This window comes from Agromyces sp. NSFZ, assembly GCF_056156205.1.
In genome coordinates, this window is record NZ_CM149585.1 from 3,712,454 (window position 1) to 3,768,244 (window position 55,791).

The 55,791-nt window shown below is 71.0% G+C and carries 55 protein-coding genes (2 of these 55 only partly in view); 23 read left to right on the plus strand and 32 right to left on the minus strand.

Annotated features, from left to right (window positions below):
• The 10 genes from ACVFI9_RS17590 to mnhG form a co-directional block, all read left to right on the plus strand.
• Positions 1 to 909 carry the 3' portion of an ABC transporter substrate-binding protein gene (locus ACVFI9_RS17590; RefSeq protein WP_474763472.1) on the plus strand. The gene continues 288 nt to the left of window position 1, outside the view, so only the last 909 of its 1,197 coding nucleotides appear in the window; its start codon lies off the left edge, out of view; it ends in the stop codon at positions 907 to 909.
• A 43-nt stretch (positions 910 to 952) separates the two neighbouring features.
• A complete protein-coding gene (locus ACVFI9_RS17595; protein ID WP_474763473.1) occupies positions 953 to 1,789 on the plus strand; it encodes a branched-chain amino acid ABC transporter permease in 837 nt (278 codons plus the stop codon).
• A gap of 1 nt (position 1,790) precedes the next feature.
• Complete coding sequence (locus tag ACVFI9_RS17600; RefSeq protein WP_474763474.1) at positions 1,791 to 3,809, plus strand: branched-chain amino acid ABC transporter ATP-binding protein/permease; 2,019 nt, start codon at positions 1,791 to 1,793, stop codon at positions 3,807 to 3,809.
• Complete coding sequence (locus ACVFI9_RS17605; protein WP_474763475.1) at positions 3,806 to 4,510, plus strand: ABC transporter ATP-binding protein; 705 nt, start codon at positions 3,806 to 3,808, stop codon at positions 4,508 to 4,510. The genes ACVFI9_RS17600 and ACVFI9_RS17605 overlap by 4 nt, the downstream gene beginning before the upstream one ends.
• 159 nt (positions 4,511 to 4,669) lie before the next feature.
• Positions 4,670 to 7,699, plus strand: coding sequence for a Na+/H+ antiporter subunit A (locus tag ACVFI9_RS17610; protein ID WP_474763476.1), 3,030 nt, complete (start codon positions 4,670 to 4,672; stop codon positions 7,697 to 7,699).
• Complete coding sequence (locus tag ACVFI9_RS17615; protein WP_474763477.1) at positions 7,696 to 8,148, plus strand: NADH-quinone oxidoreductase subunit K; 453 nt, start codon at positions 7,696 to 7,698, stop codon at positions 8,146 to 8,148. The genes ACVFI9_RS17610 and ACVFI9_RS17615 overlap by 4 nt, the downstream gene beginning before the upstream one ends.
• The gene (locus ACVFI9_RS17620; protein WP_474763478.1) at positions 8,145 to 9,725 is read left to right on the plus strand and encodes a Na+/H+ antiporter subunit D; all 1,581 of its coding nucleotides are present in this window, start codon (positions 8,145 to 8,147) and stop codon (positions 9,723 to 9,725) included. Before ACVFI9_RS17615 ends, ACVFI9_RS17620 begins: the two co-directional genes overlap by 4 nt.
• Entirely contained in the window at positions 9,722 to 10,384 is a 663-nt protein-coding gene (locus tag ACVFI9_RS17625) for a Na+/H+ antiporter subunit E (RefSeq protein WP_474763479.1), read from the plus strand. The genes ACVFI9_RS17620 and ACVFI9_RS17625 overlap by 4 nt, the downstream gene beginning before the upstream one ends.
• Complete coding sequence (locus ACVFI9_RS17630; RefSeq protein WP_474763480.1) at positions 10,381 to 10,653, plus strand: MrpF/PhaF family protein; 273 nt, start codon at positions 10,381 to 10,383, stop codon at positions 10,651 to 10,653. Before ACVFI9_RS17625 ends, ACVFI9_RS17630 begins: the two co-directional genes overlap by 4 nt.
• Complete coding sequence (gene mnhG / locus ACVFI9_RS17635; RefSeq protein ID WP_474763481.1) at positions 10,650 to 11,057, plus strand: monovalent cation/H(+) antiporter subunit G; 408 nt, start codon at positions 10,650 to 10,652, stop codon at positions 11,055 to 11,057. The genes ACVFI9_RS17630 and mnhG overlap by 4 nt, the downstream gene beginning before the upstream one ends.
• Positions 11,058 to 11,063: 6 nt before the next feature.
• Here mnhG and ACVFI9_RS17640 read toward each other — a convergent pair whose 3' ends face one another.
• The 6 genes from ACVFI9_RS17640 to paaA all read right to left on the minus strand — a co-directional run bounded on the left by ACVFI9_RS17640 (position 11,064) and on the right by paaA (position 15,851).
• Positions 11,064 to 11,849, minus strand: coding sequence for an enoyl-CoA hydratase/isomerase family protein (locus ACVFI9_RS17640; protein WP_474763482.1), 786 nt, complete (start codon positions 11,847 to 11,849; stop codon positions 11,064 to 11,066).
• A 121-nt stretch (positions 11,850 to 11,970) separates the two neighbouring features.
• A complete protein-coding gene (gene paaE, locus ACVFI9_RS17645) occupies positions 11,971 to 13,161 on the minus strand; it encodes a 1,2-phenylacetyl-CoA epoxidase subunit PaaE (protein WP_474766300.1) in 1,191 nt (396 codons plus the stop codon).
• 23 nt (positions 13,162 to 13,184) lie between these two features.
• Positions 13,185 to 13,700 (minus strand): 1,2-phenylacetyl-CoA epoxidase subunit PaaD, encoded by a 516-nt coding sequence (gene paaD, locus ACVFI9_RS17650; protein ID WP_474766302.1) that lies wholly within the window; start codon positions 13,698 to 13,700, stop codon positions 13,185 to 13,187.
• Positions 13,701 to 13,720: 20 nt separating this feature from the next.
• Entirely contained in the window at positions 13,721 to 14,572 is an 852-nt protein-coding gene (paaC, locus tag ACVFI9_RS17655) for a 1,2-phenylacetyl-CoA epoxidase subunit PaaC (RefSeq protein ID WP_474763483.1), read from the minus strand.
• Positions 14,569 to 14,874: a 1,2-phenylacetyl-CoA epoxidase subunit PaaB gene (gene paaB, locus ACVFI9_RS17660; protein ID WP_122935664.1), complete on the minus strand. Its 306-nt coding sequence runs from the start codon at positions 14,872 to 14,874 to the stop codon at positions 14,569 to 14,571. The genes paaC and paaB overlap by 4 nt, the downstream gene beginning before the upstream one ends.
• A complete protein-coding gene (gene paaA / locus ACVFI9_RS17665; protein ID WP_474763484.1) occupies positions 14,874 to 15,851 on the minus strand; it encodes a 1,2-phenylacetyl-CoA epoxidase subunit PaaA in 978 nt (325 codons plus the stop codon). The genes paaB and paaA overlap by 1 nt, the downstream gene beginning before the upstream one ends.
• A gap of 131 nt (positions 15,852 to 15,982) precedes the next feature.
• On the opposite strand from paaA, the gene paaI reads away from it, so the two are divergent.
• Together paaI and paaK are read left to right on the plus strand one after the other, a co-directional pair.
• Positions 15,983 to 16,459 (plus strand): hydroxyphenylacetyl-CoA thioesterase PaaI, encoded by a 477-nt coding sequence (gene paaI, locus ACVFI9_RS17670; protein WP_474763485.1) that lies wholly within the window; start codon positions 15,983 to 15,985, stop codon positions 16,457 to 16,459.
• A 136-nt stretch (positions 16,460 to 16,595) separates the two neighbouring features.
• The gene (gene paaK / locus ACVFI9_RS17675; RefSeq protein WP_474766303.1) at positions 16,596 to 17,852 is read left to right on the plus strand and encodes a phenylacetate--CoA ligase PaaK; all 1,257 of its coding nucleotides are present in this window, start codon (positions 16,596 to 16,598) and stop codon (positions 17,850 to 17,852) included.
• A gap of 74 nt (positions 17,853 to 17,926) precedes the next feature.
• Here the strand turns inward: paaK and ACVFI9_RS17680 are convergent, their stop codons facing one another.
• Genes ACVFI9_RS17680 through ACVFI9_RS17705 form a run of 6 tightly spaced genes read right to left on the minus strand, consistent with a single transcriptional unit; the run spans position 17,927 to position 26,550 of the window.
• On the minus strand, positions 17,927 to 18,970 hold the full coding sequence (locus ACVFI9_RS17680; RefSeq protein ID WP_474763486.1) for a zinc-dependent alcohol dehydrogenase: 1,044 nt from the start codon (positions 18,968 to 18,970) through the stop codon (positions 17,927 to 17,929).
• A gap of 34 nt (positions 18,971 to 19,004) precedes the next feature.
• On the minus strand, positions 19,005 to 21,065 hold the full coding sequence (locus ACVFI9_RS17685; protein WP_474763487.1) for a hydantoinase B/oxoprolinase family protein: 2,061 nt from the start codon (positions 21,063 to 21,065) through the stop codon (positions 19,005 to 19,007).
• Positions 21,062 to 23,221 carry a hydantoinase/oxoprolinase family protein gene (locus tag ACVFI9_RS17690; RefSeq protein ID WP_474763488.1) on the minus strand — a complete coding sequence of 720 codons (2,160 nt, stop codon included), beginning with the start codon at positions 23,219 to 23,221 and terminating at the stop codon, positions 21,062 to 21,064. Before ACVFI9_RS17690 ends, ACVFI9_RS17685 begins: the two co-directional genes overlap by 4 nt.
• Positions 23,222 to 23,273: 52 nt before the next feature.
• Positions 23,274 to 24,122, minus strand: a complete 849-nt coding sequence (locus tag ACVFI9_RS17695) for a uroporphyrinogen decarboxylase family protein (protein WP_474763489.1) — start codon at positions 24,120 to 24,122, stop codon at positions 23,274 to 23,276.
• Positions 24,119 to 24,457 (minus strand): acetone carboxylase subunit gamma, encoded by a 339-nt coding sequence (locus ACVFI9_RS17700; RefSeq protein WP_474763490.1) that lies wholly within the window; start codon positions 24,455 to 24,457, stop codon positions 24,119 to 24,121. The genes ACVFI9_RS17695 and ACVFI9_RS17700 overlap by 4 nt, the downstream gene beginning before the upstream one ends.
• On the minus strand, positions 24,454 to 26,550 hold the full coding sequence (locus ACVFI9_RS17705) for a hydantoinase/oxoprolinase family protein (protein ID WP_474766304.1): 2,097 nt from the start codon (positions 26,548 to 26,550) through the stop codon (positions 24,454 to 24,456). Before ACVFI9_RS17705 ends, ACVFI9_RS17700 begins: the two co-directional genes overlap by 4 nt.
• A 234-nt stretch (positions 26,551 to 26,784) precedes the next feature.
• Here ACVFI9_RS17705 and ACVFI9_RS17710 point away from each other — a divergent pair, with 234 nt between their 5' ends.
• Genes ACVFI9_RS17710 through ACVFI9_RS17735 form a run of 6 tightly spaced genes read left to right on the plus strand, consistent with a single transcriptional unit; the run spans position 26,785 to position 31,182 of the window.
• On the plus strand, positions 26,785 to 28,116 hold the full coding sequence (locus tag ACVFI9_RS17710; RefSeq protein ID WP_474763491.1) for a phenylacetate--CoA ligase family protein: 1,332 nt from the start codon (positions 26,785 to 26,787) through the stop codon (positions 28,114 to 28,116).
• The gene (locus ACVFI9_RS17715) at positions 28,113 to 28,706 is read left to right on the plus strand and encodes a TetR/AcrR family transcriptional regulator (RefSeq protein ID WP_474763492.1); all 594 of its coding nucleotides are present in this window, start codon (positions 28,113 to 28,115) and stop codon (positions 28,704 to 28,706) included. The genes ACVFI9_RS17710 and ACVFI9_RS17715 overlap by 4 nt, the downstream gene beginning before the upstream one ends.
• A complete protein-coding gene (locus tag ACVFI9_RS17720; RefSeq protein ID WP_474763493.1) occupies positions 28,703 to 28,918 on the plus strand; it encodes an OB-fold domain-containing protein in 216 nt (71 codons plus the stop codon). Before ACVFI9_RS17715 ends, ACVFI9_RS17720 begins: the two co-directional genes overlap by 4 nt.
• Positions 28,915 to 30,057 (plus strand): thiolase family protein, encoded by a 1,143-nt coding sequence (locus tag ACVFI9_RS17725; protein WP_474763494.1) that lies wholly within the window; start codon positions 28,915 to 28,917, stop codon positions 30,055 to 30,057. The genes ACVFI9_RS17720 and ACVFI9_RS17725 overlap by 4 nt, the downstream gene beginning before the upstream one ends.
• Positions 30,057 to 30,545 (plus strand): PaaI family thioesterase, encoded by a 489-nt coding sequence (locus ACVFI9_RS17730; protein ID WP_474763495.1) that lies wholly within the window; start codon positions 30,057 to 30,059, stop codon positions 30,543 to 30,545. Before ACVFI9_RS17725 ends, ACVFI9_RS17730 begins: the two co-directional genes overlap by 1 nt.
• A 7-nt stretch (positions 30,546 to 30,552) precedes the next feature.
• Positions 30,553 to 31,182 carry a TetR/AcrR family transcriptional regulator gene (locus ACVFI9_RS17735; RefSeq protein WP_474763496.1) on the plus strand — a complete coding sequence of 210 codons (630 nt, stop codon included), beginning with the start codon at positions 30,553 to 30,555 and terminating at the stop codon, positions 31,180 to 31,182.
• A gap of 186 nt (positions 31,183 to 31,368) precedes the next feature.
• Here the strand turns inward: ACVFI9_RS17735 and ACVFI9_RS17740 are convergent, their stop codons facing one another.
• A complete protein-coding gene (locus ACVFI9_RS17740; protein ID WP_474763497.1) occupies positions 31,369 to 31,932 on the minus strand; it encodes a carboxymuconolactone decarboxylase family protein in 564 nt (187 codons plus the stop codon).
• Between the two features lie 124 nt (positions 31,933 to 32,056).
• Between ACVFI9_RS17740 and ACVFI9_RS17745 the strand changes: the two genes are divergently transcribed.
• Positions 32,057 to 32,683, plus strand: coding sequence for an ABATE domain-containing protein (locus ACVFI9_RS17745; protein WP_474763498.1), 627 nt, complete (start codon positions 32,057 to 32,059; stop codon positions 32,681 to 32,683).
• Positions 32,684 to 32,781: 98 nt separating this feature from the next.
• On the opposite strand, the gene ACVFI9_RS17750 is transcribed toward ACVFI9_RS17745, so the two are convergent.
• Positions 32,782 to 33,012 carry a hypothetical protein gene (locus ACVFI9_RS17750; protein WP_474763499.1) on the minus strand — a complete coding sequence of 77 codons (231 nt, stop codon included), beginning with the start codon at positions 33,010 to 33,012 and terminating at the stop codon, positions 32,782 to 32,784.
• A gap of 110 nt (positions 33,013 to 33,122) precedes the next feature.
• Between ACVFI9_RS17750 and ACVFI9_RS17755 the strand changes: the two genes are divergently transcribed.
• Complete coding sequence (locus tag ACVFI9_RS17755) at positions 33,123 to 34,196, plus strand: LLM class flavin-dependent oxidoreductase (protein ID WP_474763500.1); 1,074 nt, start codon at positions 33,123 to 33,125, stop codon at positions 34,194 to 34,196.
• An 84-nt stretch (positions 34,197 to 34,280) separates the two neighbouring features.
• Here the strand turns inward: ACVFI9_RS17755 and mftF are convergent, their stop codons facing one another.
• From mftF to mftA, 13 genes are all read right to left on the minus strand, one after another.
• Entirely contained in the window at positions 34,281 to 35,678 is a 1,398-nt protein-coding gene (gene mftF / locus ACVFI9_RS17760; RefSeq protein WP_474763501.1) for a mycofactocin biosynthesis glycosyltransferase MftF, read from the minus strand.
• On the minus strand, positions 35,675 to 36,445 hold the full coding sequence (mftE, locus tag ACVFI9_RS17765; protein ID WP_474763502.1) for a mycofactocin biosynthesis peptidyl-dipeptidase MftE: 771 nt from the start codon (positions 36,443 to 36,445) through the stop codon (positions 35,675 to 35,677). The genes mftF and mftE overlap by 4 nt, the downstream gene beginning before the upstream one ends.
• 9 nt (positions 36,446 to 36,454) lie before the next feature.
• On the minus strand, positions 36,455 to 37,765 hold the full coding sequence (gene mftD, locus ACVFI9_RS17770) for a pre-mycofactocin synthase MftD (protein ID WP_474763503.1): 1,311 nt from the start codon (positions 37,763 to 37,765) through the stop codon (positions 36,455 to 36,457).
• Positions 37,766 to 37,806: 41 nt separating this feature from the next.
• Positions 37,807 to 38,769, minus strand: coding sequence for a vWA domain-containing protein (locus ACVFI9_RS17775; protein WP_474763504.1), 963 nt, complete (start codon positions 38,767 to 38,769; stop codon positions 37,807 to 37,809).
• A gap of 24 nt (positions 38,770 to 38,793) precedes the next feature.
• Entirely contained in the window at positions 38,794 to 39,729 is a 936-nt protein-coding gene (locus ACVFI9_RS17780) for an AAA family ATPase (RefSeq protein ID WP_474763505.1), read from the minus strand.
• A 12-nt stretch (positions 39,730 to 39,741) separates the two neighbouring features.
• Positions 39,742 to 40,575, minus strand: a complete 834-nt coding sequence (locus tag ACVFI9_RS17785; protein ID WP_474763506.1) for a mycofactocin-coupled SDR family oxidoreductase — start codon at positions 40,573 to 40,575, stop codon at positions 39,742 to 39,744.
• Positions 40,576 to 40,602: 27 nt separating this feature from the next.
• On the minus strand, positions 40,603 to 41,454 hold the full coding sequence (locus ACVFI9_RS17790) for a mycofactocin-coupled SDR family oxidoreductase (protein ID WP_474763507.1): 852 nt from the start codon (positions 41,452 to 41,454) through the stop codon (positions 40,603 to 40,605).
• Positions 41,455 to 41,527: 73 nt separating this feature from the next.
• A complete protein-coding gene (locus ACVFI9_RS17795) occupies positions 41,528 to 42,352 on the minus strand; it encodes a mycofactocin-coupled SDR family oxidoreductase (protein ID WP_474763508.1) in 825 nt (274 codons plus the stop codon).
• 81 nt (positions 42,353 to 42,433) lie between these two features.
• Entirely contained in the window at positions 42,434 to 43,252 is an 819-nt protein-coding gene (locus ACVFI9_RS17800; RefSeq protein WP_474763509.1) for a mycofactocin-coupled SDR family oxidoreductase, read from the minus strand.
• A gap of 61 nt (positions 43,253 to 43,313) precedes the next feature.
• A complete protein-coding gene (locus tag ACVFI9_RS17805) occupies positions 43,314 to 44,174 on the minus strand; it encodes a mycofactocin-coupled SDR family oxidoreductase (protein WP_474763510.1) in 861 nt (286 codons plus the stop codon).
• A gap of 98 nt (positions 44,175 to 44,272) precedes the next feature.
• Positions 44,273 to 45,649 (minus strand): mycofactocin radical SAM maturase, encoded by a 1,377-nt coding sequence (gene mftC, locus ACVFI9_RS17810; RefSeq protein ID WP_474763511.1) that lies wholly within the window; start codon positions 45,647 to 45,649, stop codon positions 44,273 to 44,275.
• The gene (mftB, locus tag ACVFI9_RS17815) at positions 45,646 to 45,921 is read right to left on the minus strand and encodes a mycofactocin biosynthesis chaperone MftB (protein WP_474763512.1); all 276 of its coding nucleotides are present in this window, start codon (positions 45,919 to 45,921) and stop codon (positions 45,646 to 45,648) included. The genes mftC and mftB overlap by 4 nt, the downstream gene beginning before the upstream one ends.
• Positions 45,922 to 45,962: 41 nt before the next feature.
• Positions 45,963 to 46,073 carry a mycofactocin precursor MftA gene (gene mftA, locus ACVFI9_RS17820; RefSeq protein ID WP_360511076.1) on the minus strand — a complete coding sequence of 37 codons (111 nt, stop codon included), beginning with the start codon at positions 46,071 to 46,073 and terminating at the stop codon, positions 45,963 to 45,965.
• Positions 46,074 to 46,169: 96 nt separating this feature from the next.
• Here mftA and mftR point away from each other — a divergent pair, with 96 nt between their 5' ends.
• The 3 genes from mftR (at position 46,170) to ACVFI9_RS17835 (ending at position 50,802) form a co-directional block, all read left to right on the plus strand.
• Complete coding sequence (gene mftR / locus ACVFI9_RS17825; RefSeq protein ID WP_474763513.1) at positions 46,170 to 46,811, plus strand: mycofactocin system transcriptional regulator; 642 nt, start codon at positions 46,170 to 46,172, stop codon at positions 46,809 to 46,811.
• Between the two features lie 4 nt (positions 46,812 to 46,815).
• Positions 46,816 to 48,498: a GMC family oxidoreductase N-terminal domain-containing protein gene (locus ACVFI9_RS17830; protein ID WP_474763514.1), complete on the plus strand. Its 1,683-nt coding sequence runs from the start codon at positions 46,816 to 46,818 to the stop codon at positions 48,496 to 48,498.
• Positions 48,499 to 48,699: 201 nt separating this feature from the next.
• Positions 48,700 to 50,802: a RecQ family ATP-dependent DNA helicase gene (locus ACVFI9_RS17835; RefSeq protein WP_474763515.1), complete on the plus strand. Its 2,103-nt coding sequence runs from the start codon at positions 48,700 to 48,702 to the stop codon at positions 50,800 to 50,802.
• Positions 50,803 to 50,820: 18 nt separating this feature from the next.
• On the opposite strand, the gene ACVFI9_RS17840 is transcribed toward ACVFI9_RS17835, so the two are convergent.
• The 5 genes from ACVFI9_RS17840 to ACVFI9_RS17860 all read right to left on the minus strand — a co-directional run.
• The gene (locus ACVFI9_RS17840; RefSeq protein WP_474763516.1) at positions 50,821 to 51,207 is read right to left on the minus strand and encodes a RidA family protein; all 387 of its coding nucleotides are present in this window, start codon (positions 51,205 to 51,207) and stop codon (positions 50,821 to 50,823) included.
• Between the two features lie 149 nt (positions 51,208 to 51,356).
• Positions 51,357 to 53,441, minus strand: a complete 2,085-nt coding sequence (paaZ, locus tag ACVFI9_RS17845) for a phenylacetic acid degradation bifunctional protein PaaZ (protein WP_474763517.1) — start codon at positions 53,439 to 53,441, stop codon at positions 51,357 to 51,359.
• Positions 53,442 to 53,595: 154 nt separating this feature from the next.
• Positions 53,596 to 54,408 carry a 3-hydroxyacyl-CoA dehydrogenase family protein gene (locus ACVFI9_RS17850; protein ID WP_474766305.1) on the minus strand — a complete coding sequence of 271 codons (813 nt, stop codon included), beginning with the start codon at positions 54,406 to 54,408 and terminating at the stop codon, positions 53,596 to 53,598.
• A gap of 53 nt (positions 54,409 to 54,461) precedes the next feature.
• Entirely contained in the window at positions 54,462 to 55,265 is an 804-nt protein-coding gene (locus ACVFI9_RS17855; RefSeq protein ID WP_474763518.1) for an enoyl-CoA hydratase/isomerase family protein, read from the minus strand.
• Positions 55,265 to 55,791, minus strand: the final stretch of a protein-coding gene (locus tag ACVFI9_RS17860; protein WP_474763519.1) for a thiolase family protein. The gene runs 673 nt beyond the window's last position; the window shows 527 of its 1,200 coding nt (coding positions 674-1,200); the start codon falls outside the window, past its right edge; its stop codon occupies positions 55,265 to 55,267. Before ACVFI9_RS17860 ends, ACVFI9_RS17855 begins: the two co-directional genes overlap by 1 nt.

Here is a 55,791-nt window from a genome sequence, read left to right on the forward strand (position 1 = left end):
ACCGAGGACGGCGCCGCCAAGGCCACCACGGAGCTGATCGAGAACGAGCGGGTCGACCTCATCATCGGCGCATCGCGCACCGGCCCATCCCTGGCCATGCGCCCCCTCGTCGAGGCCGCGCAGGTGCCCACCATCTCGATCGCGGCCAACGCCGCCATCGTCGAGGGCTCCGAGTGGGTCTTCAAGACCGCGCAGAACGACGTCGTGGTGCTCGAGCGCATCCTCGACCACGCCGAAGCGCAGGGCTACAAGACGGTGGCCCTCGCCCGTGACGCGACCGGATTCGGCGAGGGCATCGCGGAACTCATCACCGAACTCGGTGCCGAGCGCGGCATCGAGCTGATCGCCACCGAGGCCTTCGAGCCGAGCGCGACCGACTTCACCGCGCAGATGACGAACCTGCGTGCGGCGAACCCCGACTTCGTCATCATCTGGGGCATCACCCCGTCGGCGGGTCTCGCGCAGGCCGCCTACGTGCAGATCGGCGTCGGCAAGCCCGTCTACCAGTCGCACGGCGTCGCGAACGCCGCGTTCTTCGAGGCGGCGGGCGACGCCGCCGAGGGCGTGCTCGCACCGATGGGCCGCCTGCTCGTCGCCGACCAGCTCGCGGAGGACGACCCACAGAAGGAGGTCATCGACCAGTTCATCGCCGACTACACCGAGGCGTTCGGCAGCGCACCGTCGAGCTTCGCCGGTCACGCGTACGACGCCTGGAAGATCGGCGTCGCGGCCATCGAGGAGGCCGGCACCGACCCCGAGGAGCTGCGCGACGCCATCGAGGCGACGAGCGACTTCGTGGGCATCTCGGGCGTCTTCACGATGACCCCCGAGAACCACTCGGGACTGGAGGCCGACGCCCTCATCCTGGCGATCGCCGAGGGCGGCCGCTGGAACCTCCACGAAGAGTGAGCGGCGTCCGTTGACTGATTTCCTCCAGCTGACGGCGGCAGGGTTGTCACAGGGTTCTGTGTACGCCCTGCTGGCCGTCGGCCTCATCGCCACCTACACGGTGCGGCACGTCGTGAACATCGCCCAGGGCGATTACGCGATGCTGGCCGGCCTGGGGAGCATCTCGCTCGTCAGCGCCGGCCTGTCGCTGCCGCTCGCCATCCTCATCGCGCTCGTCTCGGTCACGCTCGCGTCGGTGCTCATCGAACGCCTCGTGATCGCGCGCGTGAAGAACCTCACCACGCTCGTCTCGATCATCCTCACGCTCGGCGTCTCGACGCTGCTGCAGGCGATCATGCTCCTGGTGTGGGGCGCCGAGGCTCGCCGCCTCCCCGCCTTCCCCGGCGAGGACCTGCTCATCGGCGGTGTCAGCATCCGCTCGCAGGAACTCTGGATGCTCGGCGCGCTCGTGGTCGTCGGCGGCGGCGTCCTGCTCTTCTACGAGAAGACCCGCTGGGGCAAGGCGCTGCGCGCGTCGGCCGAGCAGCCCGTCGCGGCCCGCATCGTCGGCATCTCGCCGGCCGTCGCCTCGGTGATCGCCTTCGCGATCGCCGGTTTCGTCGGAGCCGTCGCCGGCGTCGTCTCGTCGCCCATCTACCTCTCGATCTGGTCGGGCGGCCTCCTGCTCGGCCTCAAGGGCTTCGTGGCGGCCGTGCTCGGCGGGCTCGTGTCGTTCCGAGCGGCCATCGTCGGGGCGCTGCTGCTCGGCGTACTCGAGTCGTACGTCGCGGGGTACGTGGCATCCGGCTGGAAGGACGCGGTCGCGTTCTTCATCCTCATCATCGTGCTCATCATCCGACCGGCGGGCCTCGTGCTGCGCCCGAACGCGGTAAGGGTCTGACGTGACGCTCCTCCAGAAATCGCCAGGGGCCGTCCGGTCGAAGACCGGGTTCTGGCCGAACAACCGCGCGACCATCATCGGAGTCGCGATCCTCATCGTCATCGTGCTCATCGTGCCGTTCACGGCGAGCTCCTCGATGATGAACATCGCCGTCTTCTCGATGATCTTCGCGCTGCCCGCGATCGGCCTGTCGCTGCTCATGGGCCTCGCCGGCCAGGTCTCGCTCGGCCAGGCGGCGTTCTTCGCGATCGGTGCCTACACGCACGCGATCCTGCTGCAGAAGTTCGAGATGCCCGGCATCGTGGCCGCCGTCGGCGGAGTCGTCGCGGCGATGCTCGCGGCGCTCCTGGTGGGCCTGCCCATGCTGCGCCTGCGCGGCCACTACCTCGCGCTGGCGACGCTCGGGCTCGGCTTCATCGTCATGATCGCCGTGCGCGAGTGGGAGTTCACCGGCCGCACGACGGGCATCTACGGATTCGGACGGCCCGAGGTCTTCGGCATCCCGATCGACAACAACGGACTGTTCTTCTGGTTCGTCTCGCCGTTCGTGATCATCGGCCTCGTGCTCGCGCTGAACCTCACCCGATCGCGCGCGGGCCGCGCGCTCTCGGCGGTGAACGACTCCGAGCTCGCGGCCGAGTCCCTCGGCGTGAACACCTACGCCCTGCGCGTCAAGGTGTTCACGCTCTCGGCGGGCTTCGCGGGGCTCGGCGGCGTGTTCTACGCCTACCAGGTGCAGATCGTCTCGCCGCAGGTGGCCGAGTTCCACGTCTCGGTGGAACTGCTCCTCATGGTCGTCATCGGCGGTCTCGGCTCGGTGTGGGGTGCCATCGCCGGCGCGTTCATCGTGGAGTTCCTCTCCGAGGGCCTGCGCGAACTGATCCCGGCGATCATCCCCGGCGCCACCGGCGAGGTGCAGCTCATCGGCTACGGCCTCGTGCTCATCCTCGTCATCCTGCTGCTGCCCGGGGGTCTCTACCAGGCGGTGCGCACGATCTGGGCCGGCATCCGTCGGCGCTCCGCGTCGCGGCGCACCACGGCCGCCGCGAAGGCCGCGGCGAAGACCCCCGACGGCACGACCGACGCGGCAGGCGCAGGCGAGCCGCCGACGCGGGCCTTCGGCGGCGTGCCGGGCGAGCCCGTGGTGGCCCACGGCGCCGCGCCGGCCGACGAGGAGGCCGCACCGAACGTGCCGAGCGTCTCCACCCCGCTCGCCGCGGGCGAGCCGATCCTCGAGGTGCGCGGGCTCACCAAGCGCTACGGCGGCGTCGTCGCCGTCGACGACGTGAGCTTCTCGGTGCCGGCCGGGCGCATCATGGGCCTCATCGGCCCGAACGGCGCCGGCAAGACCACGTGCTTCAACATGATCACGGGTGCGATCTCGCCGACGTCGGGCACCGTCACCTTCCTCGGCGAGGAGGTGCAGGGGCGCAAGCCGCACGTCGGCGCCGTGCGCGGCCTCACGCGCACGTTCCAGAACCTGCAGGTGTTCTCGTCGACCGATGTGGTCGGCAACGTGTACATGGGCCGCTACCGCAAGGGCCGCGCCGGCATCATCCGGGGCATGCTCGGGCTGCAGGGACGTGAGCAGTACACGAACGAGGAGATCGCGCGGGACATCCTCGACACGATGCGACTCGGCGACGTCGCCGGCCTCGCAGCGGGCGACCTGCCGTTCGGGCGCCAGCGCATGATGGAGGTCTGCCGCGCCCTCGCGTCGGAGCCCGCGCTGCTGCTGCTCGACGAGCCCATGGCGGGTCTCTCGGGCCGGGAGCGCGACATGCTCGCGAACCTGCTCCGCGCCCTCCGCGACGCCGGCCTCACGATCGTGCTCGTCGAGCACGACGTGGCGCAGGTCATGTCGCTCGCCGACACCGTGGCGGTGCTCGACGACGGCGTGCTCATCGCGCACGGCGAGCCCGAGGCGGTGCGCAACGACCCCGCGGTCATCGTCGCGTACCTCGGCACCGACGCCGAAGAGGCCAAGCACGAACTCGAGGAACTGGAGGAGCACGCATGACCCTCGTCGTCAACTCGCTCGACGCGGGCTACGGCAAGCTCGCCATCCTCCACGGGGTGAGCCTCGAAGTGTCGGCGGGCGAGATCGTCACGGTCGTCGGCTCGAACGGCGCGGGCAAGACCACCCTGCTGCGTGCGCTGAACGGCATCATCCGGCCGACGTCCGGCACCGTCACCCTCGACGGCACCGACATCACCGGGAAGCCGACCGAGAAGATGGCGGCGCTCGGCATCACCCACGTACCCGAGAACCGGCTCTGCTTCCCGACGCTCACCGTGCGCGACAACCTCATGCTCGGCGCGTGGAGCAAGGGCGGCAAGGGCGACCTCGGCGCGGTGCTCGAGCTGTTCCCCCGGCTGCAGCCGCGGCTGGGGCAGGCGGCCGGCACGCTCTCGGGCGGCGAGCAGCAGATGGTGGCCATCGGCCGCGGCCTGATGGCGTCACCGAAGGCGATCATGCTCGACGAGCCCTCGATCGGGCTCGCGCCGAAGGTCGTCGCCGAGATCATGAAGGTGCTCACGCAGTTGCGCGAGCGCGGCCTCGCGGTGCTCCTCGTCGAGCAGAACGTACGTGCCTCGTTCGGCATCGCCGACCGTGCGGTCGTCATGCAACGCGGACGCGTGGTGCTCGAAGGCACGCCCGCCGAGCTCGTCGAGCTGCCCGAGGTGCGCAACGCCTACCTCGGCGGAGCGGCCGCCTAGGTCTCGCACCGCCAGACGGCGACGGATGCCGCGGGAATGTCCCGCTCGCGGCATCCGTCGCCGTCTTCGATTCCGCCCTGAGCATGCGACTCGCCGATCCCCGCGTCGACCCTCCCGGTAAACTGGGCGGACGGAACGTTGCGAGCGCGGGGAGAGTGGATGATCGCCAGCCTCGCAGTCTTCGCCGCCGTCGCGATCGCGACCCCACTGCTCACGCGATGGCTCGGTCGCCGGGTGTTCCCGCTCATCGCGCTGGTCCCGGCGAGCGTGTTCGTCGTGCTGCTGACGCGCATCCCCGAGGTAGTCGCCGGAGACGCCGTCGTCGAGGTCGTGCCGTGGATCCCGCAGCTCGGCATCGCGCTCTCGTTCCGGCTCGACGCGCTCGCGCTGCTGCTCGCACTCGTCGTGACGGGCATCGGCGCGCTCGTGCTGCTCTACTGCACGCAGTACTTCGCCGACGACGAGCCCGGCCTCGGCCGGTTCGCGGCCCTACTGCTGGCCTTCGCCGGCGTCATGCTGGGTCTCGTCACGGCCGACGATGTGTTCCTGCTGTTCACGTTCTGGGAGGCCACGAGCGTGCTCTCGTACCTCCTGATCGGCCACTACACCGGCCGTAAAGAGAGCCGTGGTGCGGCGCTCCAGGCGCTCACGGTGACCACCTTCGGCGGGCTCACCATGCTCGTCGGGATCGTCGTGCTCGTGGTCGCGGGCGGCACCACGTCGCTCGCGGAGCTCGTCGCGGATCCGGTCGCCGGGCCGGCAGCCGAGTGGGGCATCGCGCTCGTGCTCGTGGGCGCGATCTCGAAGAGCGCGCTCGTGCCCTTCCACTTCTGGCTGCCCGCGGCGATGGCCGCGCCCACCCCCGTGTCGGCGTACCTGCACGCGGCCGCGATGGTGAAGGCGGGCGTGTACCTCGTCGCCCGGCTCGCGCCCGGATACGCCGACGCGGCGGTGTGGCATCCGATCATCGTGCTCCTCGGCGCGGCCACCATGCTCGTCGGCGGATGGCGCGCCCTGCGGCAGTACGACCTCAAACTGCTGCTCGCCTACGGCACCGTGAGCCAGCTCGGGTTCCTGGTGCTCGTGACCGGCTTCGGAACGCGTGACGCGGCGCTCGCCGGTGCGGCGCTGCTCGTCGCGCACGCCCTGTTCAAGGCGGCGCTCTTCCTCGTCGTCGGCATCGTCGACCACGCCGCCGGCACGCGCGACTGGCGCAGGCTCTCGGGCCTCGGGCGGCGCATGCCCGTCGTCGCGACCGTCGCGGTCATCGCCGCCGCATCGATGGCCGGCGTGCCGCCGCTCCTCGGCTTCGTGGCCAAGGAGGCCGTGTTCGCCGCGTTCCTGGAAGCGCTCGGCGAGCCGGGCCCCTGGGCGGGACTCGCGCTCGGCGGGGCGGTGCTCGGCTCGGTGCTCACGGTGGCCTACACCGCACGGTTCGTCTGGGGCGCGTTCTTCACGAGGCCCGACGTCGACGAGACGGAGCTCGAGCAGGAGGGCAGGCTCATCGTCGTGACCCCCGCACTGCTCGCCGGGGCGAGCCTCGTGTTCGCGTTCACCGCACCGGCACTCGAGGCCCTCCTCGGGGCGTACGCCGACGACGTGCCGGGCGGCGAGCACGTGCACCTGGCCCTCTGGCACGGCCTCGAGCCGGCCCTGGCGATCTCGGCCGTCGTCTTCGCGCTCGGTGCGCTGCTCGTCTGGCGCCGGGCCGGGGTGGCCCGGCTGCAGGCCGCACTCTCGCCGCTCGTGGACTCGGCGCGAGGGTACCTCGGGGTCGTGTCGATCGTCGACCGCCTGGCCGCTGCGGTGACCACGGCGATCCAGTACCGGGGCCTGCCCGGCTACCTCGCGGTCATCGTGGCGGTCTTCATCGGCGGGCTGGGCGCGGCGACCGTCGTCAACACGACCTGGCCCGACGGCATCCGGCTCTGGGACCACCCCAGTCAGCCCTTCCTCGCGCTCGTGATGGCGATCGCGGGCATCGCCGCCGCGACGGTGCGCCAGCGGATGACGGCGGTACTCCTCGTGAGCGTCACCGGGTACGGCCTCGTGCTGCTCTTCGGCATGTCGGGTGCTCCCGACCTCGCCCTCACCCAGGCCCTCGTCGAGACGATCGTGATCGTCGTGTTCGTGCTGGTGCTGCGCCGGCTGCCGAGGCAGATCGCGCAGCACAACCCTCCGGTCCACCGGGTCGCGCGCGCGGTCATCGGAGCCCTCTCGGGCCTCGTCATGGCCGTCATCGGCCTCGTCGCCCTCGGCGCGCGCATCCGGCCCACCATCGCCGAGGGACTACCGGCGCTCGCCGTCGAGGCGCACGGCAAGAACATCGTCAACGTCATGCTCGTCGACATCCGGGCCTGGGACACGCTCGGCGAGATCTCGGTGCTCGTGGCGGTCGCCACCGGCGTGGCCAGCCTCATCTTCGTCTCGGGGCGCACCGGCGGGGCGCCCCGACTCGACGACCTCTCCGACGACTTCAGCATCGACCGTCGACAGCGCCTCACGCCGGTGCCGGAACCCGCCTCGAGCATCCGCGCCCCCCGCACCAGGCTCGCCGACACCGAGGGCGAGGCGGATGCCGCGGCCGAGGCGGCGTCGACGCGGCAGACGTGGCTCCTCGCCGGCCGCACGCTCTCGCCGCGCAATCGCTCCATCCTCATCGAGGTGCTCGTGCGCCTCCTCTTCCACCCCGCCATCGTGGTCTCGGTCTTCCTGCTCTTCGTCGGCCACAACGCCCCCGGCGGCGGATTCGCCGGAGGCCTGCTCGCGGGGCTCGCCCTGGTGGCCCGGTACCTGGCGGGCGGACGCTACGAGCTCGGCGAGGCCGCGCCGATCGACGCCGGGCGGTTGCTCGGCGCCGGCCTCCTGCTTGCGGCCGGCACCGCCACGGGTGCGCTGCTGTTCGGCGGCGCTCCGCTCGAGTCCGCCTGGTTCGAGGCGGAGGTGCCCGTGCTCGGCACGCTCTCGATCGGCACGTCGACGCTCTTCGACATCGGCGTGTACCTCGTCGTCGTCGGCCTCGTGCTCGACATCCTGCGGGCGCTCGGCGGTGAGGTCGACCGTCAGGACGAGCTGTCGGGCGACGTCGGCGACGTCGCAGACGACGCGAGCGATGCGCTCGAACAGGGCGAGGGCCCCGAGATCGCCGTGCGGCCCGAGCACGGCGCGGAGCAGGGGGCGCGCGCATGACGGCGTCGCTCACCCTCGTCGTGCTCATGGCCGTGCTGTTCGGCGCTGGCATCTCGATCATGCTCGAGCGGAGCCTGACCCGAGTGCTCATCGGCTTCCTGCTCGTCGGCAACTCGGTGAACATCCTCATCTACCTGATGAGCGGCGCACCGGGGCTCGCCCCGATCCTCTCCGACGGCGTCGACCCCGACGAGATCTCCGACCCCCTGCCGCAGGCGTTCATCCTCACGGCGATCGTCATCAACCTCGGCATCACGGCCTTCATGCTCGCCCTCATCTACCGGTCCTGGTGGCTCGCCCAGCTGGGCGACCAGGGCGACCTGGTGTCCGACACGGCCGAGGTCACCGAGGACGTCGAGGAGGCGGCCGACCTCCTCCGCAGTTCGTCGGCCGACGATCGTGCCATCCAGGAGATCATCGACGCGAGCGACGAGGAGCCCAGCCGATGACCGCAGCGCTCGTGCCCCTCGTCGTGCTCCTGCCCCTGCTGGGCTCCGCGGCCGCGCTCATCCTCGGCCGGCACCGCCACTGGCAGATCGGCGTGGGCATCGGCGTGCTCTCCGCCGTCGCGGTCATCGCCGCGGTGCTGCTCGCCGAGGTGGATGCCGGACGCCCCGTCGTCGTGGCGGTCGGCGCCTGGGAACCGCCGTTCGGCATCGTGCTCGTGGTCGACCGCCTCTCGGCGATCATGCTGCTGATCTCGGCGATCGTGCTGCTCGTGGTGCTCCTCTACGCCGTCGGACAGGGCGTCGCCGACCGGCACCGCGAGACCCCGGTGTCGATCTTCCATCCGAGCTACCTGGTGCTGTCGGCCGGCGTGTTCAACGCGTTCATCGCCGGCGACCTGTTCAACCTCTACGTGGGCTTCGAGATCCTGCTCTCGGCGAGCTACGTGCTGCTCACGCTCGGCGGCACCGGCGAGCGCATCCGCGCCGGCGTGACGTACATCATCGTCAGCCTCGTCTCCTCGCTGTTCTTCCTCAGCGCCATCGCGCTCATCTACGGCGCCACCGGCACCGCCAACATCGCGCAGCTCTCGGTGCGCATCGCCGAGCTGCCGCAGGACGTGCAGCTGATCCTGCACCTGCTGCTCCTCATCGCATTCGGCATCAAGGCGGCCGTCTTCCCGCTGTCGTTCTGGCTGCCCGATTCCTACCCGACGGCCCCCGCGCCGGTCACCGCGGTGTTCGCCGGGTTGCTGACGAAGGTCGGCGTCTACGCCATCATCCGCACCGAGACGGTCATCTTCTCGGCGAACGACCTGTCGACGCTGCTCATCGTGATCGGCGGGCTCACGATGCTCATCGGCATCCTCGGCGCCCTCACCCAGGCCGACATCAAGCGCCTGCTCTCGTTCACGCTGGTGAGCCACATCGGGTACATGGTGTTCGGCATCGGGCTCGGCTCCGAGCTCGGCCTCGCCGCGACGATCTACTACGTCGTGCACCACATCACGGTGCAGACGACGCTGTTCCTCACGACCGGGCTCATCGAGCGATTCGGCGGTGCCACGTCGATCACGCGCCTCGCCGGCCTGCTCACGGCGTCGCCGCTGCTCGCGATCCTGTTCTTCGTGCCGGCACTGAACCTCGGCGGCATCCCGCCCTTCTCCGGCTTCATCGGCAAGGCGGCGCTGTTCCTCGCCGGCGCCGAGGATGCCGCTGCGGATGCCTCGAGCGCCTGGCTCGTCTGGGTCATGATCGGGGTCGGGGCGATCACCTCGCTGATCACGCTCTACGCGCTCGCGCGCTTCTGGAACATGGCGTTCTGGCGCGGACGCGAGGAGCTCGACGGCTACGAGTCCGTGCTGCTCGGCTCCGTGCAGGAGGCGCCGGAGGGCGCGACGCTCACGGCGACGCGCACGACGCCCGTGCTCATGGTGATCGCCACGACCGTGCTCGTCATCGTGACCGTGCTGCTCACCGTCTTCGCCGGCCCGCTCTTCGAGCTGACCGGGCGCGCCGCGGCGAACCTGTGGGACCCCGGCCTCTACGTGGGGATCGTGTTCCCGGGAGGCATCCGATGAGCGAACCGAGGCTCGAGATCTCCCGCTGGCGTTCGGTGTGGCGGCAGTTGCCGCTCCTCCTCGCGCTCGTGCTGCTCTGGGTGTTCCTCTGGGACCACGTCGACGTGCTCACGATCTCGACCGGCGTGCTGCTCGCCATCCTCGTGACCCGGTTCCTCTACCTGCCGCCGATCCTCCTGAGCGGCCGCTTCAACCCGTGGCGCGGGCTGCTGCTCGGCCTGCGGATGATGTTCGACGTCGTCGTCGCGTCGCTGCAGGTGGCGTTCCTCGCGATGAATCCGCTCTGGAAGCCCGTCAACTCGATCATCGCGGTGCAGCTGCTCACCCGTTCCGACCTCGTCACGACCCTCACCGCCGAGGCCATCTCGGTCGTACCCGGCACCGTGGTGGTCGACATCGACCGGGAGCGCGGGCTGCTCTACCTGCATGCGCTCGGCACGCGCGACGCCGCCGACATCGAGCGCACGCGACGTCACGTCCTCGGCACCGAGGAGCGCATCGTGCTCGCGATCGGCACGCGCGAGCAGGCGGCATCCGTTCGGGCGGCGCGGCGGGCGCGGCGGGCCGGCGGGGCCGACGCGGCGGGCGGGGCCGGCGCGGCGAGCGCGTCCGACGGCGATGCCCCGAGCGCACGATCATCGGAAGGAGGCCCACGATGACGTTCCTCACCATCGCGAGCATCGTCGCCGGCATCATGTTCGGCATCGGCGCCATCGCCGCCGTCGCGAGGATCATCCGCGGCCCGTCGATCCTCGACCGGGCCCTCGCGACCGACGTGCTGCTCGCCATCGCCATCTGCGGCCTCGGCGCCGAGATGGCCGTGAACCGTCACACGGACACGCTGGCGGTGCTGCTCATCCTCGCGATGTTCGCGGTCGTCGGCTCCATCTCGATCGCGCGCTTCATGGCGAAGCAGGATGCCTCGTGAGTGCCGCCGAGATCGCCGTCGGCCTGCTCATCCTCGTCAGCGGGTTCCTCTCGATGGCCGCGGGGATCGGCATCGTCCGATTCCCCGACGTGCTCGCGAGGCTGCACGCCGCGACGAAGCCGCAGGTGCTCGGCCTCGCCACCGCGCTGCTCGCGATCGTGCTGCAGGCGCCGACCTGGGGCGTGCTCACGACCGTCGTGCTCGTGATGACGTTCCAGCTGCTCACGCAGCCGATGACCGCGCACATGCTCGGACGCTCCGCCTACCGCAGCGACCACGTGCGACACGACCTGCTCATCGAGGACGCGCTCGGCCACGACATCGCCGAGCACGACCAGGAGCAGGCCCAGGACCACGGGCTGGACCCCGACCAGGACCCGATGCCGCGAGCGGGCAGGCCCTGACCGGCGTCAGCCGCGGCCGGTGAACGTCGGCTGGCGCTTCTCCTGGAACGCCGCGAATCCCTCGCGGTAGTCGTCGGTGTCGCACAGCTCGGCCTGCGCCCGGTTCTCGTGCGCCATCGACGCCCAGAGCCCGAGCCGCTCGTCGCGGAGCTGCGCGACGAGGCGCTTCGACGCCGCGAAGGCGAGGGTGGGGCCGGATGCCGCGGCGCGGGCCGCCGCGCGGGTGGCATCCGTCACCTCATCGGCGGGGAGCACCTGCGAGAACAGGCCGGAGGCCACGGCCTCGGAGCCCGACATGAGCCGGCCGGTGACGATGAGGTCCATGGTGCGGTGCGCGCCGAGCCGCTCGACGAAGAGCGCATGCCCGCCCGAGTCGAGCGTCGCGCCGAGGTTCTTGAACGGCGAGCCGATCTTCGCGGAATCGGCGACGTACACGATGTCGCTCGCGATGAGGAGCCCGAGCCCGACGCCGAGGCATGCGCCGTGCGCGACCGCGAACGTCGGCACGGGCAGCCGCGACATCCGCTGCAGCAGCGGCTCGACCTTGCCGCCGAGGTAGCCCTGCACGTCGTCGTTGCGGGGGTCGACGCCCGAGATGTCGCGGCCGGCGCAGAAGGCGCGCCCCTCGCCGCGCAGCACCAGCGCGCGCACGCGGCCCTCGGATGCTGCAGCCTCGACCTGCTCGTACGCCGCGTCGAGCTCGGCGAGTGCCGCCTCGTCGAGCGCGTTGAGCTTGTCGGGCGCGTTCAGCACCACTTCGGCGACGCCGTCGTGGATCTCCAGCTCGATCATTCGGATTCCTCTCTCTGCTCCCGACCTCTTCGCCGAGCGCGTGCGGATGCGACCAGCGCGTTCGCGTATCCGCACGCGCTCGTCGGAAGTGCACGCGGTCGCGGCGCCCGCCCGGGCGGGGTCACACGTCGTAGTCCACCACGACGCGGTCGGACTTCGGGTGCGACTGGCAGGTGAGCACGTATCCGCGCTCGAGCTCCTCGGGCTCCAGCGCGTAGTTTTCGGTCATGTTCACGCTGCCCTCGACCACGCGGGCCCGGCACGTGCCGCACACGCCGCCGGCGCACGCGAACGGGACATCCGACCGAACCCGCAGCGCCGCGTTGAGGATCGACTCGTTCGCCGAGACCGGGCTCTCGACGCTCGAGGTCACGCCGTCGAGGTTGAACTCGATCGCCACCGTCGGCTCGCCGCGCTGCACGACCACGGGTCGGCCGCGGTCGCTCTCGTCGCGGTCGCCGGTGTCGGTCGTGAACAGCTCGTAGCGCACGTGCTTGGTCGGCACGCCCCTCGCCTCGAGGGTGTCGCGTGCGAGCTGCACGAGCTCGAACGGTCCGCACAGGAACCACTCGTCGACCGTCTCGGGGTGGATGAGCATCTCGAGCATCTGCTGCAGCTTCTCGGCGTCGATGCGACCCGAGAGGAGCGGCGCCGTGCGCTGTTCGCGCGAGAGCACGTGGTGCAACGCGAGCCGCGCCGGGTAGCGGTCCTTGAGCTCGGCGAGCTCCTCGAGGAACATCACGTCGCGGGTCGACCGGTTCGTGTAGACGAGCGTGAAGCGCGCCGAGTCCGAGCGGGCGAGCACCGTGTGCGCGAGCGCCATGAGCGGCGTGATGCCCGACCCGGCGGCGATGCCGACGATGTGCTTGCCGTCGAGCGCCTCGAGCCCCGACGTGAACGTGCCCTGGGGGCTCATCACGTCGAGCGAGTCGCCCGCCTTCAACTCGGCGTTCGCCCACGTCGAGAAGCGGCCGCCGAGGTCGCGCTTGATCGCGACCGAGATGCTGCCGCGGGCCGGCGGCCGGCACAGCGAGTAGCTGCGGCGCAGCTCCTTGCCGTCGAGCGTCGCACGGATGGCGACGTACTGCCCCGGCAGGTACGCGTAGTCGTCGGCGAGCGCGTCGGGCACGTCGAACGTGACCTCGACCGCGTCATCGGTGAGCGGGCGCACCTCGGCGACGTCGAGCGTGTGGAACCTCGCGCGGCGGCGTTTGGCGACGTGCTCGCCGCCCACCGCGCTCTGCAGGAACGCGGAGGCCACCGCTGCATCCGCTTCGGCGCCCGTGGCGCTCGACGAGGGGCGGGTCGTCATCGACCCGAGGTTGCGTGCAGCCATCAGAGCACCTTGAAGTAGTCGAAGGGCTCGAGGCAGTCGCGGCACTCGTAGAGCGCCTTGCACGAGGTCGAGCCGAAGCGGGCGATCTCTTTCGTGTTGAGCGAGTTGCAGCGCGGGCACTTGACCGCCATCTGCACGCGCACGGGTCCGGAATCCCGGGCCGGCGCGTGGCCGCTCGGCGCTTGGATGCCGTACTTGCGGAGCTTCTCCTTGCCGTCCTCGCTCATCCAGTCGGTGGTCCAGGCCGGCGCGAGCACGAGGTGCACGTCGACATCGGCGTAGCCGGCATGCGTGAGCGCGAGCATGACGTCGTCGCGCATGGCGTCCATGGCGGGGCATCCGCTGTAGGTCGGCGTCAGCTCCACGTGCACGCCGCCGCCCTCGTCGAGCTCGACGTTTCGCAGTACGCCGAGGTCCTCGATCGTGAGCACCGGGATCTCGGGGTCGGTCACGGTCGCCGCGATGTCCCACGCCCGACGGGCGGCCGGGTCGGTGGGCAGCGGACGAGCGACGATCTCGGGGTCGGTCGATGCGGTCACCACGATGCCCCCGGGTGCGCACGGGCCAGCACCTGCATCTCGGCCAGCAGCGGCCCGAGGTGCTCGGTGTGCTTGCCCTGGCGGCCGCCGCCCGACGCGATGTACGCGTGCCGGCCGGTCGGGAGCTCGAGCTGCGCCTCGGCGAAGACGTCGGCGATGACCGCGTCGAAGCCTGCGCGGAGCGACGACGGGAGCACGGCGACGCCCTGCGCCGCGAGCCGCTCGACGAGGTCGTCGTCGCGGAACAGCTCCTCGACGTACGGCCAAGTGTCCCCGATCGCGGCGATCATGCGCCGCCGCGACTCGTCGGTTCCGCCCGCGAGCCGCAGCGCCCACTGGATCGCGTGGTCGCGGTGGTAGTCGACCTCCTTCGCCGACTTCGCGGCGATGGCCGCGAGCGTCGGGTCGGCCGACTCGGTGAGCGCGGCGTACAACTCCACGAGGTAGACGGATGCCACGAGCCCGCGTGCGATCGTGTGCGCGAAGTCGCCGTTCGGCTGCTCGAAGAGCCATGCGTTGCGGAAGTCGGGCTCGTCGCGGAAGTACGCGAGGTCGTCCTCGCTGCGCCCGGTCGCCGTGCCCGCGTAGTGCAGGAGCGAGCGGGCGTGCCCGATGAGGTCGAGCGCGATGTTGCCGAGTGCGACGTCCTCCTCGAGCTCGGGCGCACGGGAGACCCAGTCGCCGAGGTGCTGGGCGAGCACGAGCGCGTCGTCGCCGAGCCGCATTGCGTACTCCGCGACCTCTGGCGACGCGACGGCACCGTGCCGCGCGCTCTCGCCGGCGTACTCGTCGGCGAGGCGGAGGCGGTCGACCGAGACGTCGCCGTGCGGGTCCAGGTCGTCGGTCACAGGTGCTTCACCCCTTCGCTCTTCGTGTAGTAGACCGCGTGCCGGTAGTTCTTGCCGGCGGGGCTCTCGAAGAAGGCGCCCTTCGCGTCGGGGTCGCTCGTGGTGATCGCGTCGGCGGGCACCACCCAGATCGACACGCCCTCGTTGCGGCGCGTGTAGAGGTCACGGGCGTTGCGCACGGCCATGTCGGCGTCCGGCGCGTGCAGCGACCCGACGTGCACGTGGCTCAGGCCCCGGTTGGCCCGCACGAAGACCTCCCAGAGCGGCCAGGCCTCGGTTCCCATCTCACCGGGCGTCGACATCATGCCACCACCTTCTGCTTCGCGGCCTGCTTGGCGGCGTAGGCCGCGGCGGCCTCCCGCACCCACGCTCCGTTCTCGTGTGCCTCGCGTCGCCGGCGCATGCGCTCGGCATTGGCCGGGCCGCGCCCGGCGATGACCTCGTGGAACTCGTCCCAGTCGATCTCGCTCATGTCGTAGGCCTGCTTCTCCTCGTTCCACTTGAGGTTCGGGTCGGGCAGGGTGACGCCGAGCACCTCGGCCTGCGGCACGAGCATGCCGACGAAGCGCTGGCGCAACTCGTCGTTCGAGAAGCGCTTGATCTTCCACGCCATCGACTGCGCCGAGTTCGGCGACTCGTCGTCGGGCGGGCCGAACATCATGAGCGCGGGCCAGTACCAGCGGTTCACGGACTCCTGCGCCATCCGGCGCTGCTCCTCGGTGCCCTGCATGAGCTCGAGCAGGATCTCGAAGCCCTGGCGCTGGTGGAACGACTCCTCCTTGCAGATGCGCACCATCGCCCGGCCGTAGGGGCCGTACGAGGCGCGGCAGAGCGGCACCTGGTTGGCGATCGCGGCACCGTCGACGAGCCAGCCGATCGAGCCCATGTCGGCCCACGTCGGGGTCGTGTAGTTGAAGATCGACGAGTACTTGGCCTTTCCGGCGAGCAGCTGGTCCATCATCTCCTCGCGCGAGATGCCGAGCGTCTGTGCGGCCGAGTAGAGGTACAGCCCGTGGCCGGCCTCGTCCTGCACCTTCGCGATGAGGATCGCCTTGCGCTTGAGGCTCGGCGCGCGCGAGATCCAGTTCGACTCGGGCTGCATCCCGATGATCTCGGAGTGCGCGTGCTGCGAGATCTGACGGATCAGCGTCTTGCGGTAGGCGTCGGGCATCCAGTCGCGTGGCTCGATGCGCGAGTCCTTGTCGATGAGGTCGTTGAACTGGGCCTCCTCGGGGGAGAGCTCGCGCTCGACCAGACTCAGGTCAGCGGGAGAGGTCATCGTCGACTCCTGTAGTGTTCGCGGCATCCGGGCACCCTTGGCACTCGGCATTACTAACCGATCGTTCAGTTAGTATATAGTCGAATGCAGCGCCACTGCAACGGCGTGCGAACTCGATGAGGAGCTTCAAGATGACGGATGCCGGAACCTCGGCGACCACCACCGATGCCGCTGCCGCCGAGCCGGCCTCACCTGCCGCGAACCGCGCCATGATGGACCGCGACCTCGCGTCGGCGTCGCTCGGCATGGTCGTCGAACGCGACGATCCCGGCCACGCCGTGGTCTCCATGCGCGTGCGCGACGACATGACCAACGGATTCAAGATCACCCACGGCGGCCTCGTGTTCACGCTCGCCGACACCGCGTTCGCGATCGCCTGCAACGAGGACGACAACATCACCGTCGCGGCCGGCGCCGACATCACCTTCCTCAAGTCCACCGTCACGGGGCAGACGCTCACCGCCACCGCGGTGCGCCGCATCCGCAGCGGCCGCACGGGACTCTACGACGTCTCCGTCGTCGACGAGCACGGCGACGCCGTGGCCGAGTTCCGCGGCCGATCGATCACCACCAACCGTTCCCTGCAGGCCGAACAGCGGGGCGCGTAGCGCGCCGCATCCACCGCCACCTCTCACCACCCTGGAGCACACCGTGTCGACGCCGACCACCACCAGCACCGTCTCCACCGCCACCGTCTCGGGCATCCACCCGCCTGCCCTCGAGGAGCTCGATCCCGAGGAGCGCATGAGCCGCGCCGAACTCGAGGCGCTGCAGCTCGAGCGCCTGCAGTGGACGGTGCGCCACGCCTACGAGCACGTGCCCCTCTACACGAAGAAGTTCGACGAGGCGGGCGTGCACCCCGACGACATCCGCTCGCTCGACGACGTCGTGAAGCTGCCGTTCACGACCAAGGAGGACCTGCGCCAGACGTACCCGTTCGGCATGTTCGCGGTGCCGATGGAGCGGGTCGCACGCATCCACGCCTCCTCGGGCACGACCGGCCGGCCCACGGTCGTCGGCTACACCAAGCAGGACCTCGAGCACTGGGCGACGCTCATCGCCCGATCGCTGCGCGCCTCGGGCGTGCGTCCGGGCATGAAGGTGCACAACGCCTACGGCTACGGCCTGTTCACGGGCGGGCTCGGCGCGCACGGCGGCATCGAGAAGCTCGGCGCGACCGTCATCCCGGTGTCGGGCGGCCAGACCGCGCGCCAGGTGCAGCTCATCCGCGACTTCGAGCCCGACGCCATCATGTGCACGCCGAGCTATCTGCTCACCATCGCCGACGCGATGGTCGAGGCGGGCATCGACCCCCACTCGACGACCCTGAAGACCGCGATCCTCGGCGCCGAGCCGTGGACGAACGAACTGCGTCGCGAACTGCAGCAGCGCATGGGCCTCGACGCCGTCGACATCTACGGTCTCAGCGAGGTCATGGGGCCCGGCGTCGGCAACGAGTGCATCGAGACGAAGGACGGCCCGCACATCTGGGAGGACCACTTCCTCCCCGAGATCATCGACGACAACCTCGAGCGGGTGCCCGACGGCACCATGGGCGAGCTCGTGTTCACGACGCTCACCAAGGAGGCGTTCCCGGTCATCCGGTACCGCACGCGCGACCTCACGCGCCTGCTGCCCGGCACGGCACGTCCGTGCATGCGCCGCATCGAGAAGATCACGGGCCGCAACGACGACATGATCATCCTGCGCGGCGTGAACCTGTTCCCGACGCAGATCGAGGAGATCGTGCTCGGTCTCGAGGAGCTCACGCCGCACTTCATCCTGGAACTCACCCGCAAGGGCACCATGGACGACCTCACGGTGCGCATCGAGCGCCACCCCGATCTGTCAGTCGAGGACAGCCAGGGTGCCACGGTCGTGCTCGCCGCGCGCATCAAGGAGTTCGTCGGTTCGTCGGTGGCGGTGAAGCTCGAGGAGCCCGGGACGCTCCCCCGCAGCGAGGGCAAGTACAAGCGCGTCTACGACCTGCGCAACCAGTAGGGCAGCGCAGACGGATGCCGCGGCCGGCGACGATCGGCCGCGGCATCCGCGTCTCTGCACTGCTCCGCTGACTCCTAGCGGACCGAGACGGCGTACTTCACGACGCCGTTGGCCGGGTCCGAGAACCGCTCGACGGCGCCGACGAGGTCGTCGAGCGCCACCCGGTCGGTGATCATCGGCGACGGGTCGAGCACACCGCGCGCCACCTGGTCGAGCAGCATGTCGAGGTGTCCGAGGTCGCCGAGGCCCGTCCAGAGCGTCAGGTTCTTGAACAGCATCTGCGGCATCGGCAGCTCGACCGGCCCGGGTGCGATGCCGACCACGGCGATGCGCCCGCCGACGCCGGCGAGGTCGACGGCCTGCGCGATCGTCACGGGGAGACCGACCGCCTCCACGACGCCGTCGGCGCCGAGGCCGCCGGTGAGCTCGCCCACGATCGCGGCGACGTCCTCGGTCGAGGCGTCGATCGTGCGGGTGGCTCCGAGCTGCTCGGCGACGCGCAGCCGGCCGGGCACGCGGTCGACCGCGATGATCTCGGCCGGCGCGAAGAGCCGCGCCGTGTGCACCGCCGACAGGCCCACGGGACCGCAGCCGATCACCACGAGCACGCCGCCGGGGCCGGCGAGCGCGTGCTGCACGCCCGTCATGCCCGTCGACACCACGTCGCCGAGGAGCAGGGCCTGCTCGTCGGTCACGCCGTCGGGGATCTTCGACAGCACCGTGTCGGCGTGCGGAACCCGGAGGAGCTCGGCCATGGCGCCGCCGAGTCCGCCGAAGGTGGGGCCGCTGCCGAACACGCCGCCGCGCTGGCACAGCTGGATCTGGCCCCGTCGGCACATCGCGCAGGCGCCGCACCACGGCGCGGCCGGCCCGACGACGCGGTCGCCGACGGCGAGGCCGTGCACGCCGGCGCCGACGGCGGTGACGACGCCGACGTACTCGTGTCCGAGCGCGTACGGCGGCTTGCTCGGCAGCGCGCCGTGGATGAGGTGCAGGTCGGAGCCGCAGATCGACGTCGACGTGACCTTCACGACGGCGTCACCGGCATCCGTCACCTCGGGGTCAGGGACCTGCTGCAGGGAGATCGCTCCCCCTTCGTCGAGGATGAGGGCTTTCATTCGGAGTTCCTTTCCGTTGTCGGATGCCGCGTGCTCAGAGCATCGCCGGTGCGGGCAGTTCCGCCTCGGCCGGGTTCGGCCACGCGCCGAAGTAGCGCGTGACCCACGGGTCGGGGCGACGCTCGTTCCAGCCCGCCTCGAACTCGGCGAGGGGGCGGCCGCGCTCGAGCCGACGGCGACGCACCGCCTCGCGGGCCGCCTGGGTTCCGGCCTCGTCGACCTCGAGCGTGTCGGGGTCGAACACCACGTGGTAGAGCTCGCGGGCGGCCCACTGGCTGGTGATGCCCCAGCGCACGTCCTCCATGATCGACGCCGGCTCGCGCTCGAGCACGTCGCCGTACCCCGTGCCGCCTCCGGTCGCCACCATGAGCACGTCGCCCTCGGCCGAGGGCTGCATGGGCGCCGACACCGACTGGAACGACACGGTGCCCTCGACGCTGTCGCCGAGGATCAGCTCCTCCGCGTTCGTCGGCACCGATGCGCTGCCCGATGCCATGAGCTCCAGCAGGTTCGTGTTGCTGCGTCGCACGGCCGGAATCGAGGCCGAGGCGTAGCCGCCGAAGAGCCCGAGGGACACCGGATGCTTCGAGCCGAACCCGAAGGCGCCGAGCAGCACCCACGGCACTCCGTGCACCATGTACGCCGTGTCCATGCCGGCGCCGCCGCGGTGCCGTCCGTGGCCGCACGAGTCGGCGAGGAACTGGCTGCGGAACGGATACAGCACGGGCGCGCCGTTCTCGATGATCTCAACCTCGCCCGAGTCCGACAGCGTCGCGAAGTACGACCCCGCGACGTTCACGCCGTCGCTCGTGGGCCGTCCGCCGCTGCCGCCGCCGTTGATCTCGCTGAAGATGTCGCCGACGGGCTCGCCCCACTGGTTCAGGCCGCCGTAGACCGGCATGTTGAACCCGTTGAACCAGGGCGCGACCGCACGCTCGGGGATCTGCGAGTAGATGAGCTTCGCGCAGGCCATCGAGAACGCGAGGTTGAAGGTGGCCATCACGTTCGGTGCGAGCGAGATGGGCGCGTCGGGGCTCGGCGACACGAAGGTGCCCTGCCGGAACGTCCATTCGGTGACATCGCTCAGCCCGCTGTTGATCGGAAGGTCGGGGAACAGGTAGCTGCAGAGGAAGTTCGCCGACTTGCCGATGATGGTGTGCGCGAAGCTGTTCGCCGGATGGCCGACGACCTCGGGCGAGCTGTTGCTGAGATCGCAGTGCAGCTTGTCGCCCTTCTTCGTGAGCACCAGGTCGAGCTTGATGAGCGCGTCCTCGGTGCCGACCGTGTCCATGAACGCGACCTGTCGCACGGTGGCGTCGGGCAGCGCCGCGATGCGTTCGCGCGCGGCATCCGTCGCGTCCTGGATCAGGGTGCGCAGGGCGCCGACGACGAAGTCGGCGCCGCGCTCGGCGGCGACCTCCTTCAGCCGCTCCTCGCCGCGACGACATGCCGCGAGGCGCGCCTTGATGTCGAGGAGGAGGAGACGCGGGTCGCGCACGCCGTTGGCGAGGAGGTTCAGCACGTCCTCGCGCATCCGGTACTTCGAGGCGACCTTCACGGGCGGGATGTGCAGGCCCTCCTCGTACCGGCTGCGGGCCTGGAGGGTCACGCCGCCCGGCACGTTCGCGCCGCACTCGCCGGTGTGGATGACCGCTCCGGTCCACGCGATGAGCTCGCCGTCGACGAACACCGGCACGAAGAGCGTCATGTCGGGGGCGTGCACGCCGCCGTAGAGCGGGTCGTTCGAGAAGAACGCGTCACCCTCCTCGACGCCGACGGTCTCGTCGCCGGTCCAGTGCTTCACGGTGTACTTGATCGGGATCTGCTGCAGGAACGCGTGGAAGTAGATGCCCGTGGAGCACACCGAGATGTCGCCCTGCGCCGTGTAGAACGCGAAGCCCGAGTCGCCCCACCGGGCGCCGGTCGAGGCGCCCAGCCGCTGGAGCAACTCCTGGCACTCGACCGTGGTGGTCTCGAGCTTGTGGCTGAAGATCGAGAGCTCGAGCCGGTCGAGGTCGACCGCCGCCTGCTGCTCGCGCTCCGTCCACGGCTCGGGCTGGAGCCGGGTGATGACCTCGAGGTCCCTGCCGCTCATCGTTCCGTTCCCTTCCGAGCGTCGCCGTGCAGGCCGCGCTCGATCACGCCGTTGCCGAATTCGTCGATGCGGTAGTGCCAGCCGATCGGCACGACCGTGGTGGTGTCGTCGGACTCGACGATCGCGGGCCCGGCGAACGCGTCGCCCGGCACGAGGCGCGTGCGGTCGAAGACCGACGTCGCGACCGTGCCCGCCTGGCCCCAGTACACGGCCCGTTCGCCCGTCTTCGCCGCGGTGCCGTCGCCCGGCACGAGTTCCTGCTTCGCCGCCGGCTCGTGGTCGGCGGGAACCCACACCTTGAGGTGGAACTCCTCGATGTCGATGCCGGCCTGTGGGAACGCCGCCTCGGGGCTGTACTGCCTGGCGTACGCCTCGTTGAACACGTCGCACAGCTCGCGCACGTCGTCGTCGCCCTCGAGGAACGACTTCGGCACCGTGACGCGGGTCTGGTTGAGCTGCGTCTTGTAGCGCATGTCGAGCTCGAGCGAGTAGTGCAGGCGGTCGGCGGCGTAGCCCTCGAGTTCGAAGTCGAGCTTCGCCTCATCGACGAGTTGCGCGACGACGCCGTTGAACGCCTCGGTGTCGAGCGCGAAGCCCGGCTGCATGAACTGGGTCACCGTGAAGTGCCGCGAGCGCTCGTAGATGTGCAGCACGTCGGTGGTCGAGGCGCCGAACGCGCAGAACACCGAGCTGAACGGGAACGTCATGACCGTCGTGGCGCCGACCGCCTCGGCGTAGCCCGCGGCATGCGTGGCTCCCGCGCCGCCGGCGGCGAAGATCGTGAACGTGCGCGGGTCGTGGCCCTTGAGCGCGAGCTCCTTGAAGATCTCCTGGCCCATGGTCGCGTCGACGAGCCGACGGATCTGCCACGCGGCCTCCTCGACCGTGATGCCGAGGGGTTCGGCCACCTCGGCCTCGATCGCGTCGCGTGCTGCCTCGACGTCGAGCTGCATGCGGCCGCCGAGGTAGTTGTCGGGATCGATGAGGCCGAGCACGAGGTCGGCGTCGGTCACGGTCGGGCGTTCGCCGCCGAGGCCGTAGCACGCCGGCCCGGGCATGGACCCGGCACTCGCGGGGCCCACCTTCAGGCGACCGAGGCTCGGGTCCACCGAGGCGATCGAACCGCCGCCGGCGCCGATCGAGCGGGTCTCCACGAAGGAGCCCTGCACGCGCCAGCGGTCGAGCACCGGGCGGAACTCGTAGCTCGACACGCTGCCGTCGGTGACGACGCCGAGGTCGAAGCTCGTGCCGCCGACATCCGTGAACACCACCCGATCGAGGCCGTACTGCCTGGCGAGGTACGCACTGCCGAGCACGCCGGCGACGGGACCGGCGCCGTGCGTGTCGATCGCGCGGGTGCGCGCGACCTTCTTCGAACCGCCGTTGTTGTGCACCAGGGCGAGGGGTTTCGTGTAGCCGGCGTCGCGCACCATCTCGCCGATGGTCCACAGCTGGGACGAGATCTGCTGGTGCGTGTAGGCGTCGACGACGGCCGTCATGGTGCGCGCGTACTCGCCGCCTCGCGGCGAGATCTGATGCGAGCAGACGACGGGCACGTTGCCGAGGTAGGTGTCGGGATACTCGGAGCGGATGATGTCGAGGATCTCGAGCTCGTGCTGCGGGTTGAGGAACGACCAGAGCAGCGACACCACGAAGCCGCGGGCGCCGCGGTCGACGAGGGCCTGCACCTGCTCGCGCACGTCGTCGGGGTCGAGCGGCATGAGCACGTTGCCGAAGCAGTCGACGCGCTCGCGCACGCCCACCACCATCGACTTGTCGAGCAGCGGCACCGGCTTCTGGATCTTCGAGAGGTCGCGGGTCTCCTCGATCGGGATGCCGTCGGCCCACTGCCGGGAGCGCCCGATGAACACCGTGTCCTCGAAGCCCTTGGTCGTGATGAGGCCGAGGGCGGGCCCGGTGCGCTCGATGAGCGAGTTGATGCCGATCGTCGTCGAGTAGCGGATCAGCTCGGTGTCGGAGAGCAGGTCGGCGACGTCGAGGCCCGAGCGGGCGGCGCCGGTCTCGATGGCCTGGCGGAAGCACACGGACAGGTCGTAGTGGGTCGTCGGCACCTTCGCCGTGACCACCTGCGAGCCGCGCCGCATGAAGCAGTCGGTGAACGTTCCGCCGACATCGATGTCGATTGTGTTGCCCATCGGGCGTCCTTTCCTTCGGTCGTGGGTCGGGCGGCGGGTGCCGCCTCGGGGATCAGGCGTCGGCGCGGAGCGCACCGACGAGGTCGTGCAGGAGTTCGGGCGGGAGCGCCGGGTCGAGCTCGCCGGCGCTCGTGTACCAGGAGGACGGCAGCTCGACCGGCTGCCCCGGAGTGACGGGAACGGCGCTGGGCACGCCCGCCACGGGCTCGTCGGCCGGGAGCGCGGCCTGCGCCGGCGCGATCCGGTCGGCATCGGCGCGGGCGCCGGCAGGCACCGATCGCAGCAGCGGGATGTCGAAGAAGCGCGCCGTGTTCGCGAGCACGCGCTCGGCACGCCGCAGGGCGGCGGACTCCGGCGCAGCGAATCCCGCCGCGTCGTCGAGCACGAGCAGGGCGGCGACCCGCGCCTCGCCGTAGCCGCGAGCGGCCTCGATCACGAGCCGGGCCGCGAGTCGCTCCGCGGCATCCGCCCCGTGCTCGACGCCGGTGGCGACCAGTCGTGCGAGCGTCGCGACGCCGGGCACCACGCCGATCACGTCGGCGACCCCGCCGAGCGTCTGGCCGAGGCGCTGGGCCACGTCGAGCACGGTCGTGGCAGCCGGGTCGAGGCTCCGGTCGGCGGCGGCGGCCGGCACACCCGATCGCACCACGCCCCGGCCCGTCGACCAGTCGACCTCGGCGCCGGCCGCCTCCGCGAGCGCCGCCGGATCGAGGCCGACCGTGACGGCGTCGAGCCCGAACAGCCGCGCGGTCTCGGCGAGGGCCGACGCCTGGGCGGGAGCCGAACGCCAGAACGTCTCGGGTGCGGTCTGCGTGATGGTCGCCGCGAACCCGCCGACCAGCGGCGTGAAGATCGGCGAGGGAAGCGCCTCTCCCCGAACGGCGCTCGCGATGCGGCTCATCGCGCGGCTGCGGCCCGGAGCGAGGCGAGGTCGAACACGAGGTCGCGCGTGATCGGATGCCCCGGCGGGAGGTACTCCACCTCCACGAGCACGGCGCATCGGGGGCAGTAGAACTCGAGCACGCGGCACCACTCGGGGTCGGGCGCGAACGAGTACGCGGAGCCCTCGGGCGCGCGGCGCGGGTGCACCTCCTCGGGGTCGCGCTCGGCGACGAGGAGACCCTCCTTGTAGCTGTGCTCGGCGTCGCCGACGTCGTGGCCGCAGCGGTTGCAGGTCCAGCGACCGGCGTCGAGGTCGATGTCGAGCGTCTCGGTGACGCGGACCTTCTCGGTCATCGTGCTCCTCCTTCGGAGTCGGCTTCGGAGATCGTGAGGATGTCGTCGTTCCACTCGTCGACGGTGAGGCGCTGGCCCGGTGGCACGACGATGGTCGTGTCAGAGCCCTGCACGAGGGCCGGTCCCTCGAGGGCATTGCCAGGCAGCAGCCGGTCGCGGTCGTAGACCGGGGCGGTGGCGAGTCCGATCCCAGGCCCCCAATACGCCTCGCGCTCACCGACGAGCGCCTCCGCAGCGTCCTCGTCGGCCAGGGGAGCGGCCGTGAGCTCGTGATGGGGTACCGAGGCGGTCGCCTCGAGCGACAGGAGCTGCACCTCGGCGTCGGCGTCGGCGAGCGCGCGGTGCACCTGCTCGAGCGCCCCGGACTCGGCACCGCGTTCGAGGGGCACCCGCACGCTCGCGGAGCGGCCGTCGGCGTCGCGCCCGAGGGCGTGCAGCCGGAGTCGCAGGGAGGCCGCGGCGAACCCCTCACCCCGCATGTCGCGCTCGGCGCGGGCGATGCGTTCGGGCAGGGCGTCCGTGATCGATGCGCTCCAGGCCGCAGCATCCTGCCCGATCGTCTCGGGCGTGGGCACCGGGTACTGGTGCAGCACGTCCATCGACGCACTCGAGAAGGCGCTGAAGACCGAGGCGGTGCGGGTCATGACGGCCCGACGTGCTCCCACGTGCGTGAGGATGCCGCCGCCGTGCACCGGTCCGGCGCCGCCGTAGAGCAGGAGCGTCGCAGCGGATGCCTCCCCTGCCGCCGCCTGGCCCACGTGCGTGGCGATCTCCTCGGCCGACTGCCGGTCGACCGCATCCTTGATGCGCCAGGCCGCCTCGAGGAGGTCGACGCCGAGCTCGTCGGCGATCGTCGAGACCGCCGCCTCGGCGCGAGCACGGTCGAGCCGCATGCGGCCGCCGAGGAAGCCGGCAGGGTCGACGTAGCCGAGCACGAGGTCTGCGTCGGTGACCGTGGGAAGCGTGCCGCCGAGGCCGAAGCAGGCGGGGCCGGGCCGAGCGCCGGCGCTGTCGGGGCCGACGCGCACCTCGCCGTCGACCACGCGAGCGATGGAGCCGCCCGCGCCGCCGACCGCCTCGACGCGCACGGTGGGCAGCCGCACGGGCAGGCCCGCGAGCTCCCATTCGAGCACCTGCGGGAGCACCGCACCGGCGATGACGCCGATGTCGACGCTCGTGCCGCCCATGTCGATGGTGACGGCCAGCTCGTCGCCGCGGCGCTCGGCGAGCGCGCGTGCGCCCTGCAGGCCGCTGACGGGGCCGGAGTTGTAGGTGTCGAGCGCGTGCGTCTTGGCCACGCGGGTGACGCCGCCGTCGGCGTGCACGACCAGCAGTGGCCGGGTGAGACCGGCGGCGCGCAGCCGCTCCTCAGCGCGGAACAGGTAGCGGGCGAGGTGGTGGTGCACGTAGGCGGCGAGGAACGCGGTGTTCACCCGGAGCGCGTCGTCGCCACCCGAGACGATCTCGGCCGTGGTGAAGACGGGCGCCGCACCGAGGTAGTGCGCGGGGTACTGGGCCCTGATCGCTCGCTTCGCCGCGCGCTCGCCGGCGTCGTCGCGACCGGAGCCGGCGAAGGCGATGAGCACGGTCTGCGCGCCGGCCTCGACGAGGCGCTGGAATGCGCCGACCACGGCGCCGGCGTCGAGCTCCTCATCGGTCGGCACAGCGACGGCGGTCACGAGCTCGGGGCGCAGGAATCCCTGGTCGACGAGCGGCCGGCGGTCGCCGGCGAGGCCCAGCGACGCTTCGGTGCCCTCGGCCACGAGGAGGCCGACGCGAAGGCCACGGTGCTCGATGATGGCGTTCGTCGAGATGGTGCTCGAGTACCGGAAGACGCCGGCGCCCTGGAGCAGCTCGCGCAGCTCGATGCCGAGCTCGGAGGCCGCGAAGGCGGTGCAGTCGAGCAGGCTCTGCGACGGGTCGTGCGGGGTGCTCGGCACCTTCGAGAGCACGACGCGCCCGGTCTGGTGATCGGCGATGAAGCCGTCGGTGAAGGTACCGCCGGTGTCGATGTCGATCGTGTACCGCCCACGGTGCGCGCTCGGCTCGGACTCGGTGCGTGCCGTCGGCACGGTCACCGCCTCCAGGGTCATTGCGGCCACAGCCAACCTCCTTGTCAGCTCTCATTTCGTCGCACTCGATGAGTTCGAGTGAACGATCGTTCGGTGCCAAGGTAACCCGGCAGCGGAGGCGTGTCAAGCTCGACTTCGAATCACTCACAAGCCCGGAATCTCGCGGATTATTCGAAGGATGGGCGATGCAGGCTTGACGAGTCGCGCCGTCATCCGTACCGTGAAGACCAAACGAACGTTCTAACGGATCGGACCATGACGACATACACTTCGCCAACGGCGGCGAACCTGGACTCCGGCGCCCTCGTCGAGCAGCAGCTCGCCGCGCTCCGCACCCAGCTCGCGTACCTCATCGAACGCAGCCCCTTCTATCGCGAGCGCCTCGCGGGCATCGACCCCGAGATGATCCGCACGCTCGCCGACCTCGCCGCGATTCCCACGTTCGACAAGACCCAGCACCGGTTGTCGCAGGAGGCGTCGATGCGCGAGTCGAGCCACCCGTACGGCCTGCACCTCACCGCGGGGCTCGACGAGGTGCGCTACGTGAACGCCACCTCCGGCACGAGCGGCCAGCCGACGTTCTACACCTTCACGGCCCGCGACGCCGAGGTCAACGACGAGGTGCTCGGCCGCGCCTTCGCCGCGATGGGCCTGCGCCGGGGCGACACCGTGCTGCACGCCTACGCGCTCTCGATGTTCGTGGGCGGGGTTCCCTGGCTGCGGGCCCTCGACCGGGCGGGCATCCGCGCGCTGCCCGTGGGGGCCGAGGGCGGCACCGCGCGGCTGCTGACCATCGCCCAGCTCACTCGGCCGACCGCGCTGTTCTGCACGCCGTCGTTCGCCGAGCACCTCATCGAACGCGCGCCGGAGGTCATCGGGGCCGAGGTCTCCTCGCTCGGCATCCGCATCATCCAGTGCGGCGGTGAGCCGGGCGCCGGCGATCCCGCAGTGCGCGCGCGCATCGCCGAGGCGTACGGCGCCCAGGTGTTCGACGGCATGGGCGGTGCCTGGGGGCACTTCATGCTCTCCTGCGAGTACCAGAACGGCATGCACCCGATGGCACCCGAGCACCACCTCATCGAGCTGCTCGACGGCGACACCGGCCGACCGCTCCCCCTCGAAGACGGCGTCGTCGGGCAGATGACGCACACCTCGCTCGACTGGCAGGCGGGCCCCATCCTCCGCTACAACATGGGCGATGACGTGCAGGTGTCCACCGAGCCGTGCCCCTGCGGCCGCACCGACCCGAGGTTCCGCATCCTGGGGCGAGCCGACGACATGCTCATCGTCAACGGCATCAACGTGCATCCCGCCGCCGTCCGCGACGTCGTCGCGCAGTTCGCGCCGCAGGTGACGGGCGCCATCCGCATCCTCGCGCCGGGCACCGGACCGCGCGTCGCCCCGCCGCTGCGGGTGCGCATCGAGTCGCACGACGAGCCCGAGCGGGCGGCGGCATCGGGCCTCGCCGAGACGATCGAGGGCCGGATCCGCGACCTCCTCCGATTCCGCGCCGCCATCGAGTTCGTCCCGGCCGGTACGCTCGGGCGATCGAGCCACAAGACGAAGATCCTGGAGCGCACGCCATGACGATCCCCGAGCTCGCCCCCGACGAGGCCTCGCGCAGCACCCGCATCCTCGAGAACGCGGCCCGCCTGTTCAGTCAGCAGGGTTTCGGCGAGGCATCCATGCGCGACCTCGCCGCGGTCAACGACATCAGCATCGCCGGCCTGTACCACTACTTCCCGTCGAAGGCGGCGATCCTCGCGGCCATCGTCGACACCGCGGTGGACCACCTCGTCGAGGCCCTCCGCGATGCGGTGGCGTCGACGGATGCCCCAGAAGACCGCGTGCGGGCGATCGTGAAGGCGCTCGTGGCCACGGCCATCGAGCACCGCGAGGCCGTGCACACGCTCTTCGAGAACACCGACAAGCTCACGCCGGAGCACCAGGCGGAGGTGCGCGCCAAGCAGCACGAGGCGACCGTGCTGCTGCAGAGCGAGCTCAATACGCTGAAGCGGCGCGGCATGCTCGCCGACCTCGATGTGCCGGTCGCCGCGTTCGCGCTCATCGGCATGACGAACTGGACCCACTTCTGGTTCCGCGAAGACGGCCCGCGCACCGCCGAGCAGGTCGGCGACGAGATGGCCGACATCTTCCTGCACGGGGTGCTCAGATGACCGGGCGGCCCGGCGTGGTCTACGCCGCGACGACGATCCACGTGGGCCTGCCGGGCCACGACGTGCCCTACACCCTCGCCTACATCGACCTCGACGGCGGCCGGGTGCTCGCCCCCGTCGATCGTCGGGTCGAGGTCGGCGACCGCGTGACGCTCGTCGACGACCCCGCCTCCGCGTCCGGCGTGCTCGCGACCGCTGAGAGTGCCGCATGATCGACGTCGCCATCGCGGGGGTCGGCATGACGCCGTTCGGCCGGTTCGCCGACTGGCGCATCGACGTCATGGGCGCCGAGGCGGTCGCCGCGGCGCTCGCCGATGCCGGGCTGGACCCGGCCGCCATCGACGCCGTCTGGTGCGGCAACGTGCTCGGCGGCGGCGCGGCCGGACAGCGCGCGCTCGCGGCATCCGGAATCGAAGGCATCCCCGTGCAGAACATCGAGAACGCCTGCGCGAGCGGTTCGTACGCCTTCGCGGAGGCCTTCCAGGCGGTGCGCACCGGCCGCGTGCGCGCCGCGCTCGTGCTCGGCGTCGAGTCGGCCACCACCGCCTTCGACGGCGGCCTCATCACCCTCGACCGCGAAGACGAGCCCACCCGGCTCGGGCTCAGCCTGCCGGGCATCTACGCCATGAACGCGAGTCGGTACCTGGCGCAGTACGACGCCGACCCGCGTGCGCTCGCGGCGGTCTCGGTGAAGAACCGCGCGGCCGGGCTCGACAACCCGCGCGCACGATTCCGCGAGCCGGTCACGATCGACGAGGTGCTCGACTCGAAGCCGATCGCCGAACCGCTCACCATGCTGCAGTGCTGCGCGAACGCCGACGGCGCCGCGGCCGTGGTGCTCCTGCCGGCCGGCGACGCTCGCGCGGGCGCCGTGCGGGTGCTCGGCACCGGCGTCTCCTCAGGATTCCGGATCGACGCCGACTACGACCTCACGACCTCGCGCATCACGGCCACCGCGGGCGAGCGCGCCTTCGCCGATGCCGGCATCGAGCGATCGCGCGTCGACATCGCCGAGGTGCACGACGCGTTCACGATCGGCGAGCTCATCGCGATCGAGTCGCTGGGCCTGGTCGAACGCGGCCGGGCATGGCGGATGACCCTCGACGGCGACACCTCGCCAGGCGGAGCGCTGCCCGTGAACACGAGCGGCGGGCTGCTGAGCCGCGGACACGCGGTCGGGGCATCCGGGGTCGCGCAGATCGTCGAGCTCAGCAGGCAACTGCTCGGCGTCTCGGAGAACCCGACGCCCGGCGCGAGCGTCGCGCTCGCGCACACCGTCGGCGGCGGCGTCGCCACGCACGACGGCATCGCGGCCGTCGTGAGCCTCCTCGCCCACCCCGAGGCCGCCTGATGACGCCCGCGGCCGCCGGCGAGCTCATCGCGTCCGACCCCGTGTGCCGCTCCGCCGGTATCGAGGTCGTCGACGTCGACGAGCGCAGCGCCGTGCTGCGCATGCCCGTCACGGAGGAGATGGCGACCACGCTCGGCTTCGCGCACGCGGGCTACGTGGTGATGCTCGCCGACTCCGCAAGCGGTGCGGTCGCGATCGCCGTCGACGAGACCGCGATGACGACCGGGGCGGACGTCTCGTTCCTCTCCCCCGCTCGCGTCGGCGACGTCCTCGTCGCCACCGCGCGGCTGCGATCCCGGTCGGGGCGCTCGCTGCTCGTCGATGTCGCCATCGCGGCCGAGGACGACGGCGGCGCGGCGGGCGACGGCGGCGCGACCGACGGCGGCGCGGCGGGCGACGCTGGCTTCGATCGGCGCCTGGTCGCGGAGTTCCGTGCCCGCGCCCGGACCCGTTCGGCTGGGCCGGGGGTCTCCGGCATGCGAGACTGAGAAAACGATGTCTGAGAATGGAACCCTTCGGCGAGGCCGCCCAGGCTACGACCAGCAGGGAATCCTCGAGGTCGCCGTGGCCGCCTTCAACCAGTACGGCTACGACGCGACCTCCATGGGCGTGCTCGCCGACCGCCTCGGCCTGTCGAAGTCCGCGATCTACCACCACTTCGACTCGAAGGACGAGATCCTCGAGCGCGCACTCGACGAGGCGTTGAGCGGGCTCGAGGGCGTCCTCCAGGAGCCCGAGTCCGCACGGGGCCGCGCCGCCGACCGCCTCGACCACGTGCTCCGGGGCGGCGTGCACGTGCTCGTCGACAAGCTCCCCTACGTGACGCTGCTCCTCCGGGTTCGCGGCAACACCGAGATCGAGCGTCGCGCGCTCGCCCGCCGACGTGCCTTCGACCGCGCGGTCACGGCGCTCGTCGAGGAGGCGCAGGCCGAGGGCTCCCTCCGCAGCGACATCGACGCGAGCGTCGTCTCGCGCCTCGTCTTCGGCATGATCAACTCGATCGTCGAGTGGTACCGCACCGGCGGCCGCGAGGACGCCGATCGACTGGCCGACGACGTCATCGCGGTCGCGCTCGACGGGCTGCGGATGCCCACCTCGAACCGCGTCGAGGAACTGCTGGGCTGATCTCCGCGGCGCCGGTGCCGGCTCGCCGGCACCGGCGGGCATGCGGCTCGTCGTGGCATCCGACCCCAAGCCGAGACGTCGCAGATGCAGCGTTGCACCATGCACCCGCGACGTCTCGTCTTCGGTGGACCGTGCGACTGGCGAGGAGATGGCGCGTCACGGCACGAACCCCGCCAGTCGCGCGGATCACGCCGCGCTCTGCTCCGCATGCCGTGGAGACACGACCGGCCAGTCGATCTCCACCGCGGCCATCACGTTGAAGTAATTGGTCAGAACGTTGAGCGCGAGGTGTCCGACGACCTCGCCGATCTCCGCGTCGGTCACCCCCGCTGCCCGCGCGGTGGGGATCGCGTCACGGCTCACGGCGCCCCGATTGCGCAGGATCTCGTCGGACAGACGGAGCAGAGCGGCGGTGTGCGGATCAGCCGAGGTCGCGCTCCTGGCGTCCTCGAGCTCCGAGTCGGGGAGCTTGCCGATCGCACGACCGAGATAGGTGTGGGCAGACAGGCAGTAGGCGCAGCCGTCGAACTCGGCGGTCGCGATCGCGAGCTGCTCCCGCACGGGGGCGCTGAGTTCGCCGGTCGCCAGGGCGCCCGACAGGGCGAGGTAGCCGCGGAGCAGCGCCGGGCTGTTCGCCATGACCTTCGTCATGTTCGGCGTGACGCCCAGTGCCTTCTGCACTTGGTCGAGCAGTTCCTTCGCGGCGCCGGTGGCGGTGGCCGGATCGACGGGGGTGAGGGGGGTGTTCACGGAGATCTCCTTCAGTCTTCTAACGGAATAGGTTCTTGCTACCCGTTAGACAGTACGCAGGCTCCGATCCTGATGTCAACGGTAAAATGTGACGTTAAGCGTTAGAAATGGCTAGTCTGGGGTCATGACCGACCTGCAGACGCCCACCGCTCCGCTGCTCGGTCAGGCGCTCCCGGTCGAGCTGATGAACACCGTCTGGTCCGATCGACACGGGGTGCACGACTCCCTGGCGTCGATCGGCGACGCCGAACACTGGATCGCCGCCCTGGGTCCGCGCCTCGAAGCCGGCGCGCGCGGCGACGCCCTCACGCTCGACGACGACGGTCTGGCGCGCCTCCGCGACCTCCGCGATGCACTGCGCCGGATCGCGGCCGAACGCACCGACGACCCCCGCGAGCATGCGAGGTCGGCGATGGCCGACCTGAAGACGGCCGTGCAGACGGTCAACGACGATGCCCGGCTCGCCGTGATCTGGCCGACGCTCAAGCTGACCGGCGACGGCGGCATGGTGCGAGGGTCGGGATCCGCCGGATCCGCCGACGCGGTGCTCATCAGCACGATCGCCAAGCAGGCGATCGAGCTGTTCGGGCCATGGGACGACCTCGACCTGCGCGCCTGCCTCGCGCCCGGGTGCGTCCTCTACTTCATCAAGGACCACCCTCGTCGCGAGTGGTGTTCGGTCGGCTGCGGCAACCGGGCCCGTGCGGCGCGCCACTACGCACGCCACGGTCGAGCCGACCGGGCCGAATGAGCGGACCCATCTCGCGGGTCGAACGTCACCGGGCGCTCAGCGGTCGAGCGGCAGCCGCGCCCACGCGCAGCGCGCCGAGTGCGATCGGCACCCTCCACTCAATGCCCTGCCGGCTGAGCCGGCCCGTGGCCGCGGCGAGCCGGACGGTGGGTTCCGGCACTCCGCCGACCCGCCCGCCGTGAGCCCTTCGCCGTATCGTCGCCCGGCAGCATGGACTGGGCGGGCTCCGCCATCCGCTCCTCGACGAGGCGGCGCAGCTCGAGCTCCTGCGCCAAGCGCGCCTCGCGGTCCGCCATCAGGTGGGGGAAGGCCGCTTCCGAGATGAACATGTGCGACTCCGATTCCTCGTTGTTGCCTCTAAGCTCCTCCCTGAGGTAGCCGCACGGCATCCGGCGGGTGCCCTATCTCTGCGGCCGCCCCGACCGAGGGGAATGAGTGGATGCCGTACGACGCTGTACCGGGTGTGAAGAAGCGCATCGGATTCCTGTCGTTCGGCCACTGGCATCCGTCGCCGCAGTCGCAGACCCGCAGCGGCCGCGATGCGCTGCTGCAGTCCATCGAGCTCGCCGTCGCCGCCGAAGAGCTCGGCATCGACGGCGCGTTCTACCGCGTGCACCACTTCGCCCGCCAGCTCGCGAGCCCGTTCCCCTTGCTCGCCGCCATCGCGGCGCGCACGAACCGCATCGAGATCGGCACGGGTGTCATCGACATGCGCTACGAGAATCCGCTCTACATGGCCGAGGAGGCGGCGGCCGCCGACCTCATCAGCAGCCATTCGACCGGTGAGGGCCGGCTGCAGCTCGGGGTGAGTCGCGGTTCACCCGAACCCGCCGCCGACGGCGCGCACAGCTTCGGATACGTGCCGCCCGAGGGGCAGGACGACGCCGCGCTCGCACGAGCCAAGACCGAGACGTTCCGGCTCGCGGTCTCCGGCGCGGGGGTCGCCCCGGCGAACCCGAAGATGACCGGCACGAGCGGCCTCCTCCCAATCCAGCCCCACTCGCCGGGCCTCGCCGACCGCATCTGGTGGGGCAGCGGCACCCGAGCCACGGCCACCTGGACGGCCGAGCAGGGCATGAACCTGATGAGCTCGACGCTCCTCACCGAGGACACCGGCGTGCCGTTCGACGAGTTGCAGGCCGAGCAGATCCAACTGTACCGCGACGCGTGGGCCCTGGCCGGCTGGGAGCGCGCGCCACGGGTGTCGGTCTCTCGCAGTGTCATCCCGCTCGTCACCGACGAGGACCGCCAGATCTTCGGCGGCCGTCTGGGTCACGACACCCAGGACCAGGTCGGCTTCCTCGACGGCGGCCTCGCCCGGTTCGGCAAGAGCTACATCGGCGAGCCCGACGCGATCGCGGCCGATCTCGCGCAGGACGCGGCCGTCGCCGCCGCGGACACCGTGCTCCTCACCGTGCCGAACCAGCTCGGCGTCGACTACAACACGCGGCTGCTCGCCGCGATCGCCGAGCACGTCGCCCCCGCGATCGGCTGGGAGCCCGCCCGCCCCTAGCTCGTCACCCTCAGCTTGTGCAGGCGAATCCCCGGCACGGGCGACATCGCGCCTCCTCTCCTGCACAAGCTGAAGATGGGAGGGTCAGTGCCGCCGGCGCAGGTCGGGCAGCAGTGCCTTCGGCGAGCGCGCCCGGATCGCGCTCCACCACACGCCCGCTCCGTACGACGCGTCGTCGAGCCTGCGGGCGACGGCGAAGCGAATCGGGTCGAGCGTCGGTCTCGTGCGCACGTACTCGATGACGGTGTCGGCGATCGCCGCCACGAGCACCGCACGGCGCACGCGGCGTGAGACGAGGCATCCGATCGCCGCGAGCGGCCACCAGTGCCGCAGGAGCAGCGCGAACCCCTGCGTGACCGCGGCGATCGCGCCGTAGCCCGTGAGTCGCCCGGCGAGGCGGTACGGATGCCGCACCCCCACGGCGCGACGCCCGATGCGCGCGATCGTCACCGCGGCGATCAGGCCCGCGACAGGCAGCGACCACCGCCGCTGCGCGATGAGGGCGAGGAGCAGCCCGGCCCCCCACGGTGCGAGCACGACGGGCGCGATGTCGTCGGGATGCCGCACCGCGAGCGGGTGCGCACCGGTGCCGTAGAACGCCTTGCGCGCCGTCCACGCCCGCAGTGTCGACCGATGCTCATGGCGCACGGATGCCGCGGGCTCGAAGCGCACCCGACGGCCCTCGTCGACCAGCCGCCACACGAGGTCGACGTCCTCGCCGACGCGCATCGACGCGTCGAACCCGGTGCCGAGCGCGTCGACACGCGCGACGAGGCACGTGCTCGACACCCACGTGACCGGGGATCGCGGCCGCACGATCGACGAGTCGTCGCCCAGGTCGAGCGACGACCGGGCGTCCTCGTAGCGCGTGATCCAGTTCGGTCGGTCGCTCTCGAGGCCGAGCACGCGAGGCGCGACCATCGCGAGCTCGGGATCCGCGAAATGCCGCAGCATCGTCTCGATGGCGGCTGGTTCGACGGCCACGTCGGAATCGATGAAGACCACGAACGGCGTGGCCACCCGAGCGAGCCCGGCGTTGCGGGCGCCGGCAGGCCCGACGTTCTCGGGAAGCGGAAGCAGCTCGGCGCCATGGCGCGCCGCGACGGCGGCGACCGCCTGCCGATCCACGGAGTCGTCGTCGACGACGATCACGCGCAGCGCGCCGCCGAGGCCGGCGAGCAGGCGGTGGAGCTGGCGCGGTCGATCCCGCACGGGGATGACGGCGGTCGCGAGCGCCAGGTCGGCGGCCGGCAGCGCGTCGACCACGGGGTCGGCCATGCCCGTGGCGAGGAGATGGTCGGCGAGCGCGCGGCTCGCGGCATCCGTCACCGTGATGACGCGGTCACGTATGGCGCGGCGGGCGAGCGGCTTCAGTCGCGAGATGCGCGTGGGCGAGCCGCCCACGAGCACGGCCCCATCGTCGATGACGCGCGTGTGGCGGTTGAGGCGCACCACGAAGCCGTCGGGAAGGCGAGCGGTCACGAGGCGGCACCCGGAGGCACGACCACGAGGCAACCGCGATCGTCGACGATCCCATGGTCGAGTCGCGACCACGCGTGCGCCACGATCGCGTCGAGCAGCCGCTCGCCCTCCTCGGCGGTCGCGCCGCGCGGGTCGCCGAGCACGCCGTTGGGCGAGACCCGGCGCACGCCGCCGGCGCGCAGGTCGCGCATGAGCTCCGCGAGCGGCGCGTCGTTCCCCGGCTCCAGGCGGTCGGCACGCACCCGCGAAGCGTCCATCGCCAGCAACAGCGACGTCTCGGTGCGTCCCGCGTGGGGATCCGCGGGAAGGTCGGGCAGTCGTGCGTGGTCGACACGGTCCGCCGCGCAGGGCAGCCACGACACCGCGCGCGCCTCGCCGATGAGCCTCGGCACCGCCGCCGCGAGTGCCTCCACGTTGCCCCCGTGGCCGTTCACATACACGACACGGCCGGCCCACTCGCACGCGGATCGCCCGTACTCGACGAACAGCACGGTCAGCGCCTCGGTGCCGATCGAGATCGTGCCGGGGAAGTCCTGGTGCTCGCCGCTCGCGCCGTAGGCGATCGCCGGCGCCACCAGCGCGTCGACGCCGGTGGCGCCCAGGCGCTCAGCGAGCGCGTCGCAGACGACGGATGCCACGGACGTGTCGGTGTCGAGCGGCAGGTGCGGCCCGTGCTGCTCGGTCGATCCGACCGGCACGAGCAGCACGGGTCGCCCGATGTCGGGCCACGGCCGATCCACGAGGCGCATGGCGCCGCGCCGGGTCACGCCGCCGCCTCAGATGTTGCCGAGAGCCACCGCGTCGTCGGGCCGGGGTTCGGCCGGTTCGGGCTTGGCGCGACGCGTCGTCGCGGGCTTCGCCTTGCGCGGCTCGGGCTTGGCCGCGGGAGCCGCGGGCGTGCCGGCCGCGCCGCCCGTTCCGAGCTCGCGCCGGAACGACGGCGGCATGTAGAAGTCGGCCGGGCTGAGCTCCTCGATCGACGAGTGCCCGAGGCCGAGCACGGCCGAGTCGAGTCCGCCGCGCAGCACGTCGAAGACGTTCTCGACTCCAGCCTGTCCATTCGCCGCCAGTCCCCAGAGGTACGCTCGTCCGATCATCACCGCACGCGCACCGAGCGCGAGCGCCTTCGCGACATCCCCGCCGCGTCGGATGCCGCCGTCGAGGAGCACCTCGACCTGGTCGCCGACCGCCTCCGCGATGCCCGGGAGCATGCGGATCGACGCGGGCGTCGTGTCAAGGTTATTGCCGCCGTGGTTCGACACCGAGATCGCTGTGACGCCCGCGTCGACCGCCCGCCTGGCGTCGTCGAGGCGGGTGATCCCCTTGAGCATGAACGGGCCGCCCCACTCCTCGCGGAGCCAGGCGACGTCGTCCCACGTCGCGGGCGGCGTCGACATCCACTCGCCGTATGCGCCGAAGAACGTGGGCGCGGGCCCTCCGTCGGCGGGCGCGAGGTTCGGCGTCGAGAGGTCGGGAACGCGCCCGGTCTTCAGGAAGTCGAGCAGCCACCCCGGTCGCGTCACGGCCTGCGGCGCGAACCGCATGGCCGCCTGGAGCGTGAGCTTCTCGGGGATCCACGGGCTGCCCCAGTCGCGGCCGTTGGAGAACGACCAGTCGAGGGTGAGGATGACGCCCTTGGCGCCCGCGGCCCTTGCCCGTTCGAGCCGGTGCAGCATCGCGTCGCGCGTGCCGCTCCAGTACACCTGGAAGAGGGTGTTGCCGTTGGCCTGCACGACGTCCTCGACGGGCTTCGACGCGTACGACGAGAGACCCATGATGGTGCCCCGGTTCGCGGCCGCCCGGGCCACGGCCACCTCCCCTTCGGGGTGCACGGCCTGCACACCCGTCGGCGAGATGATCACCGGCAGCGAGATCGGGATACCCATGACCGTCGTGTCGAGCTTGCGCTGCGCGGAGTGGCCGGCGACGTGCGGCGCCCACTGCAGCTCGCCGAACGCCTTCATGTTGTCCTGATACGTCAGGCCCTTCTCCGACCCGGCGATCAGGGCGCCGTACACCGACTTCGGCAGCCGCCGCTTGGCGCGGCGCTGAGCCACCGCCACCGTCTCGAACCAGTTGTTGCTCATCGTTCTCTCCTTGTTGAAGTCGTTGTCGAGGGGGCGTCCGCTCACCCGCCGAAGATGGCGCTGATGGCGGGAGCCACCCCTCGATAGTCGTGCACCACGTGCAGCGTGCCATGGCCGATCCTGGCGAGGTCACGTCCGAGGTCCACGTCGCGTTCGCCGCTCGCATCGAGGAGCACGTCGAGTCGTGGCAGCCGCCCCGCGAACTGCCGCGGATCCGGCCCGGCGTTGTGCACGCAGTCCGAGAGCAGCACGACGCGGGCGTCGCGCACGGGGGCGCGGTGAAGCTGCTTCGCCGCGAGCTCGAGCGGGAAGGCGACGTTGGTGAGCCCGCGCGCCGGTATGCGCATGATCGCGTCGAGCAGGTCCATGGGCTTCACGAGTTCGCCGAGGTTCAGCAGGATCGCGGCATCCGACCAGAAGGCGATCACCGCGAGGTCGTCGTGCTCGAGCTCGCCCGCGAGCGCGCCGACCGTCGCCGCGGCCGTGGCGATGCGCTCGCCCTTCATCGACCCCGACACGTCGACCGCGAGCACCACCGATCGCTTCGTGCGGATGCGGTCGCGCACGACGATGTCCTCGTCCTCAGGCACCGGCCGCTCGGCGAGCACCTCGATGGTGGCGTCGAGGTCGATCTCATCCGAGCCGCCGCGGTACGGCAGGCTGCCCAGCTCCCCGATGCCGCGACGACTCGTGGCGTCACGCCGAGGCCGCCTGATCGCGAGGCGTGACGCGATCTGGCGCGCCCGGGTGCGTGCGGTCGGGTCGATCCTGATTTCCGCATCGGGCACGACGACGGATGCCGCCTCGTCAGTGAATCCCATCGCACTGCTCCCCGGCATCGGCTTCGCCGCGGCGCGCCCGGGTCCACCGGTCGGGCGGAGCAGCGTTCCGCCGCCCGCGCCGGCGGACGCCTCGAACACCGTGGGCGCCTCGTCGAGCTGCTTCGGCTTGCGGCGCAACGGCGTGCCCTGCGCGGCGCGCCGGCCCGGCCGTTCGCGCTGCAACGGCGAGTCCGCCGGTACCTCCCTTCATCCGGGTGCCGCCGTCGCCGGCTCGAGGATGAATCGGTCCTCCCAGATCTCGCGCAGCACCCGCTCGGGCGTCGTCTCGATCGCCTCGTCGATGTGGATGCGTCCTGAGAGCGACACGATCATCGCGTCGAACACGAGCTCGGGGTACGTCTCCTGCTCGGGCGAGCGGATGTCCCGGAGCTCCGCCAGCTGCGTCGCCACGAGCACGCAGTCGATCGCACCGCGCACGCTCGACCCCTGGCGGATGTCGGGATGCGTCCGCGTCGCCCGGGTGACCGCGACCGCATCGCCGACGAGCCGGTCGCCGAGGGCGCCCTGCGCCCCGGTGCGGAGTCGCACGATGGCCTCCTCGCTCGGCGCATCCTGGTAGCTCACGGCCAGCCGGTTGAGCCGGTCGTGCACGCTCGTGGAGAGGCGGGTCGTTCCCACGTTGTCGTACGGGTTCATCGAGGCGATGACCCGGAACGTCGGCTTGGCCTGGATCTTCCCGACCCGCGGCACGGCGATGGCGCGGTCGGCCATGGCCGTGAGCAGGGTGTTGAGCGTGTCCTCGGGAGCCCGGTTGAACTCCTCGATGTAGAGGAAGCCACCCTCGCGCATCGCCTCGACGAGCGGGCCGGCCACGAAGTTCTCGGCGCTGTAGTCCTCCTTCAGCACCCGCGCCGGGTTGTGGTGGCCGACGAGCTTCGCGGGCGTGAGATCGGCGTTGCCCTCGACGAACAGCAGCGGGATGCCCCACTCCTCGGTGATCGCCGTGAGCATCGTCGTCTTGCTCGTTCCGGGTGGCCCCTCGAGCAGGATGTCGCGCCCGGCGGCCACGGCCGCGAGCGTGAGCTCCAACTCACGTTCTCGCCCCACGATGTGCGTGGCGATGCGCTCGCGGTTCGCCGCGAGCTCGCCGGGCGCGGCATCCGCTCGAGTGGTGTCGGTCACGTGGTCTTCCTCCTACTTGGTGGTCTGTCCGGCATCGACGGGCAGGGTCACGCCGGTGATGTACCGTGCCTCGTCGGAGGCGAGGAACAGGACGGCGTTCGAGATGTCGACGGCCTCCACCCACGGGATCGGCAGCGCGTTCAGCGTCGTGAACCGCTCACCGAGCGCCTCGCGGGTGCGCTGCTGGGGTTCGAGGTCGGGTGCGAACAGCTCGTACATCGTCTCGTTCTGGATCATGTCGGTGTCGACGCTCGTCGGATGCACGGAGTTGACCCGGATCATGTCGGGCGCGAGTTCGAGCGCGAGCGTGCGCATGAGTCCGACGACGCCGTGCTTCGCCGACACGTAGTGCGCGAAGTTCGGGAATCCGTTGAGTCCAGCGGTGGAGCTCGTGATGATGATCGACCCGCCGCCGGCGGCCCGGAGATGCGGGATGGCGACCTTGCAGGTGCGCCAGACACCCGACAGATTCACGTCGATCATGTCGCCCCACTGCTCTTCGGTGAGCTCCTCGGCCGTGCCGCTCGAGAAGATGCCGGCATTCGCCGCGACGATGTCGAGCCGGCCGAGCTCCGCCACGCCCGCGTCGACCGCGGCGCGCAGGGCCTCGCCGTCACGCACGTCGGCCTTGCGAGCCACGATGCGGCGGTCGAGCGCCTCGACCTGGCGCACCGTCTCGTCGAGGTCCTCCGGCTTGGCCATCGCGTACGGCACCGTCGAGATCTGATCCACGAGGTCGACCGCGATGATGTCGGCGCCCTCCTGAGCCATGCGCAGCGCGTGGCTGCGACCCTGCCCTCGCGCCGCACCCGTGATGAATGCGACCTTTCCGTCGAGTCGTCCCATGATTGTCACCCCTTCTGTCGTGGTGTGTCACTTCACTGCGGCGCCGGCGTCGACCGGCAGCGGAACACCCGTGATGTACCGCGCCTCGTCGGACGCGAGGAACAGCAGGGCGTTCGAGATGTCGACCGCCTCGACCCACGGGATGGGGAGGGCGTTCATCACCTTCGCCGCCTCGCCGAAGTCCTCGGCCGTCGGGTGCTCGAGGTCGGGGCGGAACAGCTTGAACGTGGCCTCGTTGTTCACCATCGGCGTGTTCACCGTCGTCGGGTGGATGCTGTTCACACGGATCATGTCGGGTGCGAGCTCGAGCGCGAGCGTGCGCATGAGGCCGACCACGCCGTGCTTGGCCGACACGTAGTGCGAGATGTTCTCGTACGCGAACAGGCCCGCGTCGGAACTCGTCAGGATGATCGATCCGCCACGGCCGCCGGCCCTGAGGTGCGGGATGGCCGCCTTGCACGTACGCCACACGCCCGACAGGTTGATGTCGATCATGTTCTGCCACTGGTCGTCGGGGATGTCCTCGCTCCTGCCGAACGTGCCGCCGATCCCGGCGTTCGCCGACACGATGTCGAGGCGACCGAGCTCTGCGACGCCCTTGTCGACCGCGGCCTTCAACTGGTCGAAGTTCCGCACGTCGGCCTTCTCGGCGACGATCCGCCGGTCGAGCGCCTCGACCATCCGCACCGTCTCGGCAAGGTCCTCCTCGGTCGCCGGCGGGTACTGGTTCTCGGGGATCGCCTCGCAGATGTCGATGGCGATGATGTCGGCGCCCTCCTCGGCGAGCCGTACCGCATGGCTGCGTCCCTGTCCGCGTGCCGCGCCCGTGATGAACGCGACCTTGCCCTCTACACGCCCCATTGCGTGCTCCCTTCTCATCGGTTTCTTCTTGCGGTTCCGGATGCCGCGGCCGCTCGTCCCGCGGGAATCTCGCGGCCGCGGCATCCGTCGGTCAGTACTGCGTCATGCCGCCGTCGACGGCCAGCGCGTGGCCGGTGACCCACGCCGACTCATCGGAGGCGAGGAAGAGCACCGCGTTCGAGATCTCACGAGCCGGCATCATGCCGGGGATCCACTGCGTGAGCATGCCGACGAGATCGGGGTTCGCCGCCATGCCCTTGGTGAACCCGCTGTCCTCGACGCCCATGATGCCCTGCGCCATCGGCGTGTCGACGCCACCCGGGTGCACGCTGTTCACCCGGATGTTGTGCTTCGCCAGCTCCTGGGCGAACGACTTCGTCATGCCGGTCACGCCGTACTTCGACATGTTGTAGGCCATGTTCCACGGGCCGGCCTTGAGGCCGTTCGCCGAGCTCGTCAGGATGATGGATCCGCCCCGCCCGCCCGCGAGGATGTGCGGAACCGACGCCATCACGGTGTTCCAGACACCGATGAGGTTGATGTCGAGGGTCGTGCGCACGATCTCGGGCGTCATCGTGTCCCACGGGCCGACGATGTCGATGCCCGCGTTGCCCGAGACGATGTCGAGGCGACCGAGTTCGGCGACGCCCTTCTCGAGCACCGACTTCATGTTCTCGAGGTCGCGCACGTCGCAGTTCTCCGCCACGATGCGCCGGTCGAGGGCCTCGACCTGGCGCACCGTCTCCTGCAGGTCCTCGGCCCGCGCGGTGTCGTACGGCACGCCCTCGACCTGCTCCGAGATGTCGATGGCGATGATGTCGGCGCCCTCTTCGGCGAGCCGCAGCGCGTGCGCCCGGCCCTGTCCGCGTGCCGCGCCGGTGATGAAGGCGACCTTGCCTTCGACTCGTCCAGCCATGTCGTGTCCTTCTTCCGTTCTGTTCTTCGGGTTCAGTGAGCTGTGCTGTGCTTCGGGTTCAGTGACCTGCGGATGCCGCGGTCACTTCTTGTTGGTGAAGCCCGCGTCCACGGGCAGGGTCACGCCGGTCACGTAGCGTCCGGCGTCCGACACGAGGTAGAGGATCGCGTTCGAGATGTCGACGGCCTCGATCATGTCGACGGGCAGCGCGTTCGCCATCGCCTGGCCCATCTGCGGGTCGGCCTCCAGGAACTGCTGCATGACCTCGTTCACGACCATGGGGGTGTTCACGCCGGTGGGGTGCACGGTGTTCACCCGGATCGAGTACTGCGCGAGCTGGTTGGCGTAGCTGCGCATCAGGCCGACCACGCCGTGCTTGGCCGCCGTGTAGCCGAGGCCGCCGGGGGTGTTTCCGCCGATGCCGTTGATGCCGGCCGTGGAGCTGGTGAGCACCATCGCGCCGCCCCGACCGCCGTCGATGAGCGCCTGCTTGGCCACCTCGACGGTGTTGTAGACCCCGGTGAGGTTGACGTCGATGACGTCCTGCCACTCCTCGGGCACCGGGTTCAGGGACAGCGGCGCGATGCCCGCATTGGCGAGCACGATGTCGATGCGGCCGAGCTCGGCCACGCCGGCGTCGAACGCGGCCTGCAGTGCGGCACGGTCGCGCACGTCCGCCTCGACCGCGTGGATGCGCCGGTCGAGCGCCTCGACCTGCTGCACGGTCTCGGCGAGGTCGTCGGGCGTGGACATCGCGTAGCCGACCGTCTCGATCTGCCGGCAGATGTCGACCGCGATGATGTCCGCGCCCTCCTGCGCGAGCCGGATCGCGTGCGACCTGCCTTGGCCGCGAGCGGCGCCGGTGATGAAGGCGACCTTGCCTTCGAGTTGACCTGCCATGGATGACTCCTTCGTCTGCTGGTGTTCCGGAACGCGGTTGGGTGAGGGTTGGTGGGCTCGGTTACTTCACGGGGTCGGCGTTGTAGCCCGGCATGAGCAGGTGCCCGGCATCGACCGGAATCGAGACGCCGGTCACCGAGGATGCGAGGTCGGAGTTGAGGTAGAGCGCGGTGTCGGCGATGCGCTGCGGGTCGAGGAAGCCGTTCCCCTTCAGCGCGTGGAAGGAGTACCCGGCCTCGAGCATGTCCGCCTCGGTGCCCTCGCCGGCGGGCTTGCCGCTCATCATGTCCCACGCACCCTGCCAGCTGGTCATGGGGGTGAGAATGGCTCCCGGATGGATCGCGTTCACGCGGATGCCGTGCCGGGCGTACTCGAGCGCGAGGGTCTTCATGATGCCGACGACGCCGAACTTCGCGGCGCAGTAGTGCACGTAGTTCGCCCCGGGCTCGAGGCCGTTGATCGACGAGGTCATCACGATCGAGCCGCCGCCCTGCTCCATCATCTGCGGGAGCACGGCCTTCGCCGACTTCCAGACGCCGGTGAGGTTGACGGCGATCATGTCGTCCCACATCTCGTCGGTGAGCTCGTGCGCCGGGGCGAGCGAGAAGATGCCGGCGTTGGCGATGAGGATGTCGATCCTCCCGAACTCGGCGATGCCTCGGCTCACCGCCTCATCCAGGTCGGACTGCTTGCGCACGTCGCCCACGACACTCACGATCCGTCGATCGAGCGCTTCGACCTGGCGCACCGTCTCGTCGATGTCCGCCTGCTGCGCCATCGGGTAGGCGACCGTCTCGATCTGCGTGAGGGTGTCGATGATCACCACGTCGGCGCCCTCGCGCGCACAGGTCACCGCGTGGGCACGGCCCTGGCCGCGGGATCCGCCCGTGATGAGTGCGACCTTCCCGTCGAGCATTCCCATGACTCGTTCCTCCTGTCTCGGGGCACGCCGAACGTCCCCGTGCGAGCGGCACGACCGACCGCGACCGCGTCATCACGGTCGTCGAGGCGAGTCGGGTCTCACGCGAGTCCGGTGCGGATGCCTCCCTGGTGGCGCCGGTCGGCGCCGGGTTCCTTCGTTGCGAAGTCGACGGTCGTGGGATCGGCCGCGGCCGCGGCCGCGGGCGCGAAGCCGGCGAGCGGGTCCTCGGCGCACGCGTTCACGGGCGGCGCCTGGAGGTCCTCGCGACGCGAGAGCGTGAGCTTGACCGGTCCCATGCCGGTGCGCGGGCGCGGCGGCGAGGTTCGGTGCGAGTGGTCGCCGGCGTGCTTGGGCACGCTGAGCTTGTCGGCCCGCTCGGCGAGCAACTGCTCGCCGTAGCCCTGCACGCACTCGGGGTCGGGCCCGTCGAGCGGAAGGCCGGTGAAGAACTTCGCGGCCATGCATCCGCCCTTGCAGGTGTCGAAGAACTGGCACGACGTGCACGCGCCGCCCGACTGGGGTTCACGCAGGCGGGTGAACAACTCGGAGTGCTGCCACACGTCCTTGAAGCCGCCCTCGCCGCGCACGTTGCCGGCCAGGAACTCGTCGTGGATCGCGAACGGGCACGCGTACACGTCGCCGATCGGGTCGATCAGGCACACCACGCGGCCGGCGCCGCAGAGGTTCAGGCCCGGCAGCGCCTGCCCGTACGCCGAGAGGTGGAAGAACGAGTCGCCGGTGAGCACGTTGTCGCCGTGCGCGACGAGCCAGTCGTACAGCTCGCGCTGCTGCGCCTGGGTGGGATGCAGCTCGTCCCAGACATCCGCCCCTCGGCCCGACGGGCGCAGGCGGGTGAGCCGCAGCTGCGCGCCGTACCGGTCGGCGATGGCCTTGAACTCATCGAGCTGCGGGATGTTCTGGCGAGTGCAGACGACCGAGATCTTGAAGTTTCGCATGCCTGCATCGGACAGGTGCTGCATCGCGCGCAGCGCGGTCTCGTACGAACGCGGCCCGCGCACGAAGTCGTTGACCTCGGCGGTGGCGCCGTCGAGCGAGATCTGCACGTCGACGTAGTCGTTCGCGGCGAGCATCGCCGCGACCTCGGGCGTGATCTTCACGCCGTTGGTGGAGAACTTCACGCCCACGTGGTGCGCGGTCGCGTAGTCGAGCAGCTCCCAGAAGTCGTTGCGCACCGTGGGCTCTCCGCCGCCGATGTTGACGTAGAACACCTGCATCCGCTCGAGCTCGTCGATGACCGCCTTGCACTCCTCGGTCGACAGCTCGCGCGGGTCGCGCCGGCCCGAACTCGACAGGCAGTGCACGCACGACAGGTTGCACGCGTACGTGAGCTCCCAGGTCAGGCAGATCGGCGCATCGAGCCCGCGCTCGAAGTGGTCGACCAGGCGCATCGACGCGGGCGGCGGGGCGGGCACCGGTCCCTGAGCCTGTCGAGTGGAATCCTGCACGAGGGTCATGCGGCACGCTCCACGAGCATCTTCGAATCGGCGAGCGTGCCCAGCGCCCGCAGGTAGGTGGGCAGGTGCTCATCGGCCACGCCGGCGGCTTCGCACGCCGCACGTGCACTCGTGGCATCCGCCAGCCCCTCGACGACGGTCAGCAGGGTGCGGTCCTTCAGGAACGACAGCTTGCGGGTGCCGAAGTGGTACAGCAGCGCCCCGAACGGCTCGGGACGCACCGAGACCTGCGGATGCAGCCGCCAGGCCGATTCGGGATCGATGGCGCTCATGACGATGACGTCGGTGTCAGTGGCGATACGAGGGCGGGGCGTCAGTAGACGCCGCACATGCCGTCGATCGAGACCTCTTCGACGAGTGAATCCGTTTCGATCACGTCCTCGATCTCAGCCTGCGGTTCGACGAGCTGGTCGGTGCGAGTCATGGGATGCTCCTCATGTCCGGATCGCCGCCCTTGGCGATCTCCCGTGTGAGGACGATACTAATGACACTCAGTGCCGTTGGGAAGGGGGTAGCGCCCATGACGCCCGGCAGCGAGGATGCGGCGACCCGCCCGAGGCTCGGCCGCGCCCCGTCGACCACCCATGCCGAGATCAGTCACGCAGCGCTCACGCTGTTCATCGAGCGCGGCTTCGACCAGACCACGATCGACGACATCGCCCGAGAGGCCGGCATCGGACGGCGCACCCTGTTCCGCTACTTCCCGTCGAAGAACGACCTGCCGTGGGGCGACTTCGACACCCTGCTCGGACGGATGCGCGCGCATCTGGCGAGCATGCCCGACGACATCCCGATGATGGAGCAGCTCCGGGTCGCGATCGTCGAGTTCAACCGCGTGCCCGAGGAGGAGTGGCCGTACCACCGGCGTCGCATGGACTTGCTGCTGCACGTGCCCACGCTCCTCGCGCACTCCACGCTGCGCTACGCGTCCTGGCGGCAGGTCGTGGCCGAGCACGTCGCGCGACGACTCGAGCTGCCCGAGCACGACCTGATTCCGCAGACCATGGCGTGGACCTGTCTCGGCGTCTGCCTGGCGGCGTACGAGCAGTGGCTCGACGACGGCGGGGCCGACCTGCTCGACCTCCTCGACGAGGCGTTCCGGCTCATCGACGAACGCATCGACACCAAGGTGGTGCAGGCGCACCGGGACGTGCAGGCGTGACGCGGTGACCGGCGCCGGGGCGACGGGCGATCGAGCGGACCGCACGACCGTGGTGGTCGGCGCCGGAGCCGCCGGCGCCGCGCTCGCGGCCCGCCTGAGCGAGGACCCCTCGCGTCGGGTCGTCGTGCTCGAAGCCGGAGCCGTGCCGCGATCGCGCGCCGACTTCCCGCCCGAGCTGCTCGACGCGTCCACGGTGCAGGGCGCGTTGCCGGGGCACCCGGCCAACTGGTCCTACCTCGGCCACCTCACGCCCGACCTGCCCTACACGATCGCGCGCGGTCGCATCATCGGCGGCTCGTCGACCATCAACGGCGGCTACTTCGTGCGCGCACGTCCCGAGGACTTCGCACGGTGGGCGGAGCTCGCGGGCCCCGACTGGGCCTACGAGCGCGTGCTGCCCGTGCTGCGCGACCTCGAACGCGACCTCGACCTTGGTGCGGGACCATTCCACGGCGACTCGGGGCCGATGCCGATCCAGCGCGCCGCGCAGTCGAACGTCGCGGCGCGCGCCTTCACGGCCGCGGCGCTCGAGCTCGGATTCGCGGCCGAGCCCGACAAGAACGCGCCCGGCACGCCCGGCGTCGGGCCGGTGTCGCAGAACGTCGTCGACGGCGTGCGCATCAACACGGGCCTCGCCTACCTGTCGGGCGTGCGCGACCGCCCGAACCTCGAGGTCGTCGGCGGATGCCGCGTGCTGCGCGTCGTGTTCGACGGTGCGCGGGCCGTCGGGGTGGAGGTGGCGGAGGGCTCGAGGGGACCGGCGGGCTCCGCTCGTGTCATCGACGCCGACGAGGTCGTGCTCTGCGCGGGCGGCATCGGCACGCCGCACCTGCTGCTCGTCTCGGGCGTCGGACCGATCGGGCAGTTGCATGAGCACGGCGTTCCCGTGGTGCGCGATGCGCCGGGCGTCGGCCGCGCGTTCAGCGACCATCCCGACCTCTCGGTCGGCTGGCGCGCCCGGCGCGACGTGATGGATGCGCGGACGCCCGAGACCTTCACGACGGCGCTGAACTTCTCGTCGCCGGGCGGCGGCCCGGCCGGCGATCTCGAGGTCATGGTCTCGGTGAAGACCATGAACCACCTGCTCATGGGCTCGCGCGGCGTCGTGGCCGGCGGTGCCCGGTCGGCCCTGCGGCATCCGATCGCCACCGTGCGGGCCCTGCGCGGTGCGTCGCTCTCGCGGCTGCGCGACCAGGCGGCGCACGGGCGCGACCTCGTGCTCCTCGTCGGCCTGCAGGGCGAGGAGGCGCGCGGCTCGATCACGCTCGAGTCCGCCGACCCCACGGTGAACCCGCGGATCGACTACCGCTATCTCTCGACCGCGCACGACCGGGAGCGGATGCGCCTCGGCATCCGCACCGCCGTGGCACTTTTGCGCACGCGCGCCTTCGCCCACCTGTTCGAGCGGCTCACCGAGCTCGATGACGCCACGCTCGACGATGACGACGCGCTCGACGCATGGATGCTCGCGCACCTCGGCACCGCGATCCACCTGTGCGGTAGCACGCCGATGGGGCCGGCGACCGGCCCGTTCGCGGTCGTCGACGGCTTCGGGCGCGTACACGGCGTCGAGGGGCTGCGCGTCGCCGACACCTCGATGCTGCCGGATGCCCCGTCGCGCGGGCCCGCCGCCACGGCCGTGCTCATCGGGGAGCTCGTCGCGCGCTTCATGCGCCGCGGCGACTGAGCCCCTGCTGCTGCTGTTGAGCTTGAGCTTGAGCTTGAGCTTGAGCTTGTGCTTGTGCTTGTGCTTGTGCTTGTGCTTGTGCAGGAGTTCGGGCCCTTCCCCTGGTGACAGGGGACGTTGGGTCCATTCTCCTGCACAGGCTGATGGCGCTGTCCTGGACAGTCTGACGACGTTGTCAGCGGGATCGGCCAGAGTTGGGGGATGACGCTCGCCACCGCCTCCACCGACCTCCGCGCCTCCGCGCTCGCGGCGCTGCGCGAACTCGTCGGACGCGGCGACGCCGAGTTCCACGAGGGGCAGTTCGAGGCCATCGAGGCACTCGTCGCCGGGCGACGCCGCGCTCTCGTGGTGCAGCGCACGGGCTGGGGCAAGTCGGCGGTCTACTTCGTCGCCACGCTGCTGCTGCGGCGGCAGGGCGCCGGGCCGACCGTGCTGGTGTCGCCGCTGCTCGCGCTCATGCGCGACCAGATCGCGGCCGCCGAACGGGCTGGCGTGCGCGCCGTTGCGATCAACTCCACGAACCCGCACGAGTGGGCCGATGTGCAGTCGCGGCTCGCCGCCGACGAGGTCGACGTTCTGCTCGTCTCGCCCGAGCGGCTCAACAACCCGGGCTTCCGCGAGCAGCAGCTGCCCGCGCTCGTGCGACGCATCGGCATGCTCGTGGTCGACGAGGCGCACTGCATCAGCGACTGGGGCCACGACTTCCGGCCCGACTACCGGCGGCTCCGCGACCTCATCGCCGAGATCCCGGTCGACGTGCCGGTGCTCGCGACGACGGCGACGGCGAACAGCCGGGTGGTGGCGGATGTCGCGGAGCAGCTCGGCTCGTCGGGCGACGTGCTCACCATCCGGGGTCCGCTCGCCCGCACGTCGCTCCGGCTCGGCGTGCTGCGGCTGCCCGACGCCCCGACGCGGCTCGCGTGGCTCCTCAGCCATCTCGACGACCTGCCCGGATCGGGCATCATCTACACGCTCACGGTCTCGGCGGCGAACGACACCGCACGACTGCTGCGCGAGCGCGGACACGACGTGCGGGCCTACACCGGCCAGACCGACCCCGACGAGCGCGAGGAGTCCGAGGGTCTGCTCAAGCGCAACGAGGTGAAGGCGCTCGTCGCCACCAGCGCGCTCGGCATGGGCTTCGACAAGCCCGACCTCGGCTTCGTGCTGCACCTCGGCGCGCCCTCGTCACCGGTCGCCTACTACCAGCAGGTCGGTCGCGCAGGCCGCGCGAGCGAGAGTGCCGACGTGCTGCTGCTGCCGGGCACCGAGGACCGGGCGATCTGGCACTACTTCGCCACGGCCTCGATGCCCGACGAGGAGCGCGCCCGCCGGGTCATCGACGAGCTCTCCGACGTGCCGCTCTCGACGCCTGCCCTCGAGGCACGCGTCGACATCCGCCGCACCCCGCTCGAGTTGCTGCTCAAGGTGCTCGACGTCGACGGCGCGGTGCGGAAGGTGCAAGGCGGTTGGGTCGCCACCGGCGAGCCGTGGACGTACGACGCCGATCGCTACGCACGCATCGCGGCCGAGCGCGAGGCCGAACAGCAGCACATGATCGAGTACGAGACGACGAGCGGATGCCGCATGGAGTTCCTCCAGCGCTCTCTCGATGACGAGACGGCGGCACCGTGCGGGCGCTGCGACAGCTGCGTCGGCGCATGGTACCCGGGCGACCTCGCCGAGGGCGCCGCGGACGCGGCATCCGTCGCCCTCGATCGGGTCGGCGTGCCCATCGAGCCGCGACGCGCCTGGCCGACGGGGGCCGACCGGCTCGGCGTGCCCGTGAAGGGCCGCATCACGCCGGGCGAACAGGCGAGCGAGGGTCGCGCACTCGCCCGGCTCACCGACCTCGGCTGGGGCGGCACGCTGCGCGAGCTCTTCGCGGCAGGCGCGACGGATGCCCCGGTGTCATCGCAGGTGCTCGCGGCGTGCGTGCGCGTGCTCGCCGAGTGGGGCTGGACCGAGCGTCCGGTGGCGGTGGTCTCGGTGCCCTCGCGGTCGCGCCCCCTACTCGTCGATTCGCTTGCGCGTGGCCTCGCCGAAGTGGGGCGGCTCCCGTACCTCGGCTCGCTCACGGCCGTCGACGGCGGGCCGACGGGGCAGCCGGGCGGCAACAGCGCGTTCCGGCTCGCCGGGGTCTGGAACCGCTTCTCGGCCGGGGGGCTCGAGGTGCCGCCCGGCGGCATCCTCCTCGTCGACGACCTGGCCGACAGCCGGTGGACCCTCACCGTCGCCGCCCGCGAGCTCCGCGCAGCGGGCGCCACCGAGGTGTTGCCGTTCGTGTTGGCGCTGCGCGGGTGATCGGACGCGGTATGGCGGTCACAGCGCCGCGATCGCGTCGACCTCGATGCTCGCTCCCCTGACCAACGACTGCACGCCGATCAACGAGCTCGCCGGAGGTTTCTCCACGTCCATGATCCGGTCGCGTACCTCGCGGAACACCCTGAGCCGCTCATCGTCGAGATGCGCGATGTAGACGCTGATCCTGACCACATCGGCGAACTGCGCACCTCCGGCGGTCAAGGCGCGCTCCAGCTCGCGCAGGCTGAGCTCGACCGCGCGTGCGAAGTCGACGGGTACCGAGCCGTCCTCCTCGAACCCCACGGCGCCGGATACGAAGAGGAGGTCACCCGCGGAGACGCGCACACTGTCGGAGATCCCGGGGAAGTTCGATGACGGAATCCGTTCGATCCGTTCAGCACTCATGGACCCAGATCCTACGCGCGCTGCGACATCCGCCAGCCCCGGGCCCGGACCCGGACCCGACCTTCCCGCGAGTGTTCACGTCCGACCCCGGGTGATGACGGTTCCGGGGCTCTGCGGTCGTGGAGCGTTGACACTCGGGAACGATCGGGTCACGCGGTCTGCGGCGCCTGCTGCTTCGCCACGAGCGTGAGCACGTCGTACGTCGCCACGATCTCGTCGTTCTGGTTCTTCAGCACCGCGTCCCACCGCACCTCTCCGTACTCGTCGGTCTCGCGCGGCGAGATCTCCTTGGCGGTGAGCTCGACGCGGATCGAGTCGCCGGGCGACACGGGCGTGATGAAGCGCAGGTTCTCGAGCCCGTAGTTCGCAAGCACGGGCCCGGGTGCGGCGTCGACGAAGAGCCCGGCCGCCCACGACACGAGCAGGTAGCCGTGCGCGACGCGGCCCGGGAAGAACGGATTCGCGGCGGCGGCCTCCTCGTCCATGTGCGCGTAGAACGTGTCGCCCGTGAAGTTCGCGAACGTCTCGATGTCCTCGAGCGTCACGGTACGCGACTTGCTCACCACCTGGTCGCCGATGCGGAGCTCGGCGAGCGACTTGCGGAACGGGTGCTCGCCGTCGGGCCGCGACGCCGCCCCCTGGTGCCACACGCCGGTGAGCGCGGTGAGCATCTCCGGCGACCCCTGCACGGCCGTGCGCTGCATGTGGTGCAGCACGGCGCGGATGCCGCCGAGCTCCTCCCCGCCACCTGCCCGACCGGGACCACCGTGCACGAGGTTCGGCAGCGGCGAGCCATGGCCGGTCGACGAGCGGGCGTCGTCGCGGTCGAGGAACAGCACGCGTCCGTTGTACGCCGCGATGCCGCCCGCGAGCGCCACTGCGACCTCGGGGTCGTGCGTCGCGACGCTCGTCACGAGCGAGCCGCCGCCCCGGGCCACGAGCCGAACGGCGTCGTCGACGGTCTCGTAGCCGACGATCGACGCCACCGGCCCGAACGCCTCGACCTCGTGCAGCGCGGGGCTCGAGGCATCCGCGAACCGCAGTAGCATCGGGGCCACGAACGCACCGTCGGATGCCTCGCCGGTGTTGCCGTCGGCACGTATGACGCTCGGGGCATCCATCGATCCGATGACGAGCTCGCCGCCGGCCGCCTCGAGCCTGCCGACCTGGCGCAGCACCTCGTCACGCTGCCCCATCGAGGCGAGCGGACCCATGGTCACGCCCTCGGCGCGCGGGTCGCCGAGCACCACCCGCTCCTCGATGCGCGCCCGCACCGCCTCGATCACGTCGTCGACGGATGCCGCGGGCACGACCGCCCGCCGGATGGCCGTGCACTTCTGACCGGCCTTGCTCGTCATCTCGACCACGAGCTGCTTGACGTATGCGTCGAACTCCGGCGTGCCGGCAACGGCATCCGTGCCGAGCACCGACGCGTTGATCGAGTCGGTCTCGCTCGTGAACCGCACCCCGCCGGTCTGCACGGAGTCGTGGGCGCGCAGGCGCTCCGCCGTCGACGCCGAGCCCGTGAAGGCGACGAGGTCGCCGAGCCGCAGGTGCTCGAAGAGGTCGGGCACGCTGCCCGACACGAGCTGCAGCGAGCCGTCGGGAAGCAGCCCCGAGTCCACGAGGATGCGCACGTAGGCCTCGGCCACGTAGCCGGTCGGGGTCGCGGGCTTCACGAGCGTCGGCACGCCGGCGAGGAACGCCGGCGCGAACTTCTCGAGCGAGCCCCACACCGGGAAGTTGAAGGCGTTGATCTGCACCGCCACGCCGGGCAGCCGGGTGTAAATATGCCGACCAAGGAATGAACCGTCCTTCGAGAGGTTCTCGACGGGTCCGTCGATGTACACCTTGGCGTTCGGCATCTCCCGTCGGCCCTTGCCCGAGTAGTTGAAGAGCACGCCGATGCCGCCGTCGATGTCGACCCACGAGTCCTGCTTCGTGGCACCCGTGCGACTCGAGAGCTCGTAGAGCTCGGCCTTGCGCTCGGTGAGCGCGAGCGCCATCTGCTTGAGCAGCACCGCACGCTGGTGGAAGGTCAGCTCGCCGAGCGAGCGCTGGCCCACCGTGCGGGCGTGCTCGAGCGCGCCGGCGAGGTCGAGGCCCTCGGTCGAGACGCGCGCCACCACCTCGCCCGTCGACGCGTCGCGCACCTCGGTCGCGGATGCCGCTGCGGCCGCATCCGGCGTCCACCACTGGCCGTTCACGTAGCTCGGCAGGATCTCGGTGGTCATCATGCTCCTTTCAAGGGGGAGCCGGATGCTCCCCTGCGCCAGTTCCGCGGGCGGTGCGCCACTTCAGGTGGCGCAGACGCCGCGGAAGTGGCGCGATGCGTGTGGGTGGGTCGGTGGGTCGGGCCGCCGCTCACGGCGCGTCCCACAGGTACGCTCACGGGGCGTCCCACAGGTAGAAGCCCTCGCCGCTCTTGCGGCCGAGCTTGCCCTCGGCGACCATGCGGCGCAGCAGCGTTGGCGGCTCGAAGCGCTCGCCGAGCGTCGACGAGAGGTACTCGGCGATGCCGAGGCGCACGTCGAGCCCGACGATGTCGGTGAGCCGCAGCGGACCCACCGGATGCTTGTAGCCGAGCGTCATCGCGTTGTCGATGTCCTCGGCGCTGGCGACGCCGTCCTCGAGCATGCGGATGGCCTCGAGCCCGAGGGCGACTCCGAGCCGCGACGACGCGAAGCCCGGGGCATCCGTGACGACGATGGGCGTCTTGCCGATGGCGTCGACCCACTCCCGCGCCTCGGCCACGAGCACCCCGTCGGTCGCGTCGCCGCGCACGATCTCGACGAGCTGCGACGCGGGGACCGGGTTGAAGAAGTGCATGCCGAGGAACCGCGACGGGCGCTCGAGCAGCGCGGCCAGCTGGTCGATCGAGATCGACGACGTGTTCGACGCCAGAGCGGCGTCGGGTGCGAGCACGGCCTCCACGCGGGTCAGGGCGTCGATCTTGAGGTCGAGGTCTTCGGGCACGGCCTCGACGACGAGGCCGCAACGGGCGAAGTCGGCGACATCGGTGCTCGTGGCGAAACGAGCGCCGATGACGGCGGCATCCTCGTCGGCGGTTCCGCGGGCGACGGATGCCGCGACCGACTCGAGCACCCGCGTCGACGCCGCGCCCGCGGCATCCGCGTCGCGTTCGACGACCGTGACCCGGGAGCCCGCCAGCAGGAACGCGTGCGCGATGCCCGCGCCCATGCGCCCGCCGCCGAGCACGCCGACGTCGGATGGGGCTCCGGTGTTGGTCTCGCTCACTTCTTCCGCCTCTCGAGGAACTCGGTCATGCGTCGGTACTTCTCGGGGCTCTCGAAGAGCACGGCCTGCTCCTCGAGGTCGGCCGCGGGGTGCGCCTCGCGGGGCGCGCGGAACACGCGCTTCGTGGCGATGGTCGCGGCGCGGTCGTTGCGCGCGATGCGATCGGCGATGGCATGCGCGGCCGGCAGCAGCTCGTCGGCCGGGTGCACCTCGGTGACGAGGCCGATCTCGAGCGCCTCCTCGGCGCCGATCGCGCGGCCGGTGAGCAGCAGCTCGATGGCACGCGCGTCGCCCACGATCTCCTTCAGGCGCCAGCTCGCGCCCGCGGCGGCGATGATGCCGAGCCCGGTCTCGGGGTTGCCGATCTTCAGCGACGGCGTGGCGATGCGGATGTCGGCGGCGTACGCGAGTTCGGCGCCGCCGCCGAGCGCGTACCCGTCGAGCGCGGCGATCACCGGCATCGGCAGTTCGGCGACGCGCACGAACGCGTTGGCGTTGATGCCGGCACGGGCATCGTCGGCCCGCCGCTCGCGCAGCTGCGCGATGTCGGCGCCCGACGCGAACACGCCGCCCGCGCCGACGAGGATCAGGGTGCGCGGATCCGCCTCGAGCTCGGCGCAGAGCGCGTGCAGTGCATCGATGGTGGCCTGGTCGATGGCGTTGCGGACCGACGGGCGATTGAGCGTCGCCACGACGCGATCGTCGCGCCGCTCGACGAGGAGCGGGCCCCCGTTCGCTGAGCTCGTCGAAGCGAACGATGCCCCTTCGACCGGCTCAGGGAGCTGACCATTCACGGTCATCACACGCGCTCCACGATGAGCGCGGTGCCCTGTCCGACACCCACACACATGGTGGCGAGTCCGTAACGCGAGTCCTCGCGCTCCATGCGACCGAGGAGCGTCACGACGAGCCGGGAGCCCGACGAGCCGAGCGGATGCCCCAGCGCGATCGCGCCACCGTCGGCGTTGACGCGCGTGGCGTCGAGGTGCAGCCGTCGCATCGACGCGATCGACTGGGTGGCGAAGGCCTCATTGAGCTCGATGGAGCCGAGGTCGTGCACCGTGAGGCCCGCCCGGGCGAGCGCCTTCTCGGTCGCGGGTACCGGGCCGAGGCCCATGATCTCAGGAGCGAGTCCGGCCGATGCGCCGACCACGATGCGCGCGCGCGGCGTGAGCCCGTAGCGCTCGACCGCCTCCGCGCTCGCGACGACGATCGCGGATGCCCCGTCGTTCAGCGCGCTCGAGTTGCCGGCCGTCACGACCGACCCGCCCGGGACGACCGCGCGCAGCCCGGCGAGCACCTCGAGCGTCGTCTCGGGACGCGGCC

Coding starts and splice junctions, on each gene's coding strand:
- ACVFI9_RS17605 (WP_474763475.1), top strand. CDS start 3,806: ATGACCCTCGTCGTCAACTCGCTCGACGCGGGCTACGGCAAGCTCGCC.
- ACVFI9_RS17610 (WP_474763476.1), top strand. CDS start 4,670: ATGATCGCCAGCCTCGCAGTCTTCGCCGCCGTCGCGATCGCGACCCCA.
- ACVFI9_RS17615 (WP_474763477.1), top strand. CDS start 7,696: ATGACGGCGTCGCTCACCCTCGTCGTGCTCATGGCCGTGCTGTTCGGC.
- ACVFI9_RS17620 (WP_474763478.1), top strand. CDS start 8,145: ATGACCGCAGCGCTCGTGCCCCTCGTCGTGCTCCTGCCCCTGCTGGGC.
- ACVFI9_RS17625 (WP_474763479.1), top strand. CDS start 9,722: ATGAGCGAACCGAGGCTCGAGATCTCCCGCTGGCGTTCGGTGTGGCGG.
- ACVFI9_RS17630 (WP_474763480.1), top strand. CDS start 10,381: ATGACGTTCCTCACCATCGCGAGCATCGTCGCCGGCATCATGTTCGGC.
- ACVFI9_RS17640 (WP_474763482.1), bottom strand. CDS start 11,849: ATGATCGAGCTGGAGATCCACGACGGCGTCGCCGAAGTGGTGCTGAAC.
- paaE (WP_474766300.1), bottom strand. CDS start 13,161: ATGACGACCCGCCCCTCGTCGAGCGCCACGGGCGCCGAAGCGGATGCA.
- paaB (WP_122935664.1), bottom strand. CDS start 14,874: ATGTCGACGCCCGGTGAGATGGGAACCGAGGCCTGGCCGCTCTGGGAG.
- paaA (WP_474763484.1), bottom strand. CDS start 15,851: ATGACCTCTCCCGCTGACCTGAGTCTGGTCGAGCGCGAGCTCTCCCCC.
- paaI (WP_474763485.1), top strand. CDS start 15,983: ATGACGGATGCCGGAACCTCGGCGACCACCACCGATGCCGCTGCCGCC.
- paaK (WP_474766303.1), top strand. CDS start 16,596: ATGAGCCGCGCCGAACTCGAGGCGCTGCAGCTCGAGCGCCTGCAGTGG.
- ACVFI9_RS17680 (WP_474763486.1), bottom strand. CDS start 18,970: ATGAAAGCCCTCATCCTCGACGAAGGGGGAGCGATCTCCCTGCAGCAG.
- ACVFI9_RS17685 (WP_474763487.1), bottom strand. CDS start 21,065: ATGAGCGGCAGGGACCTCGAGGTCATCACCCGGCTCCAGCCCGAGCCG.
- ACVFI9_RS17690 (WP_474763488.1), bottom strand. CDS start 23,221: ATGGGCAACACAATCGACATCGATGTCGGCGGAACGTTCACCGACTGC.
- ACVFI9_RS17695 (WP_474763489.1), bottom strand. CDS start 24,122: ATGAGCCGCATCGCGAGCGCCGTTCGGGGAGAGGCGCTTCCCTCGCCG.
- ACVFI9_RS17700 (WP_474763490.1), bottom strand. CDS start 24,457: ATGACCGAGAAGGTCCGCGTCACCGAGACGCTCGACATCGACCTCGAC.
- ACVFI9_RS17705 (WP_474766304.1), bottom strand. CDS start 26,550: ATGACCCTGGAGGCGGTGACCGTGCCGACGGCACGCACCGAGTCCGAG.
- ACVFI9_RS17710 (WP_474763491.1), top strand. CDS start 26,785: ATGACGACATACACTTCGCCAACGGCGGCGAACCTGGACTCCGGCGCC.
- ACVFI9_RS17715 (WP_474763492.1), top strand. CDS start 28,113: ATGACGATCCCCGAGCTCGCCCCCGACGAGGCCTCGCGCAGCACCCGC.
- ACVFI9_RS17720 (WP_474763493.1), top strand. CDS start 28,703: ATGACCGGGCGGCCCGGCGTGGTCTACGCCGCGACGACGATCCACGTG.
- ACVFI9_RS17725 (WP_474763494.1), top strand. CDS start 28,915: ATGATCGACGTCGCCATCGCGGGGGTCGGCATGACGCCGTTCGGCCGG.
- ACVFI9_RS17730 (WP_474763495.1), top strand. CDS start 30,057: ATGACGCCCGCGGCCGCCGGCGAGCTCATCGCGTCCGACCCCGTGTGC.
- ACVFI9_RS17735 (WP_474763496.1), top strand. CDS start 30,553: ATGTCTGAGAATGGAACCCTTCGGCGAGGCCGCCCAGGCTACGACCAG.
- ACVFI9_RS17745 (WP_474763498.1), top strand. CDS start 32,057: ATGACCGACCTGCAGACGCCCACCGCTCCGCTGCTCGGTCAGGCGCTC.
- ACVFI9_RS17750 (WP_474763499.1), bottom strand. CDS start 33,012: ATGTTCATCTCGGAAGCGGCCTTCCCCCACCTGATGGCGGACCGCGAG.
- ACVFI9_RS17755 (WP_474763500.1), top strand. CDS start 33,123: ATGCCGTACGACGCTGTACCGGGTGTGAAGAAGCGCATCGGATTCCTG.
- mftD (WP_474763503.1), bottom strand. CDS start 37,765: ATGAGCAACAACTGGTTCGAGACGGTGGCGGTGGCTCAGCGCCGCGCC.
- ACVFI9_RS17785 (WP_474763506.1), bottom strand. CDS start 40,575: ATGGGACGACTCGACGGAAAGGTCGCATTCATCACGGGTGCGGCGCGA.
- ACVFI9_RS17790 (WP_474763507.1), bottom strand. CDS start 41,454: ATGAGAAGGGAGCACGCAATGGGGCGTGTAGAGGGCAAGGTCGCGTTC.
- ACVFI9_RS17795 (WP_474763508.1), bottom strand. CDS start 42,352: ATGGCTGGACGAGTCGAAGGCAAGGTCGCCTTCATCACCGGCGCGGCA.
- ACVFI9_RS17800 (WP_474763509.1), bottom strand. CDS start 43,252: ATGGCAGGTCAACTCGAAGGCAAGGTCGCCTTCATCACCGGCGCCGCT.
- ACVFI9_RS17805 (WP_474763510.1), bottom strand. CDS start 44,174: ATGGGAATGCTCGACGGGAAGGTCGCACTCATCACGGGCGGATCCCGC.
- mftC (WP_474763511.1), bottom strand. CDS start 45,649: ATGACCCTCGTGCAGGATTCCACTCGACAGGCTCAGGGACCGGTGCCC.
- mftB (WP_474763512.1), bottom strand. CDS start 45,921: ATGAGCGCCATCGATCCCGAATCGGCCTGGCGGCTGCATCCGCAGGTC.
- mftA (WP_360511076.1), bottom strand. CDS start 46,073: ATGACTCGCACCGACCAGCTCGTCGAACCGCAGGCTGAGATCGAGGAC.
- mftR (WP_474763513.1), top strand. CDS start 46,170: ATGACGCCCGGCAGCGAGGATGCGGCGACCCGCCCGAGGCTCGGCCGC.
- ACVFI9_RS17835 (WP_474763515.1), top strand. CDS start 48,700: ATGACGCTCGCCACCGCCTCCACCGACCTCCGCGCCTCCGCGCTCGCG.
- ACVFI9_RS17840 (WP_474763516.1), bottom strand. CDS start 51,207: ATGAGTGCTGAACGGATCGAACGGATTCCGTCATCGAACTTCCCCGGG.
- paaZ (WP_474763517.1), bottom strand. CDS start 53,441: ATGACCACCGAGATCCTGCCGAGCTACGTGAACGGCCAGTGGTGGACG.
- ACVFI9_RS17850 (WP_474766305.1), bottom strand. CDS start 54,408: ATGGGCGCGGGCATCGCGCACGCGTTCCTGCTGGCGGGCTCCCGGGTC.
- ACVFI9_RS17855 (WP_474763518.1), bottom strand. CDS start 55,265: ATGACCGTGAATGGTCAGCTCCCTGAGCCGGTCGAAGGGGCATCGTTC.